The organism is Pantoea rwandensis (genome assembly GCF_002095475.1).
GTDB classification, from domain to species: Bacteria; Pseudomonadota; Gammaproteobacteria; order Enterobacterales; family Enterobacteriaceae; genus Pantoea; species Pantoea rwandensis.
Map to the genome: position 1 here is coordinate 1 of NZ_MLFR01000037.1, position 48498 is coordinate 48498.

Sequence of the window (48498 nt, forward strand, 5' to 3'; positions counted from 1 at the left end):
TTCGGTCGCCATAAATGGCGTCCCTACGTTGTTCGGTGCGGTTTTCGGTCACCATAAATGGCGTCCCTACGTTGTTCGGTGCGGTTTTCGTAGGGTGCGCATTTATGCGCACCTGGCTCAGTATCCACAAAATAATAAGGAAGCAACATGAGTGTCGTCATTGCCCTCGCTGCGCTTGGGTTGCTGATGTTGGCCGCATATCGCGGCTATAGCGTAATCCTGTTTGCCCCGATCGCCGCGCTGTTAGCGGTATTACTCACCGAACCGGCAGCGGTTGCGCCCGTGTTCAGTGGTCTGTTTATGGAAAAGATGGTGGGCTTTGTGAAGCTCTACTTCCCGGTCTTCCTGCTCGGGGCCATCTTTGGCAAGTTGATTGAACTCTCAGGATTCTCACGTTCCATCGTCACGGCGGCGATTGCATTACTGGGCCGTCGCCACGCCATCCCAGTGATTGTGCTGGTGTGTGCATTGCTGACTTATGGCGGGGTCTCGCTGTTTGTGGTGGCGTTTGCGGTCTACCCTTTTGCTGCCGAACTGTTCCGTCAAAGCAACATTCCCAAGCGTTTGATCCCCGCTACAGTCGCATTGGGCGCGTTCTCCTTCACCATGGATGCGCTTCCCGGTACGCCGCAGATTCAAAACATTATTCCCGGCAGTTTCTTCGGTACTAACGCCTGGGCGGCGCCATGGTTGGGGTTGATCGGTTCACTGTTCATTATTGTGGTTGGCTTAGCTTGGCTGGATCGTCAACGCCGTAAGGCGCAAGCCAACAACGAGCAGTACGGTACCAACCTGAAGAATGAGCCGGAAACCGCTGAGAATGTGCAACTGCCGCATCCGGCGATTGCCATTCTACCGCTGATTTTGGTAGGGGTTCTCAATCTCTGTTTCACCTATTGGATTCCTGCCTGGTACGGTGCGCACAGCAGTGTCACGCTGCCTGGCAATCCCACGCCAATTGTTACTGATATCGTCAAAAGCACTGCGATTTGGGCCGTGCAGGCCGCATTGCTGAGCGGCATTCTGGTGGTGTTGATCTTCGGCTGGCGCAATATTCGTGGACGACTGGCGGAAGGTAGCCGCACCGCGGTGGCGGGTGCACTGCTGGCGGCCATGAATACCGCATCTGAATATGGATTTGGCGCAGTGATCGCGGCGCTGCCGGGCTTTGTGGTGCTGTCTGGCGTGTTGCAGGCGATCCCAAATCCGCTGCTGAATGAAGCGATTAGCATCACGGTGTTGGCGGGGATCACCGGTTCGGCTTCAGGCGGCATGAGTATCGCGCTGGCAGCAATGGCCGAACACTTTATCGAGGCGGCGCAGGCGACAGGCATTCCGATGGAAGTGCTGCATCGCGTCGCGGCCATGGCCAGTGGGGGGATGGACACGCTGCCACACAATGGCGCTGTCATCACGCTGTTAGCGATCACCGGTTTAAGCCACAAAGAGGCGTATGGCGGCATATTCGCCATTACCATTATTAAAAGTCTGGCGGTGCTGTTTGTGATTGGGGTGTTCTACCTCACCGGCATTGTCTAAAGGAGGATGACGCAATGCAATTAACAGGAAAAGTGGCTTTGGTCACCGGCTCAACCAGCGGCATTGGTTTAGGTATTGCGCAGCAGTTGGCGCAACAAGGCGCAACGGTGATTCTTAACGGCTTTGGTGACGTGGAGCAGGCTAAAGCGCTGATCGCCGCCACCGGCGCGGAGGTGGATTACCACGCTGCGGATATGTCGGACCCCCAACAGATTGCCACGATGATCACCTGGATTGAGGAGACATACGGCGCGCTGGATATTCTGGTGAATAATGCCGGGATTCAATACACCGCCCCGGTTGAGCAATTCCCGGTAGAAAGATGGGACGCTATTATCGCCATTAACTTGTCGTCGGTATTTCACACCAGTCGTGCCGCGTTGCCGGGCATGCAAGCACGCGGCTGGGGACGCATCATTAATATCGCTTCGGTACACGGTCTGGTGGCATCGAAAGAGAAATCAGCCTATGTGGCGGCAAAACATGGTGTGGTGGGGCTAACTAAAGTGATCGCCTTGGAAAACGCGCAATCACCGATTACCTGTAATGCTATCTGTCCCGGTTGGGTACTGACGCCGCTGGTGCAGCAGCAAATCGACAAGCGCATTGCGGCGGGCGAAGACCCGGAAGCCGCGCGGCTGGCCCTGTTATCAGAGAAACAGCCCGCGCAAGCGTTTGTCACGCCAGAACAGCTGGGCGCACTGGTGCTGTTCCTGTGTAGTGAGGGCGGAGCACAGGTGCGCGGTGCTGCCTGGAATATGGATGGTGGATGGCTAGCGCAGTAATAAAAGTTTAGGCTAGCCAACGTTCGATCAATGCCATGGCATAGGGTTCTGAGCTGACTAACTGGTGTGAAATGCCGAATAGCTTGCGCATTTTCGCCAGTTGCTCACAGCGCTGGAGATCACTTTCGATGCTGATCATCCCCCGGCAGATTTGACTGAGTGTTTTACGATGTTCAATCAGCCAGCGGCTGCGTAATTCTCGATCGGCATTGCTCTCTTCTGCACGCATGTGGTCATAGACCATCACAAAGGGCGTGCCCTGTTCCAACAGGTAAGTCATCTCCTCAATCCATTGTTGCGCATAGCCTGCACTAACAGCCTGTTGGTTGAGTGTCACCATCGGGAAACGGCTCACGTTGAGCACGGTAAAGGCAGTGGAAGTCGGTTGCATAACATCTCCTTGATATGATTAAAGCCAGCGGGTGAGCAGCGAAGTGAGGCGACCTTGTGGTGTGCGATTGCCTATGACCGCGATGCTGCAACTCATGCCAGCGGTCAGTAATTGATTGTCAGGCAGCGCATCGAATTCAATACGCACCGGGATGCGTTGGGCCAGGCGAATCCAGCTGAAAGTAGCTTCCACACTGGGCAACCCTTGCGTATCTGATATTTGATTGCTGTCACTGATGCCGCGACCAAAGCTGGCGATATGGCCTGCAAGCATTGTCTCTTGCCCCATCAGGCGGATATGCACGCGATCGCCAATCTGCATGCGTTGCAATTTGGTCTCCTCGAAATAGCCGGTGACCCAGAAGCTGTGTGCATCCACCAACGCAATATCCGGTGTGCCAGCCACGGCATAATCACCGGGCTGTAAGTGCAAATGGGTGACGTATCCATCAACTGGCGCGCGAATGGCGGCACGTTGCAGATTCAGGCGCGCCAGGGACAGCGCTGCCAGCGCCTGCTGTTGTTGCGCTTCTGCCACGAGTGCGGCTTCGCGCGCGCGCTGCCTATCCTCTGCCGCCATCAGGGCTCCCATTTGCTGGCGATGCTTCTCCTCCTCACGCTTTTGCAACAGCGTGGCGGTGGCTTCATTCAACTGTGCCTGAGCCGTGCTGACGGCGAGTTCGAACCGGGCAGGGTCAATGTTGTAAAGCAATGCGCCTTTTGCCACATACTGGTTGTCTCCCACTGTGAGTTGGCTAACCGTGCCGGAGACTTCCGGTGCGATGCGAATGACCTGGGCACTGACTCGACCATCACGGGTCCACGGCGCCAGTACATACGCCCGCCACAACGTGACGGCCAGAAACAGCGCGATGCCCACCATCAGCAGGGTGAACAAAGCCTTGAGAGACGATTTCCAAGTAAACGCGTGATTAGACATAAAGAATCAGTACCGCCAAAAGAGTGAAAGAGAGAGAAAACTCCACTAACGCCGGGTGCCAGACCCATCGCAAGATGCCGCTGCGCATCAGACACAGACGCAGCCCGATAAACAGCGGGTAGGTGATGCACAGGTAGATAAAAAACGGTGGCAGATAGATACCCGCCAAAGAGACTTCACTGAGCATCGGTTTCTCCTGCGGCCATCGCCTGCAGCAATTGGGCCGCTGAGGTTAAATGCGCTATCAGCGTGACGTTGTCACCACTGATCGCTAAGTTTCGAGCGGCACGCACCATATGTTTTGCCGCTAATGAGGGCTGCTGAGCACGACGTGTTATGCGCTGCTGCAAAAGGGTGATGAGGGTTTGCTGCTGGGAAGTCTGAATAGCATGAGGCAGCGCTAACCATGCACGGCCCAGATTCAATGCCACTAAACCTTGTTGCAGAGCCTGTTGCTGTTGCTGAGGCTGCGCGCGCAGTAACCCCACCAGCTGTGCCAGGCGATGTTGTTGATGCTGCTGCCAGCGCGTAGCTGAAACCTTTTTTCCTGACAGCAATGTGACCAGGTTATGGCGAATCTGTTTCTGGAGTCGCACAACTTGTCGCTCAGGCCGACGCGGCATGAGTTGAAACGCCAACAGCGTGGCTGCCGTGCCCAGCAACCACGCTAGCGACCAGTTAAGGAATTGTGCCGCGTCGTAGACCATCGGATTCGTGGCTGCCGTTAACGTGTTGAATCCAACCAAATAGGCCAGCCCGCTCAGCATATGTTGCGGCATGCTGGTGGCATAAATGCCAGGCAACCAGAAAAGGCTTAGTACGATTAACAGCAGGGGCAAGCCGTTGATCAACGGCAGCAACACAAAGGCGCAAATAAAGGCCATCGGTAGGGCAAACAGCGTCCCAAGCAAAAATTTTCGTGCGCCCGCGGCCGGTTGGGGGGCCGTAGAAAGCAGGGCAAAATAGGGTGCAATAACCAATAGCATAATGTCACCGTCTGACCAGCCACTGCCTATCCACAGCGCGGAGGCTGCCAGCAGGGTTATCGCGGCACGCAGGCCATTACGCCAGGCTCCGCGCCAGTCACGATGAAAAGCGACAGGCGGCAACGATTGGCGAACCGGTACATGATCCAGACTGCTCAGCAGAGTGAGTACGCGCAGCAGGTTTTCCATCGGCAGGTGTTCATTCGGCGGCAATGTTTCTGCTTTGAGTGCGGCGCGCAACTGTACTTGTGCCGCAGGAATATGACTGGGGCCTCGTTGAAGTAGGTCGTTATTCTGCTGCCAGCGTGCATGTTGAGTTGATGCCTGCATGGTGGCGTTCACCAACAGCAAATCCATCACCTGGCGAATAATGGGCGTTTGTTGTGCCAGCAGAGGGGACTCTTGACGCGCAGCGGCCAGTAAATCATCCACGCCATACAGTTCAGCCAGCAACTGGCGTTGCAGGGGCGTGCGGTCATATTCGGCTTGTATTCGCGTAGTTTGCTGTGTCAGGTGCCATAGCTGCGAAGTAACCTTCCCGCTCAGACTTCGGCGACTAAACAGGGCGCTAACCAGTCCCAATGAAATGACACCCAATGCTACGGTAGAAGCGCGTCCGACAGCATGTTCAAACGCCAATTCAGGGTGTTGCATGGCACCAAGTGTTGCCAACCCAATGGTGTAACCGGCGACGGCGGCGCCAGAGGCACGGAAATGACGCAACACGCTCATCGCCATTACGCATGCCCCCAACCAGAGGCTATCTGCGATAGCAAACAACCACGGTTGCTGGGTGAAAGCCGCCATTAAAGCCAGTGCAACCACCATCCCCATTAACGTGCCAATCAATCGCCATTTTCCCTTGCCTAATACCGCACCTTGAACGGGGTTCAGCACCAGCAGAACCGTTGAAGCCGCCGAGTAGGGCATATCCAGTTCCAGCCAATAGGCGGCTACCAAGGCGAGATTAGCCGCCAGCAGCGCCCGCAGGATATAGGTGGCACGCGGTGAAGTAATATCGCAGTATTTAATGCAGGTCAGAAATGTATTAGCCGGGAAAGATAGCGCTCCGTTCATCGGCTTCCCTAAGTCAGTGAGAGTGAAGACTCAATGTAGAGAAGCGTCACGGTGCATAAAAGTGAGCTTTTTCGAATCTATCCGTGCGCTAAACGCACGGATAGGGGGGCCGTTATTCATCCTCGTTGCAAAGTTGCCTGATGGTTTGGCGTAACCAGCGGTGTGCCGCATCTTGCTGAAAGCGTGGATGCCAGGCCTGAGTCAGGGGTACGGTTTCGAGAGGGATAGGTAACTCAAACAAACGTACACGAAGTCCAGCGGCCAATGCGCTACGCGCAAGATGTTCGGGCATTGGGAGTAGCAAATTAGAATCCAGTAGGGCGAAAATAGCACTGTAAGGGGTGGCGACAATCAGAGAAACCTGACGTCGCAGGCCCAATTCGCCTAAAACACGGTCTATGGGACCACTGTCTTTACCACGCCTTGATATGCTGATGTGCCCCCACTGCGCGAGTTGCTCAGGTGTGATGTCCAGAGAAAAAATCGGATGTTCTTCCCGCGCCATCCCCACAAACCGGGTGGTAAACAGCGGCTGTACACGAATCTCTGGCCCTAGCTGGCGAGCCGCACTGATGAGAAGATCAATACGACCACTGCGCAGCATCTCAACATCGACATCGTCCTCTTCCGGTGCAAAGTGAAGCGTTGCACGCGGCATGGCTTTTGCCATCTCATCGAGAAGACGTCCCGAGTAAAGCCCGACAAAAGTATCATTGGCGCGGACATTAAAACGACGCGTCACTTCCTGTAATTGCACATGTTCACCCGGCGTGAGGACCTGTGTTGCTTGTTCTACAGCACTTCGTACCTGGTCACGTAAAGCCAGTGCGCGCGGCGTTGGCACCAATTTGCGGCCAGCCTGAACGAACACCGGATCACCCAGGGTCTCTCGAATCCTTCCCAATGTGCGGCTCATTGCCGGTGCACTGAGATTCATCCGTCGCGCTGCTGCGGCGACGCTGCCCTCTTCCAGCAGAATATCCAATGCCAGTAGCAGATTCAGGTCAGGGTATTTCATGGCAGCCTCCGGGCAGGAAAACGGCATCCTAGCGCGATCGCGTTAGCGTTAACAATCATCATCGATACGTGCGTTTAACGCATTCATAAAGTGACTGTCACGGCATTTACCGGTTACAACAGACAAATGAAAATGATTCTCGTTTGAATGCAGAATTTATCACACTATTCGCTACCAACCGGGAAGAAAATGAAACAAAACTGGGACTTATCACGTCATGTGCCACTCGCTACGATACTGCTTGTTTCGTCAACCCTGGCAAGGGCTGAGGAACAAACACTGACGGTAGAGGGGACTCCCTCGTTAGGTGATACCACTGAACAGACCGCTTCCTACACCACGGGTGAGACCCGTGCGGCAACGGGACTTACGCTTTCTCCGCAAGAGACGCCGCAGTCCGTTTCGGTGCTCACCCGGCAACGGATGGATGACCAGCAATTGACCAGTGTGCAATCGGCGCTGGAAGCCACAACCGGCATTACCTCGCGGACGCTCGACAGTGAACGCGTCGATTTTTATTCACGCGGCTTCAGTATCGATAGCTTTCAGTTTGACGGTGTACCCACCAGCTTTGTTAATGGCGCGAGTTTTCTCGATACCGCGTTCTATGACCGTATCGAAGTGGTGCGGGGTGCAACCGGGCTATTAACCGGGGCTGGCAATCCTGGCGCTTCAGTGAATTTAGTGCGCAAACGACCCAGCGAGGTGTTTCAGGCACATACCACATTGAGTGCGGGTTCCTGGGATAACTACCGCGCCATGGCGGATGTTTCTGTTCCACTAACGGAAGACGGGCGTGTGCGGGCGCGTGTCGTCGGCAGCTATCAGGATCGACACAGCTGGCTGGATCGTTATCAACAGAAGAAGCAGGCGCTGTATGCGGTAATAGATGCGGATTTAAGCGACGATACGACGCTCAGTGTCGGCTATGATGCACAAATCATTCAGCCCAAAGGCACCACCTGGGGCGGCGTGCCGCGCTGGTACAGTGACGGTTCAGAAACGCACTGGTCACGTTCCGTTAATTCGGCGGCTAACTGGAGCCATTGGAATAATACCCTGCGCACGGCCTTTGCCAGCCTGGAACATAATTTTGATAACGGCTGGAATCTCAAAACTCACTTTAGTCAGCAACGCACAGAGTCTGACGCAAAGCTATTTTCCTCTCTGGGTTATCCTGACCGCAACAGTGGCGAAGGGCTGATTCCCATCGCGTTAGCCAGTCGTGCTTCGTCCCGGCAGAACAGTCTCGATGTGCAGACCAGCGGACCCTTTAGCCTGCTTGGGCGGGAACATGAAATGGTGATGGGACTGATGCTATCGAAACGCATCAGTGATGAGTACAGCAGTGGTTTTGTGTATCCGAGTAGTCCGTTAGGGAGTATTTATCAGTGGAACGGCGACTATCCGTAGCCGGATTTCAGCCTGGCAAATTGGACAAGAACACACACTGAAATCACTCAGCGTGGATTTTACAGCGCACTGCGCTTGTCATTGGCTGACCCGCTTAAGCTGATTGTCGGATCACGTGTTAGCCAGTATAAAATCAACCAGAGTGACGGCAGTACAGATTTTAATTATGAAAAGAAATCCGCGCTTTCACCCTACGCCGGACTGATTTTCGCGCTGAATCCCACGTATTCGCTCTACACCAGCTACACCACGATTTTCAATCCGCAAACCTACCGTGACCGTAATAACCAAGTGCTGAAACCTACCCGTGGTAATAATCGCGAAATCGGGATAAAAGGGCGCTATTTCGACGGGCGATTCAATGCGTCGTTAGCCTTGTTTGATGCTCATCTCAATAATGTTGCCACGTTGGATAACGGCTATTTGTTGCCAGATGGCAGTCAGGCTTATAAGGCCAGCAATGGCACGGTTTCAAAAGGTATCGAAGTCGATTTGCAGGGCGAGCTGTCGCCGGGTTGGAATCTTTCCTTGGGGGTGGCGAACTTTGCTGCCGCTGACAGCGACGGTTCGCGTTTAAATCCACAGTTACCCCGCACCACTGCAAGGTTGTTCACGACATGGCAACTTCCTGGCCGTTTTGATGCCCTGACGATAGGGGCGGGTGCCAATTGGCAGAGTAGTAGCTGGTTGGCCGCCACCAGCCCTTCGGGCAGCACACGTGCGACACAGAAGTCTTATACGGTGGCTTCGTTGATGGCGCGTTATGCTTTAACGTCACAAGCGGATATCACCGTTAACATCAACAATCTCTTTGATCAGCGCTACACGGTGATGAACGGTTTCTATAACCAAGTATTGTATGGGGAACCGCGTAACGTGGTGCTGACGGTGGATTATCGTTTTTAGCGGTTGTCTAAGGCTTAATCCACGCCGCAATACACTCTTTCATCACACGCAGGCGCTCATCGAGCGCCGCTTTGGCACTGAGATCTTGCTGGTAGATAATGGAGAGGGTGGACTGGTTAATCAGATAAAAGAAACCCAGCGCCGAGATGTTGATGTTGAGCTGCATAACATCAATCTCTTCGCGCACGCAGCCCTCTTGGCGGCCCCGCTGTAACAGCTGATGGGTAATGCTGCTCCAGCTCTGGTTGATCTGTACAGTGACATCCGAGTCTTTTAAGTGCCGTGCTTTGAGTTGGTTTTCACTGTTCAGCAGGCGGATAAACTCGGGATTTTTGAGATAGTAGTGCCAGGTAAACTCGACCAATTGCAAAATGGCCTGATCGGCGGGCAAATGGTCTAGATTCAACGCCGCTTCCTGTTCACGTATATCGCGATAAGCTTCTTCTAACACTCTGGTAAAGAGAATGTCTTTGTTGGTGAAGTAATAGTAAATCAGTTGTTTATTAGCGTGGGCACGTTCGGCAATGCTGTCAACACGCGCACCGTCAAATCCCTTCTCAGCGAACTCGGCACGCGCGGCCATCAGTATCCGCACCTGCTTGTCTGTGACTTCATCAATATTGCTTGCGACACGATCAACCAAAGCAGAATCCCCACACATCACTGTTTTTCTGAGCATTATAGTGCCTCTTTTTGCGCATAAAACAAGGGTAAAAAGAATTTCAACTAACTAGTTGGTTATGTGAATTCGATCAAAGTCAGCCGCATTGATGAACACTATAGTGACGTCATCAACCAGTTAGTTGATTGATTATGAATCAGCGCGCGTTGATGTGTGAAAGCAGATGTTGAACGTGTTACTTCCATCACAAACTAAGTTGAGGTGAATACATGGCACAGATTCCAGTGGGCATCATCATGCACGGCGTGACCGGACGAATGGGAAAGAATCAACACCTCATCCGCTCCATTGTGCAGATTCGTGAGCAGGGAGGTGTACCTCTCGCCAACGGCGATCGACTGATGCCGGACCCCATTTTGATTGGTCGCAATGCGGAGAAGATCGCCGCGTTGGCGCAGGCTTATGGCATTGAGCGCTGGGGCACTGATATTGATGAGGCGCTTAATAATCCGCATGACATCATCTTTTTTGATGCGGCGACCACGCAAGCGCGCCCGGCTTTATTAAAAAAAGCCATCAGCAAAGGCAAACATGTTTACTCCGAAAAACCGGTCGCGATGGGATTGGATGATGCCATGGATTTGTATCATTTCGCCCGTGAAAAGGGCGTTTGTCACGGTGTGGTGCAAGACAAACTCTGGCTACCGGGTTTGCAGAAATTACGTCTGCTGAATGAATCCGGCTTCTTTGGCCGCGTGTTGTCGGTGCGCGGCGAGTTTGGCTATTGGGTATTTGAAGGCGACCGTCAGCCCGCGCAGCGTCCCTCTTGGAACTATCGCAGTGAAGATGGCGGCGGCATCATCCTCGACATGATTTGCCACTGGCGCTACGTCATTGACAACCTGTTTGGGGAAATCAAAAGTCTCAGCTGCATTGGCGCTACGCATATTCCGCAGCGCTGGGATGAGCAACAGCAACCTTATGATGCCACCGCCGATGATGCCGTCTACGCCACCTTTGAACTGCACAACGGTGCGATTGTGCAAATCAACAGCTCATGGTGCGTGCGCGTGCGCCGTGATGATTTAGTGACATTCCAGGTTGATGGCATTAAAGGGTCCGCGGTTGCTGGGTTAAGCGACTGCTTTACTCAGGCCAGTGTGAATACGCCGAAGCCGGTGTGGAATCCAGATATTCGTCAGACTCATAACTTCTTTGATGACTGGGCTTCTGTGCCCGACACCCAGGTTTACGACAACGCCTTCAAAGTGCAGTGGGAAATGTTTTTACGCCACGTGTGGGGCGAGGGTGAATATCGCTGGGATCTTCTGGAAGGCGCCAAGGGATTGCAGTTGGTGGATTTGGCACTGAAAAGCTGGAAAGAACGCCGTTGGGTCGATTTGCCTTCATTGGAGCGCTGAGGAGCCGATCATGAATCAACCCCGTCCGGAGCAACTGTCATTAAACACAGCCACTGTGCGCCAGCAGTGGGATTTGCGTCAAATCATTGAAGGCTGCGCGCGTCATGACATTCGTGGCATTTCGCCGTGGCGCGATCAGGTTGCCGCGTTGGGATTGCGTGAGGCCGCTAGGCTGATTCGCCACCACGAATTGGCGGTCAGCGGCTATTGTCGTGGCGGCATGTTCCCCGGCAGTGATCACCAAGCGCGCCAGGCCACTCTCATCGATAACCAGCGTGCGGTTGATGAGGCGCTGGAATTAGGCGCGCAGTGTCTGGTGCTGGTGGTCGGGGGATTACCACCGGGTTCAAAGGATCTGCCGGGTGCGCGCCAGCAAGTTAGGGATGGGCTAAGCGCATTGCTGGAATATGCCCGTGCAGGTGGCATGCCGCTGGCCATTGAGCCGTTACACCCGATGTATGCTGCCGACCGCGCGTGTATCAACTCGTTAAAACAGGCCAATGATCTCTGTGACGAGCTGGGCGATGACGGGCTCGGGATCGCGGTCGATGTCTATCACACCTGGTGGGATGCCGAGTTCAACCAGGAAATCGCTCGCGCAGGACGCAAGCGGCTGCTGGCGTTTCATATCTGTGACTGGCTTAGCCCAACCCGCGATCTGCTGGAGGATCGCGGCATGATGGGGGATGGCGTCATCGATATCCGCGCCATGCGGATGGCTGTTGAAGCGCAAGGCTACGCTGGGCTGCATGAAGTGGAGATTTTTTCCCGCCTTAATTGGTGGACTCAGGATCCGGATGAGGTACTCAAAACCTGTAAGACTCGCCATCTGGTGCACGGTTAACCGTATCTGACAGAGCTGAAAAGCTGTTTTCGTCGGTCAAAGACATTGTCGAGGAAAAGATGAATACAGATACCCGCAAAATGATTCTGGTCACCGTGTTATGCGGCCTTGGCTACATGATGTACTCGGTGGATCGTATGACGGTTTCATCAGCGATAGGGCTGATAGCCGGTGATTTTGGTCTCGGCAAAGCCGAGAGCGGAATTCTGCTCTCCTCCTTCTTTTTTGGCTTTATCGTCTTTCTGTTTATTGCAGGCATCATCGCCGACAAGTTAAGTGGAAAGCCCGTGTTAATTCTCGGCCTGATGATGTTCTCGCTGGCCACCTTGTTAACGGGTGTGGCGGGCAGTTTTACCAGCTTGATTTTCTATCGCGTTATGACGGGCATCGGTGAAGGCATCTTCTGGCCTGCGGCATCGTTGGAAGTGGCCAATGTCACCAGTGAGAAACAGCGCACCACAGTGATGTCACTCTATTGGATGGGCTACCCGATTGGCGGTTTTCTCGGCACCTGGATGGGGGCCATGCTCGGACCGATCTTCGGGTGGCGCGTGGTGTTCTATGTCGCGGGTGCCATGGGTATGTTGGTTGCCCTGCTGTATCTGGTGCTGGTGAAAAACGACCGCAAACCCGCTGAGCTCATTGCCCGTCAAGCTGCAGAAAAAGTGCCACTGAAAATGCTGTTCCGCCACGCGCCAGTGCTGTTAATGGCCGCCTTCTACTTCGTGCTGTTGGCAGGTTGGTGGATTGTGTTGCTGTGGGCGCCAAGTTATCTGATGCAGGTAAAAAATCTGTCGATAGGTACTGCCGGTACCATTGCCAGCCTGCTGGGGATTACCGGTGCGCTGGGTGGCTTCGTACTCGGACGTTATTGCGATAAGGGAGACTTCAAACGCCGTCGTACCTTGCTGATGAGTATCACCTTTGTGAGCGGGTTGGTAATGGCGGCGATGGCGCTCAATCTCTCAGTGCCTCTGGTGATCGTGCTGGTATTGATACTGGGTTTTCTCGGTTATCCGATCACGCCTATCGTGCTGTCACTCACCGCCGAATTAGTCCCGCCCTCGCTGCGCGGTTCTGCCATTGGCTTCGTGATGAATATGGGCATGGCAGCAGGCGGCATCTCCCCAATCGTTGCTGGTTATTACGCGCAACATTACACCTTGCAACCGGTATGGCTGGCGGCATCGCTGGTGATTCTGTGCAGCAGCGTTGTGCTGCTCGGCGTGCGGCGTTTACCGGTCGCGACATCTAAAAATGCGCAGGACGTGATGCCGTCCGGGCATCTGGCTAAACACTGAAATAAGGATAGAAATCATGTCTGTCAGCAATAAAGTTCGTTTACTGGATCGCAACGGGCAACCTTACAGCTATGTGTTGCAAGGTGAGCGCAATTGGCATCTGCCAGTCAAACCGACGTTTAATCGCCAGGTGTATGCGGCGGCGCATGTGGTGGCTGACCCGCTGCAGATGCAAAACCCGCACAGCGATATGGCTATCGACTGGGATGCCACGCTGGCATATCGACGCCACCTGATGTCACTGGGGTTGGGTATTGCGGAAGCGATGGACACGGCGCAACGAGGCATGGGGTTGGACTGGCCTACGGGCTTGGCGCTGATCAAACGCAGCGTTGAGCAAGCGAAATCCTATCCTGGCGCTCGTATCGCCAGTGGCGCGGGAACCGATCACCTGACAAATTTTACCGGACTCACGGTACAAGATGTGATTGCGGCTTATGAACAGCAAATTGCGGCAATTGAAGCCTGCGGGGGACGCATTATTCTGATGGCCAGCCGCGCCCTGGCGGCGATTGCGAAAGGTCCGGACGATTATATCCATGTGTATGGCACGTTACTGCGTCAGGTGCGTGAGCCGGTTATCTTGCACTGGCTCGGCGATATGTTTGACCCGGCTTTACGTGGTTATTGGGGTAGTGAAAGCATTCACAGTGCGATGGAAGTGTGTCTCGCGGTGATCAGGGAAAATCAGGCGAAAGTGGAGGGTATTAAAATCTCCTTGCTGGAGAAAGACCGCGAAATTGAGATGCGCCGCCAGTTACCTTCGGCTGTCAAAATGTACACCGGCGATGATTTCAACTATCCCGAACTGATTGCCGGTGATGAGCAAGGATACTCTCACGCGCTGTTAGGCATTCTGGATGCAATTGCACCAGCGGCTACCAGTGCGCTCCACGCACTGGCGCAGGGTGATCGCGCTACTTTCGATAGGATTCTTGCCCCCACTGTTCCACTGGCGCGTCATCTGTTCTCCGCACCAACCCAATATTACAAAGCCGGGATTGTTTTCCTCGCTTGGTTAAATGGACATCAAAAACACTTCACCCTGCTGGGCGGCATGCAAAGCGCACGCAGCTTATCGCACTACTGCGAAGCCTTCCGTTTAGCGGATCAGGCGGGGTTATTGGAGAATGCGGACATTGCCTCTGAGCGCATGTGGTTGCTGGCAAAATTGCACGGTATTTAACAGAGAATGGCGGGGCGGTGAGTCGCCGCCCATGCTCATTAAGTCCCCGTATTGCTCGTCATAATCCTCTTAGTCAGCGACCTAAACCCTTCATAAGAAACACCTATACCCAGAAAACCAGCTGAATAACATGATGTTATATGCAATTTAACAAAACTGTGACATCGCACAATATACATATAACATATTATGTTTTATAAATACTGACATAACATTACAGTCAAGGTTCTGGAGGCGTTGATGAGTACTATCCCGTCAGGAAATACCCGCAGTACAGCCGAGCATGAAGAGCGAAAATTCAAACGATCGATCGGTTTGATGTCTAACTTCTCGCTGGGCTTTACCTATTTATCCCCCCTCACCGCCGTATATTCCCTGTTTGCCTTAGCGATGACCCTGGCCGGTCCGCCCTCTATCTGGTGGATCTTGATTGCTGCGGGCGGGCAATTACTGGTGGCGATGGTGTTTGGTGAAGTCGCGTCGCAATACCCGATTACCGGCGGCTTATATCCGTGGTCGCGCATACTGTGGGGTAAAAAATATGCCTGGATTGCCGCATGGGTGTATCTCTGGGCACTGGTGGTGACCATCACATCCATTGCCGAATACAGCTCAACCTTTGTCGCTTCCTTGCTCGGTTATGAACAAACCGCCATTAATCTGCTGATGACGTCGGTGGTGCTGCTGTTAATGATGATGGCTATCAATCTGTCCGGCACCAAAAATCTGGCACGTGTAGCGCGTATTGGTTTCTGGTGTGAAATCGTCAGCGTTATCGCTCTCGGTATCTATTTATTGCTGTTCCATCGCATGCAGCCGATTAGCGTGATCTTTGATTCAATGGGCGTGAGTGCCAGCGGTGGCTATACGGGTGCCTTTATGTCGGCATCGCTGCTGGGGCTATTTATGTTCTTTGGCTTTGAAGCCTGTGGCAACGTGGCGGAGGAAGTGCAAAACCCGAGCCGTAAAATCCCGGTCGCCATGATTTTAAGTATCGTATTCGGTGCGATTTCGGCAGTGATTTCTGTGTTGGGCTATCTGCTGTCCTATCCCAATCTGCACGATATTGTGTCAGGCAAAATTCAGAACCCGATTCCCGAGATTCTGAATAATGCGCTGGGGCCGATGGGGGAGAATGTCTTCATCGTGGTGGCGGTGATTGCGATGCTCTCGTGCATTCTCTCGCTACAAGCGGCGCTGAGCAGGCTGTTGTTCTCTTTCTCACGTGACAAAATGCTGCCGGGCAGTCGCTGGATGGCGAAGATCTCCAAGCATGACGTGCCGGATAACGCCATGATTGTCAGTTGTGCTTTGCCGCTGTTGATTTGCATCTGGGTTTATTACCAGCCTGATAACCTGGCGCGTATTACTGCTTTCGCGGTAGTGGGCATCTATATCTCCTTCCAGATGGTGGTGCTGGCCGCATTACGCAAGCGTCTGCAAGGCTGGAAACCGCAAGGCGAATGGAGCATTGGCCGCTGGGGCATCTGGGTGAATATTCTGGCGCTGATTTATGGTCTGAGCGGCATCTATTTACTGGTGCAGCCAGGTGAAGGAAGCTTCGTCGACAAATGGATTGTGTTGATCGGTCTGTTTATTGTGGTGGGGTCGGGTGCGCTGTATATGTTTATCGCCAGACCTTTCAGCCAGAAGAGCAATGAGCAGCATTATGATTTGAGTGCCGTCAAAGAATAATCCTAGTGGGTGAGGGTAGCCTCACCCCCCTTCCGACTTTAATCCAAACTTCAATTCATCGCCGGTGCCATGCGAAGAGAACGGCGTGTCTGACATATTGAATGGGAATTGCTATGAGCCTGAATTCAAGAAAAAAGACAAATCTTTCCATCTGGCAAGTGATCATTATCGGTATTGCCTATATGACGCCGATGACGGTATTTGATACTTTCGGTATCGTCTCTAAATTAACCGAAGGTCGTGTGCCATTAGCTTATTTATTGGCGCTGGCAGCGGTGTTATTTACTGCGCTCAGTTATGGACGCATGGTGAAATTACACCCGTGCGCTGGCTCAGCTTATACTTATGCTAAGAATGTTTGCGGCAATAATATTGGCTTTATGGTGGGGTGGTCATCGCTGTTAGACTATATTTTCCTGCCGATGATTAACTCACTGTTGGCCGGCATCTATCTACAAACGTTGTTGCCCGAGATTCCACCGTGGATTTCGATTCTCGCTTTCACCACCCTGATTACTTATATCAACTGCTGCAACATTAAAATTCTGGCCAATGTGAATTTTCTGTTTGTCGGCATGCCGGTGATTCTGATGGGGGTGTTTGTCTATCTGGTGGTCAAGGATCTCGACACCGCCTATGGCAGTGGACGTGTGCTCACGGTGACCCCACTGTTTAATGGCAATGCCAGCATCCTGCCGCTGATCAGCGGTGCGGCGGTACTGTGCTTCTCTTTCCTTGGCTTTGATGCCGTCACCACACTCTCTGATGAAACCGACAAACCGGAAAGTGTTATCCCCAAAGCGGTGTTTTATACCGCACTGAGTGGTGGAGCTATTTTCTTCCTCGCCGCGTGGTTTATTCAACTTTATTATCCCAATAACGCCATGTTTAAAAATCCGATGGAGGCGATGCCTGAAATCGTTTTATACGTTGGTGGTCGCTTCTTCCAAACGCTATTCCTGATTGGCATCTTGCTGAATACCGTTGCTTCAGCCTTGGCCTCTCATGCCAGCGCAGCACGATTGCTGCATATCATGGGGAAAAACAATCCGGTTACGGCACCAGTTTTGGGTTATATCCATCCTCAAACGCACAATCCGCTTTATTGCGTCTTGCTCACCGGATTTATTTCACTCAGCGCAATCTTTTTTAATTTAGATACCGCTGTTTCGCTCATCAGTTTCGGTGCGCTGGTGGCTTTTAGCGCGGTCAATCTCTCCGTCATAGTGAAGTTTGTTTTTGTCGATAAACAAATCACGACCCTCAGTGATCTGTTTAAAAATCTGGTACTGCCGCTGTGCGGCCTGGCGTGTGTGGCAATGATGTGGGTCAATCTCGATCATGATGCCTTTATGCTGGGATCCATTTGGGCGGTGATAGGCATTAGCTGGATTATTTACTGCAGTGTAACCCAGCGTGAAGTGATGATTTCCGAGTAAAGCCAACAATAAAACTCACAGTGAATCTTCCTGTGGTGCGATTAACGAACCGAGACTAATAGATGAACAGACAGCCCGATTTAATTAAGCCGGTATTAATGCGCGATGCAAAATTTACGCGACCGAGTCACACCGCCATTGATGGTGACTGGAACTGGGTCAGACAATGTGACGAAACCGAGAATATCGATCCGGGAAATCCGGCCAATTACTACGAGTCGACGCTTGCACCCTGGACAACCTTTCCACCATTGGATGGTGAAAAAGTGTGTGAATTCGTAGTCATTGGCGGCGGGTTACTGGGGGCTTCCACGGCGCTCCATTTGGCTGAGTCCGGTCTTGAAACGGTATTACTGGAGAAAAACGCCATCGGTTCGGGCGCATCAGGACGCAACGGCGGGCAACTTACGCCGGGACTGGCACGCTGGGAAGCGGAGTCAATGCTGGATAATCTCAGCCTGGATGAAGCTAAACGCCTGTGGCATTTCACTTCAACCGAAGCCATGTCGCTGATTGATGATATCGCGAGCCGCTACCACCTTGATTTGGATCGCCAACGCGGACACATCACCGCCGCGATTCATCCCGGCCACATGAATGCCCTGGTGCAGGCCGCGGATGCCCGTCGCTTCCTCGGTGACGATAACGTCACGGTGTTAGGCGGCTACGAGCTGCATGAGCATATTAAATCGGACGCGTATTACGGCGGCGTGCTTGACGATCTCGGCGGGCAGATTCATTCGCTGGCGCTTAATCGCGGCCTGATTTACGGCTTTGTGATGAATGGCGGTCAGGTCCATGAACAGAGTGAAGTGATGCGGATTGAGGAGGTGGGAAACGTGACGCGCGTTCACACCGCAGCGGGCGTGATTACCGCCACCAAGGGCGTGGTGATCGCGGTACATGATGCGACCCATACTCTGCTCAACGAAAACAACGCGACCACTATCCCGTTTTATACCTATGTGGGGGTGACCTCGCCAGTGGCCGGTGGCACTAAAACTCTGCTGCCGACGGGGAAACCGGTGTATGACACTCAATTGCAGATCGACTATTACCGCCCAGTGCGTAATGAGCGACTGCTATTTGGTGGGCAAGGCACGGGCATGCGCTGGGATGACACGCGCACCGTGGATTACCTCACCTCACGCTTACGCGCCGTGTTTCCCGAACATGACGCGCTTCAGCTGGATTTCGCCTGGAGCGGTACGACGGATTTAACGCTAAACGGTGCCACGGATTGTCGTAAAGGCGGCAAGAACGGCAAAATCTACTCGGTACATGGCTGGAGTGGGCATGGTATTGCGCAGACGGTCCGCATTGGCAAAGCGATTCGTGATGATATCGTCAACGCCAACAGTGATTTTTCGATGCTCACGGCAATAAAACATACGCCGTTGATGATCGGACGAAAACTGGCACCTGTGGCGATTCCGTTAGCGAAAACCTTGCTCGGCATCAGTGCCAAACTGGCACCGGGAAAAATGATTTCGTTTTGATGAAAAACCTGCCGCGACGTGCGGCAGGTTTTTACAAGAAATAGATTTTACAAAAACCGTTTTGCGTCGTTTGATAGGGCACATCAATATTCACCAGTGACCCAGTGCGGTATTGCAGGTGGCTGGAGAATATTACGCGATTATCACTGTTAGTCATGATCACTTTGCTGCTTAATTGCTTAACAATAGGCAGCAGCGCTTCCTCAATGCGGCTCACTAATATATCCACAGCCGCGACACCTACCATATTTCCTGCAATCACTACGGGTGATGCTGCAGTAATGGTATAAGCCGAGGTGCAGACATAATCAACATAAGGACCGTGTAAATAAACATCTTCCGCGTCTGGCGTATTTTTAAACCACTCAAAGGTGCTGAAATCCAGTCGTTGCTGCGTGGCTTGATCAAGATCTAAGCAAGACTGTTGATGGCTCTTCGGGTTTTTAAACCACCACTCCAAAAACCAGTAAGGCTGAGCGAGATTCTCAGTGGCCAGATGGCTGGCAAATCCTGCACCTGAACAGAACTGGCTCTCCAGCAGGACTTTTTCAATCGACGGGTAGAGGCTTTTTCGCAGGCTGCTTTCACGCTGTTTGTCAGCAGCGATGCCCGCCACGGGAAGCGTGGCGAGCTGGTGGTTGACGTGATTAGAGAGCGCTTTGGTTGAGAGGGTTACTGCAGCGAATAGCTCTTCTAACGTATTGACGATCCGCGCGTGGTGACTGACATCGCTCACTGTTCTCTCCTCACAGAATCTCTTTAAAGCTTATTTTATATTCAATTAACTTTGACGTTAATTCATTAATTAACGCACTCGCCAGATTAACCGCAGCCAGTTCATCATGACCACGAAATGCGGTCAATAACTTGCGATAAATATCGACAGTAGTGTGATGAGCCGCATCTGACTTATATAAAAGTGTGACCAGTGACGCCCATTCAGATTGAATAATCAGTTCCTGACTGGCAATTCTCGCTGACTGCGAGTTTGCCGCAATCGTCAATAAACAGCGCATATCTGCCTGGCTGCGCATTTCCGCGCTGGTGGCGTGCTCCAAAGTATCGACAAATTGCGTCAGTGTGGCGATGTCATTGGACGTCATGCGCGTGGCCGCTAATTTCGCGGCATGACAGAAAATCGCGCAGTGCCATTCACCGAGATCAGACAGATATTCGGTGCTGATCAAATTGAACGGATGTTGCGACGATGCCTGTTTATCAATGCTATTGGCGACAAAACTGCCACCGTTACGGCCACGCACGGTATAAACCAAACCGTTGGCACGCAGGGTATTCAGCGCTTCGCGAATCGTGATGTGTGAGACGCCCATCATCCGGGCCAAATCCGCTTCATTCGGCAGTTGCTCATTGGCTTCAAGTAATCCTGAAACTATCGCGTTGGCCAGTCGCTGCACGATTTGATCGGAACGACTGGACTGCCCAATAGGGGAAAAAATCACAGCATGAGTAATCATAGTCCTCGTGATTTCTTATTCGTGTTGGGGAGGCAGGATGCACATTCATAACATAAAACATCCACATTGGAAACAATGAGTTGCCTTATCTGGTCGCGGCGCGATTGGCTGAAAAGTAACGCAATCAGCAGCTTAAACAATCTACTACCGAAACAGCCTCTTGTGGATTGGTGAACGGGCAAATATGCGAGTGCAATCAAATTAATGTGAAAGAAACGTTGCCTGATTTGTGATTATAATGATAAAACCTAATATGTTATATGATTAAAGGAGCCTGTGGCATGCGTAAGATAAAACACTTTATCAATGGGGCCTTCTGTGAGGGCTCAGGCAGTGAGACGTTCGAACTGGTCAGCCCGGTGAGCGGTGAAGTCTATGCATTATCTCCCCTTGCTAATGAAGAGGATGTCAACGCGGCCTATGCCGCCGCCAAAGTCGCGTTTAAAAGCTGGAAACAGAGTACGCCGAGTGAACGTCAGCGCGCGTTATTGCACTTGGCCGATGCGATCGAGCAGCACTGCGATCGCATCGTCGATATCCAGAGTGAAGAGACCGGTCAGCTGAAACACTTCATCCGTCAGGAGGAGATTGCGGCTTCCTGTGATGCCATTCGCTTCTTTGCCGGTGCAGCGCGCTGTCAGGAAGGCAAGGCTTCCGGTGAGTATATGGCGGGTTTTAATTCGACCCTTCGCCGCGAACCGTTGGGCATCGTCGGTCAGGTCACACCTTGGAACTATCCGTTCATGATGGCGGTGTGGAAGATTGCCCCAGCACTGGCGGCGGGAAACACCGTGGTGTTAAAACCCAGTGATACCACACCGTTGAGCACCTTACTGCTGGCTGAGTTGGCTGCGCCATTTTTCCCGGCAGGCGCCATTAATGTGGTGCTGGGTAAAGCCGAAAGTGGCTCGCTGGTGGTGTCACACACCGCTGCCTCGCTGGTGTCGATCACGGGTTCCGTGCGCGCTGGTTTGCAAGTCGCGGCGTCGGCAGCAGCCAATCTCACCAAAGCCCATCTGGAACTGGGAGGTAAAGCGCCGGTAATCGTGTTTGGTGATGCCGATATCGATAAAGCAGTGAAAACCATCTGTGCCGCAGGTTTCTTTAATGCGGGTCAGGATTGCACTGCGGCAACGCGGATTTTGGTTGAGGAAGAACATTATCCTGGCTTCCTCGACAAATTAGTCAGTGAAGCGCGCAGCCTTCGTTTTGGTCAGCCAGACGATCAAGACGCCTTTTATGGCGCGTTGAATAGTCAGAATCAGCTGGAGCAAGTCAAAGGCTTTATTGCCCGTCTCCCAGCGCACGCCCGCATCGAAACAGGTGGTAAAGCGGGTAGTGGGCCGGGTTTCTACTTTGAGCCGACGATTATTTCGGGCTTGAAGCAGAGTGATGAAGCCGTCCAACACGAGGTATTTGGGCCGGTGATGACCATTCAAACTTTCGCGTCAGAAAGTGAGGCGCTATCAATGGCCAATGACGTGGAATACGGTCTGGCTGCCAGCGTATGGACACGCGATCACCGTCGTGCACAGCTCTTTAGCCGTGATCTCGATTTCGGTACCGTCTGGATTAATAACCATATTCCCCTTTGCGCAGAAATGCCGCATGGCGGATTTAAAAAGTCTGGTTATGGAAAAGATCTTTCTGCGTATTCATTAGAAGAATACACACGCATTAAACACGTCATGAGTGACTTATCTTAAGAGCGGGTATTAATCATGAAAAAGATGGCAATGGTCGTAGCACTGTTTGTTTCTTCCAGCTGCTTTGCCAGCGAAACGCCACTGGAAGTGGTGCAGCATTATATGAGCGCATGGAATCAACATAATGCTCATCAGGCTGGCACCTATCTGGCAAAAGATGTGACCTATTATGACGCAGCAGTAGGCACACCGGTAAAAGGCAACAGCGATGCGGAAAAAAATGTCATTAAAGCCTTTATTGATGGTGTCCCTGACTTGAAATGGCAGATGGTCGGCAAACCCGTTTATAACCACGATATTGTGGCTTTTGAATGGGTATTCTCGGGCATTAACAGCGGCGAGTGGGCGGGAAGTCCGGCAACCAACAAACCGATTAAATTTCACGGTGTTTCTTATATAAAAGTGAAAGAGGGCAAAATCACCTATCAAGGTGATTATTACGACTCGAAGAAACTCGACGAACAATTAAAGTGATTTTTAACGTTTGAATCCATGCCTGAATAATTCAGGCAGGCACCCTATCGTTTGAAGAGAAGGTTTGAACCATGAAGAACGCTGATTTTAATCAACGCCGTAAAAATGCGACGCCGCGTGGCGTGGGCGTAATGTGTGATTTCTATGCCCAGCAGGCTGACAACGCCACTATTACCGATGTTGAGGGTGCTGAATACATCGATTTTGCAGCGGGTATTGCAGTACTGAATACGGGACATCGCCACCCTAAAGTGGTGCAAGCGATAGAAAAACAGCTGACGCACTTTACCCATACGGCCTATCAGATTGTGCCCTACGAGAGTTATGTTGGCCTGGCGGAAAAAATCAATGAATTGACCCCAATTGAAGGTGAGACCAAAACAGCATTCTTCTCTACGGGTGCAGAAGCCGTGGAGAACGCGATTAAAATTGCTCGTTGTCATACCGGACGTCCGGGCGTGATTGCTTTCGGTGGCGGTTTCCATGGGCGGACTTATATGACCATGGCGCTAACCGGTAAAGTGAAGCCTTATAAAGTCGGCTTTGGTCCATTCCCAGGTTCGGTGTTCCATGCCGTTTATCCTTCAGAGGCACGTGGCATCAGCGTGCAGGACAGCATCCGCTCATTAGAGTCGCTGTTCCAATGCGATATCGAACCGCAGCAGGTTGCCGCGATTATTTTTGAGCCGGTGCAGGGTGAGGGCGGTTTCAATGTGGCACCCGCCGAATTCGTTGCCGCGCTGCGTGCGCTTTGCGATCAACACGGCATCGTACTGATTGCGGATGAAGTGCAGAGTGGTTTTGCGCGCACCGGTAAGCTGTTTGCCATGCAGCATTACGCTCATCAGGCTGATTTGATGACCATGGCAAAGAGCCTGGCAGGTGGCATGCCGCTTTCAGCGGTCGCGGGTAAAGCCGCGATCATGGACAGCCCGTTGCCGGGAGGCTTGGGCGGAACCTATGCTGGTAACCCTTTGTCTATTGCGGCGGCCCATGCAGTCATTGATGCCATCAATGAAGAAAAGCTGTGTGAACGTGCGGTACAACTCGGCGATAAACTGCGTGCGGTGCTGGGAAATGCGGTAGAAACCTGCGCGTCATTGAGCGACATTCGCGGTGTAGGGTCGATGATTGCAGCCGAATTCAGTGATCCCGCCACCGGTGCACCTTCTGCGGCAGCGGCTCAAGCCGTGCAGAAACAGGCACTGGCAGAAGGCTTACTGTTGTTGACGTGCGGACCTCATGGCAATGTGATTCGATTCCTCTATCCACTGACCATTCCTGATGCGCAGTTTGATGCAGCACTGGCAATAGTAAAAAATGCCCTCTTAACGGTAAAGGCTGTTAGTTAAGTTCTTGTGCGTATAAGGCTGCTATTTTCTTACAATGGCGGCCTTATTTTTTTGTGCGTGTGTTTGTGCGGGCCACAGCACCTCTGCTGCTGCCGGGCCGTCCTCGCGCCGCTTCGCGGTGCCCTCGGCTGCAACGTCGTGCCGGTCGGAACGTTCGGGTACGGCCATCCATGGCCTACCCGAACTGCCTGTCGCATCCCTGCGCCTGGCTCCTGGCACGACGTCTCCGCCTCAGCGCTGCGAATAGCCCTTGCAGCATCAGAGGCGCTGTGGCCTCAGACAATGTGCCCTTTGTGGCAGTAAAAGCGCTAAAGTCTTCACCATCGAGCCCTTTCCAACAGCGTAAACAGATGTTAGCGAGCAGGCTGGGGCCGCTCTGGGGATGGCATTTCGCAGCGCTGAACGGAATGAGGAAGCCAGGAGAGCCAGCATGGATGCTGGCGAAAGGTGCAGCCGGGACAGGGAAAGTCCCGTCTGCACCGGTCCGTCAGGCTGACGAGTGAAGTGAAGGTACCGCGTCAGCGGCGCGAGGACAGCCAGCCCCAGAGCGGCACCAGACTGCGTTATCCCCCTATGCTTAACTGACATGTATTTGCTATTCACGGTCGCTTAACGTTATGAGTAAACCAATTCTTGTTTAGATTAGCGAAGGAATCGGTTTGGTTTCACCGTTGTAAGGGCATCACATCACTCCTCCTCGGCATTCAAACATATTGAATGTTCAATACGCCGACTTCGGAAGTATTGATATGCGCCTTCACCCGCCATGTCGCGCTAATACGCTCTGGTGTCAACACGTCGGCAGGTGTTCCTGCCGCCACAACCTGCCCCTCGCTGAGTACCACCAGATGCTGGCAGTATTTTGCCGCCAGGTTAAGGTCATGCAGAGCGATGACGATGGTAATCGGAAGCGATGAAACCAGGCGCATTAATTCCAGCTGAAACTGAATGTCCAGATGATTCACCGGCTCATCCAGCAGTAACACATCCGGTCTTTGCGCTAGCGCGCGTGCAATTTGGCAGCGCTGCCGTTCGCCGCCAGACAACTGATGCCAACAGCGATCGACCAGCTTTTCGAGCTGCATCAGTGCCACGGCTTCCTGAACTGCCGCATTATCCTCTGCCGTCCAGAAAGTGAATGCGCGGCGATGCGGCGTGCGGCCCAAGCGAACAATATCTATCACGGTTAATTCATCATCGGCCTCAGCGTGTTGAGGAACAAAAGCCAGCTTGCGTGCTAATTGAAGACGCGAAAGGTGGCTAAGCTTTTCTTTACCGATGTGGATATGCGCCTCAGCACCAGGGATCAGCCCAGCAAGCGCACGAAGCAGTGTGGATTTGCCGGAACCGTTAGGCCCAAGTAAACCCACGGTTTTAGACTGTGGTGCGTGTAACGTGATCGCCGTAAGGATACGACGAGCTTGCAGTTGCACACTGAGGTCATGGACTGAAATCGTCACCGTTGAGGGACTCCTCTTTGGTAAAGAATGAAGGCGAAAGCGGGCGCACCGATCAACGCCGTCACCACGCCAACAGGCAAAACCTGATGTGCGATCAGCGTTCTGGAAATCAGGTCAGCGATGATCATGAAATGGCAGCCAGCCAGAAATGCGATGGGAAGGGTGACAAGATGGCGATGACCGGCAAGCATGCGGGTCACATGAGGGATCACTAAGCCAACAAAACCCACTGCACCAATGGAACTGACAATCACTGCGGTTATCAACGCGGTGATCAACAGCAACACGATACGCACTGCCGTCACCTGTGTACCCAGTGTTGCTGAAACTTCACTACCAAAGGAGAAGGTGTCTAGCGTGCGTGCATAACGCATGATCACTAACAGGCCAGCAAGAATGACCACGGAGCACAGTATGGCATCAGCCCAACGCACACCGCTTAAGCTTCCCAACAACCAAAACATCACGCCACGGGATTGCTCAGCGTTCGCCGCCGTGCTGACAATGTAAGAGGTGAGCGCATTAAACAGTTGTGTACCGGCAATGCCGGCCAGAATAATGCGCCCTGTGTTGCCGCCCATCCCGCGTGAAAGGAGCAGGATGAAGGCAAAAGCCAAGCAGGCTCCTGTAAAGGCACCCCCGCCCACGCTGACCACGCTACTGCCAACGCCCAATAACATCACGACAACCGCACCTGTGGATGCACCGGCGGAAATCCCCAGCAGATAAGGCTCCGCCAGTGGATTTCTGAGTAAAGATTGCAACACCAGCCCACATATTGCCAATCCACCGCCACTGCATGCCGCCATCAAAGCCCGGCTCATGCGGTATTGCCACACGATGCCCGCTTCAACAGGTGGCAAATCGTAGTGAGTAATGCCTAACCCATTGGTGATAGCGCGTGTGGTATCGGTCAATGAGATGGGCATATCACCGATGGAAGCCGAAAAAACCATCATGACAGGCAGGCTCAGCAGCCCTGCCATAAAAATAAGCGCGACTCTTATAAAGTTTGCCGTTCTCATCTTATTTAAACGCGGCGATCTGTTGGCTAATCAATTCGACGGCATCCACATTTCGCAGGGAAGGATTCAGAGACATGGCAGGAACCACGACAATATGACCTTGCTTGACCGCTGTCATTTCACGGGTCACGGGATCGCTGGCCAGAAAAGCTTGCTTAACGGCGACGTCATCAGCCGGGTATAACCTTCGGTCCATACTGGCGATCACGATAATGTCAGGCTGGGATTGCGCGATATGCTCCCAGCTCACGGCAGGCCACTCTTCTGATGAATCCGAGATATTTTTCAGCCCTAGCGTCTTGCTGATCCAGCCCGGTGCGCCCAGATTACCGGCAATCCATGGGTCGCCCTTCAGGCGCGTACTGGAAAACCAGTAAACCACTTTGAGAGGATGAGCGCCTTGCAGCGCGGCGCGTTTCTGCGCCTCTTCAACACGCGCAGATAGGGTCTTCTTGAGTTCATCACCGCGAGTGGGAACATCAAAGATAGCGGCGAGCTCAGTAATCTCATCAAAGATAACGTTGATTGAGTAAGGCGTGACTCGCGCACCGTCGCCGTTTGAGGTGGCGGTCACTGCTTTCCCTTCGCAATCTGCGGGTGAAATCCAGGTGTTGATGCCGAGTTGCTCAAACTGCTTGCGCGTAGCGACTTCGCCTTGTGGACCCACATGCCAACTGTATTGGGCCAACACCAAATTCGGTCGTTGTGCCGCCACGGCTTCAAACCCTGGAGAATTGTCGGCGAGACGTGTGAGTCCTTTTCCTGCTGCTGCTAAATCAGACGGCAAAGCGCCGAACCAGACAGAGGTTCCAACAATTTTGCTGCCCAGCCCCAGTGCAAGCAGAAGTTCTGTTTCATGTTGACCAATCGTCACCTCCCGGGAAGGGGGCTGGTTGAAGGTTTCTGAATTACCGCAATTTTTGACAGTGAGAGGAAAGTTCGCTGCCAGAGTAGGTGCGCTTGTTAATGCGAGAGTTAGTGATAAAAAAAACTTTGAGAGAGAGTGCATGATCAACCGAAAATGTGATGTTATAACGTAACATTGTGTGGATTTCAGAAGTGAGTTGTCAACCCCATTTTCTAAGTGGAGTCCTTGAGAGCAAACCGAGTGAAAAAGAGAATGTCGATCACTTCCTGCAAATAAATCTCATTATCATCTATCATGGTGAGGGCTTCATTCAAATCAACGGCAATCAGGGAGGCAGTCAGTGATTTTGGCAATCCGCTATGTGTTTCTATCCTGTCCGATACGTATTTCCGCACTCATCGCTATCATTGTTCTACAAGGTTTAATTCCGGCACTGAATATTTTCATGACGGGAGAAATCATCAATGGCCTTCAAACATCGGCCACCAGTAATAACAATTTGATGGTCACCATTGGTTTATGGTGTCTTTCTTTGCTGGGTATTCAATTAATGCAGCCTTTGGTCAACCTTCTTCAAGGGGATGTCACGGAGATCGCTACCAGCCATTTTAGTGGTCGTATTATGCAAAGAATGAATAGCTCATTTTCACTCAGCCTGTTTGATAACAAGGAGCGCTATGAACAGTTGGAATTCCTGAAAAAAGAAGCGGCTTACCGGCCATTGAATTTTATTATTTGTTTGATCTACACCTTCAGGGCGTTAGTGATGGCAGCGGGGTTGCTGGTGGTGCTGGTCAAATATTCGGGAATAGGTTCAGCCCTATGCGCGTTGTCGGTCATTCCGTTAATTCTGGTTAATCTGCGTATTGAGCGGAAATACTGGGAGAATCTGCTAAAGAATTCGAAAGATTCTATTGTCATGCGCTACGTTTACGGCCTGAGTATGGACAAAAGCTATCTGCAGGAAATTCGGCTCTACGGACTGGGAAAATATCTGCTGGAGAAATTTACGCGAGCAGCGAAAAGCATGCATGAGCGTATGCACAAGCAGCGCATTCGTGCACTTTTGATGCCGATTCCAGCCAGCATTCTGAGTTTGTTAATGCTGTTCGCCGGTGTGTACTTGTTTCTCAATACGTTGCGAGACAGTCATCTGGCAGTGAGTGCTCTGGTTATGGTATTCCAGTCGATTGTGATGATGAAATCGCACCTGGACGAGATCGCGACCTACGGGGTCAATATTAAAAGCACCAGCGCCTTTTTCGATAGTTACCATTCTTTTATCACCGATGAGATTGAACCGGTGGTGAACGGAGAGGTGGCGCTACCGCATCATCATCCCTTTTCAATCCATATAGCAGGCTTGCACTTTCAATATCCGGGTCGTAACAGCCCCGCACTGAATGGCGTAGATCTCAGCCTTCAGGCTGGCGAGAAGGTGGCCATTTTGGGGGATAATGGCAGTGGGAAAACCACGTTAATAAAACTTTTATTACGCATGTATGCGGCTCAACATGGATCGATATCTGTATCAGGGGTTGCGCTTGAAAATCTGGATATTGAACATTATCGTCAACAGATTGCCACCGTGTTCCAGGAATATGGGAAATATGAGTTCTCGGTGGGGGAAAACATTGCCTTAAGCAACTACGAGACAGAAACGCATGCTGAACGTCTTGAAGCGTTAATTAAACAAGTTAAATTCCCGTATGCCTTGAACACCGGTTTGGGTAAACAGTTCGGTGGGGATGAACTCTCAATCGGGCAATGGCAAAAATTGGCGATTGCGCGCGCTCTATTTAGAAATGCCAATCTGTTTATATTTGATGAGTTTTCTTCATCACTTGATCCTGAAACCGAACACCAATTATTCATGGATATACTGGCACTTAACACCACGGTGGTCGCCGTCACTCATCGGCTAGGTAACATTAAAGCCTTTGATCGCATCGTGGTGATGTCGGAAGGAAAGGTGATTGAGAACGGCGATTTTACTTCGCTGATGAACAAGCGCGGGAAATTCTATGATATTTGGCATGCGCAGTTCCAATCTGTCATGAGTGAAGCGGTGTAACTACGGCTGTATGCAGCCAAGGAGGAGTGACTCTATGAGTCACTCCTGAGTGAAGAAACCGTCAGCCCGGCCCCTCACTGCCAGCCGCCAGTAGCGGCACCACCACATCACTGATCGGTGTCGCGATACCGTGCGCCTTACCGCGCCGCTGGACCACGCCGTTGCGGATATCCCATTCCAGGGTTCGGTTCGCCTGGCGATCGGCAAGAATGGAGGTGCCTAAATCCGTTGGTGCGCGATGGAAGCCATCAATGATTTCTTGTGGCACGTTATCACTCAATTTTGCGCCTTCTGCGCGTGCTACGGTCAGGCATTCGTGCAGATAAGCCAGCCCTAATACGGTGATATCCTGGCGCTGAAACATGCCTGCGCGACGATTGGATAACACCATCAAGCCCGCTACTGCGTTTTGCAACAGTTTGCGCCAGGCGATGGAGAGGAAGTCCGCTTCCAGTTCGACTGCGCAGCGTGAATGCTGCAACGCCTGAACAATTTTCTGAGCGGGGGTAACTTCGGGCAAGGTCAGTCGCGGTTTGGCACGCAGCCACACAGAAGCATCGGGTTCGCGCTGAGCCGGGAACCACACCACGGAAGGCAGTACCGTTGCGCCATTGACCAGCGGTGACAGCTGCTCAACTTGCTCCACACCATTTTGCAGGGCGCAGACCACTGTATTTTCATCGCATAAATTAGCCAGCCAAGGGGCAGTTTCAGCAACTTGCGTGGTTTTTACCGCCACAAATACCAGCGCAAAAGGTTTCGTGATCTCTGCAGGATTGCTCAACACCGGACCCGGTACCACAATTTCCCCGCTCTCATGGCGCAACAGTAATTGGCTGTGGGCCGTGCGCCCACAGAGCAGTGGCGTGCGATTCACTTCATGCAGGGCGGCGGCAACGGTTGTGCCGATCGCGCCTGGCCCGATAAGGGCAATACTTTGAAACTCAGACATCGTCATCTTTCCCCTGTTTATCCTGTGCTGCCACCGAGGCCAGCGTGCATCTCACTATACAATCATGGGTTTATTACCCGATGATGAGCGTGCCAATCGCGATCACTGAACAGGCGGATATTTTGCGCACCGTCAGTGTTTCTCCAAGAAACAGATACCCGATCAAGGCGGCGAACAGTACGCTGGTTTCGCGGAGTGCTGACACCGCGCCCAGTGGTGCGCCAGACATGGCGTAAATGATGATGGCATAAGCCAGCAATGACACCACTCCCCCTAGCACTGCCATCCCCATACCCGGGCGTGGCTGCCATAGGCTGCGTGCGTCGCGCAGTAGGATATAGACTGCCGGCATCATCACTCCCCACAAGGCGCTCATCCACGCCGTATAGGCAAGCGGAGACCCTGCGAGTCGAACCCCCATCCCATCTACCACACTATAGGCAGCAATAAATCCGCCGGTGGCCAGTGCATACGGCAGGCCTGGCGTGACGATTTTTCGCCCCCGCAGTGCCAGAAAAAGAATGCCGCCTGAGACCAACACCACACCAAGCAGGGTATGTGCGGTGATCTTTTCATCGGCAAACAGCGCTGCGGCAAGGGTAATTAACAGTGGCGATGACCCGCGAGCAACGGGATAGATTTGCCCTAAATCGCCTGTCTGATAACTGCGCACCAAACACAGGTTATAGCCCACATGCAGTACCGCAGACAAAATCGCAAACGGCCAGCTTGCGCGATTGGGCGGTGAAATAAAGAGTGCGCCCGCGGCACTGACCGCAGCAATGGCGATACACATGATGCTCATTGACCATAACCGGTCATGACCACCACGTAGCAGCGCATTCCAACTGGCATGCAGCAAGGCGGCAAACAGGGTGAGGAAAATCAGTGAATTTGGCATGCGCTGATGCTAAGCAGCGCATGGCCAAAGTTAAAGCGAAGTCTCAACATGCAAGCATGAGTAAAAGCTCATACTTAGAGATAATTTTGCTGCGCCTGACGTGATTCTTCTAACAACCAGTCACGGAAATGAAGAATGTGTGTCTGCGTTTCAGCGCCTTTTGGACAGACAAAGTAGTAAGCCGCAGGCGAGGGAAAAGAGAGGTTAAATAAGCGCACTAAACTTCCGTCGTTAATCTCTTTTTCAACGTGTCCGCTGCGTGCCAGCGCAATACCCTGGCCTAGCAGTGCGGCTTCAATTGTCATGTTGGTATCAGCAAAGCGCACGCTCTCCTGCAACGCGCTCATACTGATGCCAGCCTGCTTGAACCAGATTTCCCACTTAGGCACTAAATCAGCTCCATCACGGGTTAATAAGGGATAGCGCAGCAGTTCCGCAGGTTCGACGGGTGTGCCCAGCCGCTGCAGTAATGCCGGGCTGGCCACAGGAAACAGTTGTTCGCGAAACATAAATGCGGAGTGTAATGCCGGTTGGTTGCCATAGCCGAAACGAATCGCTACTTCAGGATCGTTGTCAGAGAAGTTGATCGCGTCGTCGGTGCTCTCGATCGTCACCTTTATTTCCGGATGTTGTTCGGCCAAACTCGGCAGGCGTGGAAGTAGCCATTTCAGCGCGAAGGAGTAAGTGGTGCTGACACGCAATCGCACACGGCCGACCTGTTCACGTTGATCGGCCAGCGTGGCTTCTAGCTTATGGAAAAATTCGCGCACAATCGGTGCAAGTGCAGCACCTGCAGGGGTCAAGGTCAGCGTTTTACCGCGTTGAAAAAGCTGAAGTCCCCAAATTTCCTCCAAATTTTTTAGCTGATGGCTCACGGCACTTTGCGTGATATGCAACTCTTCGGAGGCGGCAGTAAAGGTTGCATGACGTGTGGCGACTTCAAAGGCCCGCAGGGTAGCGGTAGGCGGTAAATCTCTCATCATTGGCTCCAGCACTATGAGTGAATGCTCATAGCACGGTAGCCTAAAGTGGTGCGATTTACAGCAGGGTAATCTGCTTTTGTTGCAACAACTGCTGCATGGCGCTGTCAGGTTCACCATCCACAATCAGCGTACTGGCAAGGGATAAATCGCCAATGGCAAAGGCCGATGCCGAATTAAGCTTCTCCCTGGACACCATCACCACTGTCTCCGCCGCACGGGCTGCCAGCGCACGCTTCACACCGGCCTCTTCATAGTTGCCCGTAGTTAACCCTGCGGTTTTGTGCACGCCCGTGACGCCCATAAAAAACAGATCGGCATTGATGCGCGCAATCGCTTCGAGCACCGCCGAGCCTATCGCCACCACGGAGTGACGATAAAGCTGGCCACCAATCATGATCACCTCAACCAACGGAAAATCGACCAGCGCCACGGCGATATTTGGGCTGTGCGTGACCACAGTAAAGGCCAATGTTTTTGGTAACAACTGCACCATCTCTGCCGTGGTGGTCCCGCCATCAATGATCACCACCTGACCTGGCTGAATTAGCTGTACCGCTTTTTGCGCGATCAGGCGTTTAGAGCTGATTTGCACGTTTTTGCGTGTTTCAAAAGGCGCAATAGCGGCAGAAACCGGCAGCGCACCTCCGTGCACGCGCTGCAGCAATCCCTCGCTAGCCAACTCACGAAGATCGCGCCGGATAGAGTCCTCAGAGACCTCAAATCGCTGGCTTAACTCACTGGACATCACCTGTTTTTCTTCGGCAAGGATCGCCAAAATCTGTTGTTTACGCTGGCTGGAAAGCATCATTTTCTCGTTCGTGTTTTTGCTTGTATTTGCACGATTATGCATGATAACGTCTGCTTTGTCATCAGGTGGAGGTTAAACATGCAGCAAAAAGTCCGTCATATTCGTGAGCAGTTGTTATCTGATAACTGGTACACGCTCAAAAAATACACCTTCGAATTACAGCGTTCCGACGGCAGTTGGCAAGAACAAAGCCGCGAAGCGTATGACCGAGGGAATGGCGCGGTGATCCTACTTTATCATCGTCGTAAACAAACGGTGGTGCTGACGCGCCAGTTTCGTTTTCCCATTTTTATCAATGGGCACGATGGCTTTTTGATTGAGGCCGCTGCGGGTTTGCTGGATAACGCCTCGCCGGAGGCGCGCATCATTGCCGAAGCGCAGGAAGAGACCGGTTACACCGTTCGCAACGTTGAGAAAGTGATGGAAGCCTACATGAGTCCAGGCTCGGTGACGGAAAAACTCTTTTTCTTTATTGCGGAGTATAGCGATGACGACCGACAGCATGCCGGTGGTGGTCTCGAAGAAGAGGGTGAAGATATTGAAGTGCTGGAATGGCCCCTTCATCAAGCACTGGCGGCGATCCGCAGCGGTGAGATTGTGGATGCCAAAACCATCATGCTGCTACAACACCTGGCGCTAAACATGCAATTTGAGGAGAAGAAGTCATGATGATTCTGATTGCGGGTCCGGTACGCAGTGGTACCCAGGGCGATCAGGCTCTGATCGAACGCAACATGCAGCGGCTCGATAAGATGGCCTTACAGGTATACCAAAAAGGGCACATTCCCGTGATTGGGGAATGGCTGGCGTTACCGCTGGCCAGTGCGGCAGGCTCACAGCAGATTGGCGATGAAATCAGTGAAGCCTTCTTGTATCCGGTTGCGCATCGGCTTATCCAACGCTGTGATGCCATCTTACGCATGCCGGGCGCTTCGACGGGAGCAGACAAGGATGTGCAAGTCGGCCAGGCTTTGGGGCTGAGTATCTACCATCACATTGATGAGATCCCGGCGGTCCAGGCATAAACAAAGAATTGATATACGTTGCCCTGTCTGTCATTCCCTGATTTTAAAAGGGGGCGTCGATAACAGAGCGGTTTCGGTCAGCTGCTGCTTCCACGTATTGCAACAACCGCTCACCCAAGCATCAAAAACGCGCTAACTGTTATTGCAGAAGAATGGTGTAAAATCGACACAACTTTTTCTGTGTATGGATAATCGAAATGGATCAGTTGATGGCAATTCGGGCATTCGCTCGCGTCGTGGAGGCGGGAAATTTCACTCGAGCGGCTGATTCGCTGGATATGCCGAATGCGACCTTAAGCAAGTTAGTGCAAGAGCTGGAAGCCCATCTCGGCGTTCGTTTGCTACAGCGCACGACGCGGCGAGTCACGGTGACGCCAGAAGGGCGCGATTACTATGAAAAGGCGTTGCGCATCGTGCGTGATTTGGAAGACATAGACAGTGCGTTTAATACAGAAAGCGGCACGCCACGGGGTTATTTACGCGTTGATATCGGCGGGTCTACGGCACGCGATGTGTTGATTCCGATGCTGCCGGATTTCGTTGCGCGTTTTCCTGAGATTCGCATTGATCTAGGGGTGTCAGACCGCGCGGTGGATTTAATCGGTGATAACGTTGATTGTGTGATTCGTGGTGGCCCGCTGAGTGACTCTTCCTTGGTGGCGCGTCATCTTGGCGATGCAGAAATGATCACCTGCGCATCGCCTGGCTATCTGAAAACCTATGGCGTGCCAGCTTACCCAGAGGAACTGAAAAACGGCCATCGCATGGTGAGCTATTTATCCTCACAAACGGGACGCGCGTTTCCGTTTCGCTATACGCTAAAGGGCGAAAGGCGCGAAATTAAAATCGAACATCGTATTGGCATCAATGAGAGTAATGCCCACCTCGTAGCGGCTGTGGCGGGATTGGGCATCATCCAGACGTTTCGCTATGCAGCGGCAGCCGACCTCAAGTCTGGCGCATTGGTGGAAATTCTTAGCGACTGGCGACCGGTACGCTATCCATTCCATGTGGTTTATCCACAGAATCGCCACCTGACGCAGCGTTTACGGCTGTTTATTGAGTGGCTGCGTGAGGTCTTTCCGACCCGGCTGAACGGGTGACAATGGCAACCCGTTCTGTTAACTTTTTGTTTCTCAAACTTCTATTCTTCAATACAGGCCAGCGTCAATGACACTTTCAATCGCACCTCTTTCGTCATACGGACATGGCCTGTATGCAATCTGCTGCCCACCGCCACCTCCGGCAATCGTTGTGGTTCGTTAAGAACCGAAAATCGTCACGCTATACCTTACAACGTTTGTTTCAGGAGCATTTTATGTCTTCTCGTTCTTCCTTGGCGTCGCAAGCTGCGACGTCCGGCTTCGTATTGCTTTGGGGCAGTGCCGCCATTTTCTCCCGTCTGGGGCTCGATAATGCGTCACCCCTCGCGCTGTTGATTGTGCGGTTTGGCGTTGCACTGAGTGCCCTGTTGTTAGTTGGCATCTTTCGCCGCCGGTGGCTGCCGGATACCGGAACACGCAAAACGGTGTTATTGACCGGACTTATTCTGATTGGCGCTTATTCGGTGTGCTATTTCCAGGCGATGGCTGAAGGCGTCACACCAGGATTGATTGCCACAATTATGGGCATTCAGCCTATTCTCACGCTCTGTGTTGTCGAACGGCGCATGCAGGGCATGCGGCTGGTGGGCTTGTTGATTGCATTGGCAGGATTGGTGCTGTTGGTGTGGCGCAGTCTGGCGGCTTCGCAGCTTCCTTTGAGTGGTATCGTGTTCGCGCTGGCAGCCCTGCTGTGCATGACGTTTGGCGCCATCATGCAGAAAAAAGTCACGCAACATCCGGCGCAGGTTCTGCCTTTGCAGTACGCCGTTAGCTTGGTGTTATGCGTATTGTTACTGCCACTGAAGCCATTCCATATCGACTTTACGCTTCACTTTTGGGTTTCAGCGCTGTTTCTTGGCGTGATGATCTCGGTAGTAGCGCAGTTACTGCTTTATCGGCTGTTGAGTGCAGGCAGCATTGTTAATGTCACCAGCCTGTTTTACCTGGTGCCAGTGATCACTGCAGTATTGGACTATCTGTTGTTAGGACATGAATTGCCGTGGTCAGGGCTGATAGGGATGGTGGCGATTTTACTGGGCATTATGCTGGTGTTTCGCGCGCCCCGTGTGAAAGCTATCTAAGGTGATAAGGGAGCGACATCAAGGTCGCTCCCTTGCTTTTCATCCATTAGACGGTGCCGGTACCGCCATCCGAACACCACACCTGTCCTGAAGTAAAGCTGTTGGTGGATTCGGCGAAGGTGACATACAGCGGTGCAATTTCAGCCGGTTGTCCCGGACGCCCAGCGGCGCTGTGGCACCAAACTGTTCAATTTTTTGCTGTGGCTGGCCACCGCAAACCTGCAACGGCGTCCAGTACGGCCCAGGAGCCACGGCATTAACACGAATCTGCTTCTCCGCCAGCTGCTTAGCCAATGCTTTGGTAAAAGCGGCAATTGAGGCTTTGGTTTGCGCATAATCCAGCAGAATAGCGCTGGGATCATAAGCCTGGACCGAAGTGGTATTGATAATCGATGAACCTGCTGGCAAATAGGGTATGGCCGCTTTGGTTATCCAGAACATGGCATACACATTGGTCTTAAAGGTGGCGTCAAAATCTTCGGTGGAAAGCGTAAGAATGGATTCGTTAAATTGCTGGCGGCCTGCGTTATTGACCAACAAATCTAAACCCTCTAATTTTCCAGCAGCTTCTTTCACCAATTGTTGGCAAAAAGATTCAGAACGAATATCACCGGGGATAGCGACAGCTTTTCGGCCTTCCGCTTCGATTAATTTAATGACCTCAACAGCGTCCTGTTCTTCATCAGGAAGATAATTAATCGCGACATCAGCACCTTCACGTGCAAATGCAATCGCAACTGCACGACCAATGCCGGAATCTCCTCCAGTAATTAATGCTTTGCGACCAATAAGACGACCCGTACCGCGATAGCTGGTTTCACCATGATCAGGACGCGGTTCCATTTCACTGGCGAGTCCTGGAATAGGTTGGTGCTGTTTTTTAAACGGCGGTTTAGGATATTCTTGGCTTGCCAATTTAATGTGGTTTGATGACGACATACATATCTCCATATAACGCGTTGCGAATCAGTAAAGCCTGGCAAAGATGTGATGTTTGTCACTTTTAAACTGGATAAATAGGAAATTAATTTAAGCGAGGCGTAATGCTCAGGATGAACGTGGTAGGGGAGGAGTCAAGCTAAAACAAGGCATAGGTGGTTATAAAATAAGAATAAGTGCAACACAGTTAAAAGGTTTTACTGTTGCACTTATTCTCTTCAAAAGGCGTTAAGAGCCTTTATTGCTGCTTTTGCCGCCTTTCTTGCCGGCTTCAGACGCTTTTTCGCGGTCGTTTTTGAAATTACCACCACCGCTATTCTGACCACCTTTTTTACCGGCTTCTGATGCTTTTTGTTTATCATCAGCAAAATTACCTGAACCGCCTCTATGCTCGGCCATAATATGTCCTAATCATGAGTTTTAAAAAATGTAACGACGCTGAAAAATCATCGTTATTCATGTGGTGCAGGAATAATTCTAGTTGTGCAAAAAATATTCACAAGCGCAGCGCTGATTGCTTCATAAATAACCTGTGGTGAATTTAATTCGAAAGTTATGAGTGGCTTATGCAGCGTTCACTTAGCGATAAAATAACCGGAGCGTCATTTACGCTCCGGTTTAAGATAAATTATTTAGCGGGCATTTGGGCAAAATAGGTTCCGCTGTAGGGAATCGGCAGAAAATCGTGGAAGATCTGTTTCAACGTTTTTTCGGGCTCAATGTCTGTAAACAACTGCGGATAAAGAGTTTTTGCCATAAATTCGGTTGCGGCAATATGCCAAGGGCTGAGATAAAAATTCATCCAAATCACCGCGGAGTGTCCATTATGCAGTGCGGTGAGTTCACGCAATCCATTTTGCTGCGCGGTCAACTGCTTAAAGCTACTTTGCACCGCGTTTAGCGCCACTTCTGGCCCCAGCTTGAGTAACCCTTGGGCATCGTTATTGCCAAAACCCGTAGCAAAATAGAAATCCGGCTGGGCTGCAATGACTTGCTCTTCACTCAAACGCCCGAACACCCCATGCTGAGTTTGACGGGCGATGTTGTCGCCACCCGCCGCATTCAGCAATTCACCCAGGCTACCATTGACTGCGGTGACACAGCATTCATTACGTCGGCCTAAGTGCAGTTGCAGCAGTACCGAGGGCTTTTTGCCGTGATAGGTGTTGAGACGTTCACGAATCACCTGCATGTGCGCATCATAGAAACGATTGAACGCCTGTGCCCGTGCCTGCTGATCCAATACTTCACCAAAGATCTCCACGCTACGACGGGTATTTTTCAGGAGATGGACGCGTAGATCGATCTTCACAACCGGGATATGAGCGGCTTTTAACATGCTGACTAACCGCAAATCTGCATCGTCGTAGCGCGCCAGGCTGGGCAAGATAACCACATCGGGTTTGAGTGCCAAGATTTGCTCAGGGTTAATGGCGTTCGGGCCACCAGGTCCGAGTGAGGGGATCTTCAGCATCTGCGGGAATTGGCGTGCGAAGCTATTCCACGTTTGGCTGTCGTACTTTTTGAGATCCTGTGGCCACGCCACAATGTGCTGAAACGGATCGCCCGGCTCGAGCAGGGCGAGGGTATACAGCATTCGGCTCTCGCCTAATACAATGCGTTGAGGATGATCGGGTATCTCTACCTGATTGCCGTCTATATCAGTAACGGTTTTTGCCAATGCCGCGCTGCTTAACACCAGTAAAAAGCAGGCCAAGACAAACAGCATCGGACCGAGTAGAGAAGGGGCGCGACGCGCGCCTGCTTTAACAACAGAATCAGAACTCAACGCTGGCCTCGAGCATCAGATTACGGGTTTCGCCTTCACGCACGCGCAGATTGCCGCCGCTGGAAGTGTAATAGTGTTTGTTGAACAGATTGTTCATGTTCAGTTTCAATTGGGTTTTCTCGCCAAACAGCTGATTGTTCCAGGCAATAAAACTGTCTGCCACTACGTAGTCTGGCAGGGTAAAGCTGTTCTCTGGATCGCCGGCGCGAGTACCGATATAGCGAGCACCGCCACCGACGCGGAAGTCACCTGGGACCCCACGAATAGAGAGATTATGGCTCAGATAGAGTGCCCCAGAGTGGCGTGGCGCGTTTTGCAGGCGGTTGCCATTGTTCGCAGAATTCACGCCATCGTCGACGATCTCCGCTTTATCGTAACTGTAGTTGGCGCTCAGGTCCCATCCTGGTAACACCTCGCCATTCAATTCAAATTCTGCACCGCTGGAGCGTGCTTTATTGATCGCGCGTGTCGTGCCGTTAATGCTCAGTGACATGTCACGCTCATCAATACGATACAGGGCTACGCTAGCAAACAGTTTTGGTGAGATCTGCCATTTGCTACCGACTTCCCACGTGGTGCCCTGTTCCGGTTTGCCGACATTGCCATCATCGTCGACATCGGTAGAAGGCGTGAAGGATTTGCTAAAACTGGTGTACAGCGACACATCAGGCGTTAATTTGTAGATCAAACCGGCCTGAGGTAAAAACTTATCCCCTTCGCTGTTGAGCGTTTCCACAACAGGATCGAAGCCTTTGGAAGCACGCTGTTCGTAATGCTGATAACGCCCGCCTAACACGGCAATCCAATCTTCCGTCAGTGAAATACTGTCTTTGGCATACACTGAGCGGCTATGAATACGGTTGAGATTGTTGGCGTTAGCGGTATTTTCCGTGGTGCTGTTGGTGACAGGTGACAAAATATCGTATTGCGGAGCGGTAAAGTTAAATCCGGTATTGGATTTTCCTTGAAATTGATGCGCACGGTAAGTCTGGTTCATCTCGTAGTCAGTGCCCAACACGATGTTGTGAGTCATGCCAAGCAGCTGTTGTGATCCCAGAAGATCCCATGAAACATATTTGGTTTTGTGGTTGAAGCCGCGGTTGGCGTCGGCCCGGCGAGTCACTACGCCCGTCGTCGGATTGACGGCGGTGACGCGCACTTCATTGTTGTCGTACTGGCGTTGATTCCAACCAAAAGTGACGCGGGTGCTCCAGTCATCATTGAATTGCCAGTCGTAATGCGCATTGAAGGTCTTGTTGTGACCCCAAGCGTGATTGGCTTTATCATCGAGGCGGTCTTTATAACCGATATCCAGCGGCTTACCATTGATAAACGCGGTTCCGCGATCGTAAGGAATATCATACTGATAATCTTCGTAGCTGATCAGGAAGCTGGCTTTTTCACCATACCATTGCAGCGAAGGCGCAATCAGCGTGTGTTTATCGCTGCCGAAGTTGCGCCAGTAATCTTGGTTCTGCTTTTCGGCAATTAAGCGAAAGGCAAAGCCGTTGCCTAAAGGGCCAGTGACATCGACCGTTCCCGCACCGCCACCTTCACTTGATGAACGCCCGCTCACTTTGGTGTGCCAGTCATACTGTGGCTTTTTGCTTACCACATTAATGACGCCACCCGGATTTTGGATGCCATAGAGTAAAGATGCTGAACCCTTCAGCACTTCAACGCGTTCAGTGGTCGCGTCAAAATTTAACCCCTGACTGCTGCGCACGCCGTCACGATAAACTGAGCCATCGGAATTGCTGCCAAACCCACGGCGTACAAAGCCATCCTCCGTGCCCGCCAGCGTATTTCCTTCACTCACGCCACTGACAAATCGCATCGCATCGGCAAGGCTTGAGGCCTGATAATCTTCAAGTTGCTGTTGTGTCACGACGCTGATGGATTGTGCTTCATTGAGGCGCGGCGTCGGGGTTTTGCTAGCAACAGAGCTGCTGGTGGCATTATACCCTTGCGTACTGTTTTCCTGCGCGGAGACGGTCAACGTGCTACCGCTCTCTGCCGCCATGCTGCTGGCTGCACTCAATACGGTAACGCCGTAAATCGCGGCAATAATCGCCGGATGACGTTGTGTTTTAAAAGTGAACGGCTTGTTGTTATTCATTTAAATTAAACCTGGTGTTGGTGCGGGATTAATTTTCGTCCATGAAACGAAGTAATAAGTTAAATTTTTTCAAACATTAAGGCGTTATTTAGCTCTGCGATATTTGCGCAACATATCGCGTAAAATCGACTCCCTTAACGTTATTGAGAATCATTCAAACATGAAAAAATGTAGTAGTAAATCGAAATAATAGCGTGGATACTACAGCAAGATTTGCGTTAATGTTAAGGTTTGATATTCTGTTTAATTCTTATAATTTAAATTAAAAATCAGTTACTTGAATTAATCTCTCTATGGGATTCGTTCGCAAGTGTCGTGATGGTCTTAAACCGGACTTGGCCGTTTTTATGCCAAAAATTCACTACATGGTGACTTGATAATGGTCACCAAGGGCAGTCATCAGACAACAGCAGGAAAGCAGATGGCGGTAAATAAAATTAAAAATCGGGTTGATGTATTAGGTGAGCGTTACCGTGCGCGTGCGCCATCATTATCATCCAGCCTTCAGTCGGTCGCGCGATATATCCACGATAATCGTGAGGCAATATTAGATGCAACCGCAATGGAAATAGCCGATGCGACGCAGACCTCGGACGCCACCGTCGTGCGAACAGTACAGGCATTGGGATTTGCCGGACTACGTGATTTGAAAACGACGTTGGTGCGTGGTTTGGACCGGCGATGAACTCTGAAGAGAAGATGAGCGCAACGGTGAGCGAACTCTCTTGCGATATTAATTCCGGTATTGATTTTGTGCTGGGCGGCCATAAACGCGCCTGTGATGCACTTTCAGAACCGCATAACCGTCAGGCGGTAGCGAGAGCCGTAGCCATGTTAATTGAGGCACGCCAGGTAGCGCTTTTTGGCATCAATGCATCAGGCATACTGGCCGACTACAGCGCTCGGTTATTCACACGCATTGGTATTCCAGCAGTGACACTCAATCGTTCTGGGATTGCATTGGCTGAACAGCTCATCACCTTGCAGCGTGGGGATGTGTTAATCATGATGGCGCAGAAATCAGCCCATCGTGAAGGCCTGACGACCCTAAAAGAAGCCAAACGCCTTGGTATGCCTGTGATTTTGTTAACCAATGCGCTTGATTCTGCGTTCGCTAAAGAGGCGGATGTGATCATCAATGTGCCGCGCGGCGGTGAAAATGGTCGTATGCCGCTTCATGGCACGGTACTGGTCTGTCTGGAGATGTTGATTCTTTCTGTGGCGTCTGCCACTTCATCGCGGACGGTTAAGACCATGAAGCGTATCCAGGATCTTAACCGTTCACTTAAACCCGCCAGTAAAAAGTGATTAGGAGCGGACTTTACGCCAGTTTTCCAGGCCATTGCTGTTCACCAGCCAGATGGAGAACACAATCAATACGGATGCGCTAATGAAGCCCTGATTGATCTGCTCACCGAGTACCAGCCATCCCCAAAAAATACCAAACGGAGGGATCAGAAAGGTCACGGTCAAGGTGCGCAGCGGGCCGATATCCGCCAGTAGGCGGAAGTAGATAATGTAGGCCAAGGCGGTACAGATAAAGCCGATCGCGAGAATGCAGCCCCAGACTTCCGGGATCTGCCAGTTCGCAGCAGGCGTTTGCGGGGCGGTAAAGGCGAAAAATGGCAGCAGGAAAAGCGAGGCACCGAGCTGGCTACCAAACGCGACTTTGGTGGCATCCAAACCACCGCGAGCGCCGATCCAGCGCTTTGCCAGGAACCCGGCAAAACCGTAGCAGGTGGTTGCCACCAGACAGGCGACAATCCCCAACACCAACGCTTGCGACAGCACGACTTCGCCCGTGGTGCTGATCAAAATAATGCCGATGAAACCCACTACCATTCCCAACACTTTGCTGAAGGTCAGCTTTTCATTAAAGAAGGCGGCGCCGATGATCACGCCCATCAACGGTGTGGTGGCGTTAAGGATGGCGGAGTAGCCGGCGGGTAGTACCCGTGCAGCAAGGCAATACATCAGAAAAGGTAATCCTGAATTGATGACTCCCAGCAGCATCGCCGAGCTCAGTTTGCCGTCAACTCGACGGGGGATTCGCATCACCGCCATCACCACTAACAGGCCGAAGGCACCGCACAAGACACGCAGAAACGCGGTATTGACTGCACCGAGAGCAGGAACGGCAATACGCATAAACAGAAAACTGGCACCCCAAATAGCCGCCAGCAGAAGAAGTCGCAACGAGTCCGTAGTTCGCATGATTAAATTCATGTACAAAAGAAGAGAGCTGACATCATAGCAAAGTTTCTTAACACTCATAGTGGGCACAGGGTGCTATGTTAAAAGCCTATTTTGAGAAATAGCCTGTGAAAACAGCAAGGAAGTGTTATGCACTGGGAATCAGAAAGACTGCTTTATCGGCATATTGAGCGTAAAGATTTAGCGGCACTATTTCGTATTTATGGTGACCCGACCACCCATCAATTTAATCCTCGCGGTCCTTACCCGGATATTGATCATGCACGGGAAGTGTTGCTGAGACGACTTAAAGATCGGGCCATTCATGGTTTCGATGACTGGGTCATTTTCGAGAAAACCGCACCTGAAACGGTTATCGGCTTTGGCGGCGTCTTTGTCAGCGAATTTAACGGACGTCGAACCAATAATCTTGGTTACCGTTTTGCTCCCGATGCATGGGGCAAAGGCTTCGCAACGGAACTGGCTATACGAGCGCTCCGTTTTGGCTTTGAAGAGTTATCACTCAGTGAAATTGTCGGCGTTGTCAGAGAAGACCATATTGCTTCGCGCCGCGTGCTAGAAAAAGCCGGATTAACGTTTTTGCAGCGAGTGTCCGATCCACAAGACCCGCCGGCCCATTTAATGTTTAACATCACCCGCCAACAATGGAGATCGAAGAATGGACTTCACCATCCGTCAGCTCAATGAAAACGATTATGTGCAATGGAAAGCCCTGTGGTTGGGTTATCTCGATTTTTATATCAGCGAAGTCACTGAAGAGGTGACGAATACCACTTTCCGCAGATTGTTGGCTGAAAATGAACCCATGTATTGCCTGGTGGCTGAAGAGCAGGGGGCTTTGACGGGTTTGGTGCATTTTCTTTGCCATCGCAGTACCTGGACTACGGGAGATTATTGCTACTTGCAGGATCTGTTTGTACGGCCCGAGGGGCGAAAGCATGGCACCGGCCGCGCGCTGATTGCTGCCGTCAACGCTGCTGCCATTGAGATGAACTGCTCCAAGGTTTACTGGATGACGCGTGAGAATAATTACCGTGCCCGCGCGCTGTACGACCAGGTGGCGACCAAGACAGACTTTATTCAGTATCGCAGCACGTTTTAAGCAAATTGCCTCGCGCTTAAACTGAAAAGCATCAGGAGGAATTCCTCATTGCAGGGATTCTTCCCACTTCCCATTGCATTCTCGTATTCCCGTCTTGTAGTATTTAGGAATTAGTCGTTTCCTAAATGGTTTGCATGCCACAAACACCCTCTTTGTCAGAGCTGGACCAGCAACTGAATGGGAGTGTTCGCATCGCAGAATGACTTAATGGCCGCCGCATTCAAACTACTGGATTAAATTTTTTTGCCTATTAGGGAAGCGATCGTTTCCTTAATATTACGGAGAACTAACTTGAACGTATCTGAATTGAAGCAGACCACGCGCTGGTCACAAGAAGTGACTGGCTTGAGTGGATTTTTCCATGGTTATGCCACGGTTGACGGGGTGAGACTGCATTATGTCAGTGGCGGTAATCAGCAAGGAGAAACGTTAGTGCTTTTGGCGGGGTTCCCGCAAAGCTGGTTTGCCTGGCGCCATGTCATGGCAAGGCTGGCCGAACACTATTTTATTGTCGCACCGGATCTGCCTGGCCAAGGGGACTCTGATAAACCTTACGCTGGATACGATACCCTTTCACTGGCCCGCCGGGTGCAAGGCTTACTGCAAGCGTTGCAGATTAGCCGGTATTATCTGGCTGCGCATGATGTGGGGTCATGGGTTGCCTGGCCCTTTACCACGTTGTATCACGAACAGGTGATTAAGTTGGCGCTGCTTGATGCCGGTATACCCGGAGTGACTTTGCCTGATGCGCTCTCCGCGACGCCGGATAAAGCCTGGAAAACTTGGCATTTTGCATTTCATCTGTTGCCAGATCTGCCAGAGGCTTTAATTGAAGGACGCGAGGAGATTTACCTTGAGTGGTTCCTGAAGCGCAAAGCGGCCAGTCCGATGGTGTTTGGTGATGAAGATATGGCGGAATATACCCGTTTACTACGACAGAACGGGGCACTCAGGGCTGGCATGGCAGCCTATCGGGAAGTGAGCCTCTCAGCCGCGCAGAATCGCGAATTGTTACGCGAAAAGGGCAAGTTATCGGTGCCATTGTTGGCCGTCAGTGCCGATCAGGGATCGATCCCGGATATGGCGATTCCACTGCGGGAGTTTGCAGCCGATGTTTCTGGCATAAAAATAGCGCACTGCGGTCACTTTATTCCTGATGAGCAACCACAGGCGCTGGCCGATGCGCTGCGTACGTTTTTTAGTTAAGCACGCAGGCTGGCGATCTCAACACGTTCACCACGCGCAGAGGATTGCACCATCGCCTCAATAATTTGCTGATTTTCCAAGCCAAAGCGGAAGTCCGGGAAGCATCCGGCTTCGCTGCTGAGGCCTTTGATCAGGTCATAGATTTCGATCACTTTAACGTCGAAATAGCCCAGGCCGCCGCCCGCGAAATCAAAGCCGAAGAAGCCGCCAAACTGTTCAACCTGAGAACCGGCATAGAGGGTTTTGAAACCGCGATCGTGCTTTGCATCGCCGTAACGTGCAATTTTCAGCTCATTAAAGCGTTCTCCGTCCATCATAATGGTGCCTTCCGTGCCCGATACTTCCCACGCAATGCCGAACACTTTACCCGCAGAGATACGGGATGATTCAATCACGCCGCCTGCACGGTTCTCAAACGTGACTAATGCCTGGAACTGATCGTCATTTTCGACTTTCAGCCGCGTCGCCTCTTTGTCAGCCTGTGCGCCATAGCCTGAGCCGCCGCCCGCTGCGGGACGCGTATCGATAAACAATTGCTCTTGCCCGACCACGCTTTTGATGGGGCCCATGAGATATTGCGCCACGCTGACCACGTGTGAACCGAGATCGCCGAGTGAACCGGACCCCGCTTGTTCGCGCGAACAACGCCAACTCCATGGCAGATCAGGATCGTTGAAGAAGCCCTGATCGAACCAGCCTCGGAAGCGGGTGAGTGTGCCGATATCTCCGCGTTCAATTAATTGTTTTGCCAACTGCGCTGCCGGTGTCTTGATGTTATTGAACGCCATAATGGTTTTGACACCCGCGCGCTCAGCTTCTTGGGTGAGGATTTGTGCTTCCTGCAACGAAACTGTCAGGGGTTTCTCACAGTACACGTGCTTACCCGCGCGGATGGCCGCCAGCGCCATATCGAAATGCATACTGTTTGGCGTGGTGATATCAACGATATCAATGTCAGGATGATTGACCAAGGATTGCCAGTCCGCCGTGCTGTGTTGAAAACCGTAGCGACGTGCGGCTTCTTCGGCAAGTGCTGGGGTGACATCTGCCAGCGTATGGAGTACGGGTTGCAGCGGCAAGTTGCGATAGAGCAAGCCTGCACGACGCCATGCATCAGCATGTGCTTGACCCATAAAGCCTGAACCGATCAGGCCAACATTGAGCGTTTTTCCAGCCATGTGATGCTCCTTAAGCGTTTGCAGATAAAATGCGTTGTGCAACATAACGTTGCGCGCGGGTGACGGTTTCAAGAGGTGGGGCTTTAACCGGGTCTTGTTCGGCTTCTACTACCATCCATCCTTGATAACCACTGCGAGCAATAAACTCCGCCAGTGGCCGAAAATCGATACCGCCATCACCGGGCACGGTGAACATGCCAGAGAGCACCGCTTCGTTGAAGGTCATGCCCGATGCGCGAACCTGCTGCAAGCGATCCAGTCGCACGTCTTTAAGATGAATGTGGCAGATACGATCGGCAAATTCTTCAATGAGTTGCGTGTAGGAGAAACCCGCCGCGGTGGCATGGCCGGTATCCAGCAGCAGACCCACAGAAGGGGAGCAGGCGCTGAGCAATGCGCGAATTTCCGGCAGCGTTTCTGCCACCATCATCAGGTGATGGTGATAAGCGAGGCGCAAACCGTATTGGTTGCAAAGCGCATCGGCGAAGGCTGACAAGCGCTCGGCATAGGCTTTAACCTGTGTGTCTGGCAACAGTCGCCGGGCATGAAGTGGGATGTCCAGTGCATTGTCCGCCATCCAACCGCATTCACCGTAGACCATTACCTTGGCACCGTTTTCCTGCAGCAACGAAGCGTGGTTATGCACGGCATCCATTTCTTGCTCCACGCTGCGCTCAGTAAGAAACCCATCGTGCCAACCAGAAATCAGTTGCAGTTGATGCTGCGCCAGTAACTGCTTCAATGCCCCCGGCTCACGAGGAAAAATACGGCTCAGTTCCACACCCTGAAAGCCTGCCTGCTTGGCCTCGCTTAAGCAATGGTCGGCGCTGGTACCCGCGCCGAGATAGTGCAGCACCTCGTTAACCCAGGAAAGTGGGCTGACACCGACGAGCGGGGAGGGATGTCCGGTACGGTAAAACGCATCTTTTATCATGTGCTTTGATCCTGTAGGGGGGATAGCGATGAAATTAGCGAATGCGTGCTGGAGCAGCGAGGAGATATTTGAGGTAAAACCTTCAAAATATAAAAGAGGGGATTAAGGCGTAATTCTTGTCAGTTGGCGTCCTAGTCGATTGCGGCGGCTATTTTGTTAAAATCGAGGGCTTTTTTATACGCGGGTGTGCATGTTGGTGCGGGCCGCAGCACCTCTGCTGCTGCCGGGCCGTCCTCACGCCGCTGCGCGGTGCCTTCGTCTGCAACGTCGTGCCGGACGGACCGTTCGGGTAAGGCCATCCAGGCCAACCCGAACTGCCAGTCGCATCCCTGCGACTGTCTCCTGGCACAACGTCTCCGCCTCAGCGCTGCGAATAGCCCGTTGCAGCAGCAGAGGTGCTGTGGCCTCAGACATCGTGCCCTTTGTGGCAGTAAATGCGCGAACGTCTTCATCACTATGCCCTTTCCAACAGCGTAAACGTAAGTTAGCAAGCAGGCTGGTGCCGCTCTGGGCTGGCATTTCGCAGCGCTGAACGGAATGAGGAAGCCAGGAGAGCCAGCATGGATGCTGGCGAAAGGTGCAGCCGGGACAGGGAAAGTCCCGTCTGTGCCGGTCCGTCAGGCTGACGAGTGAAGTGAAGGTACCGCGTCAGCGGCGCGAGGACAGCC

At 52.1% G+C, this 48498-nt stretch carries 43 protein-coding genes and 2 pseudogenes; 23 read left to right on the forward strand and 22 right to left on the reverse strand.

Annotation, left to right across the window (positions count from 1 at the left end; genetic code table 11):
- Positions 1-147: 147 nt before the first annotated feature.
- Both HA51_RS23710 and HA51_RS23715 read left to right on the forward strand, forming a co-directional pair.
- Positions 148-1539: a GntP family permease gene (locus HA51_RS23710; RefSeq protein ID WP_084937584.1), complete on the forward strand. Its 1392-nt coding sequence runs from the start codon at positions 148-150 to the stop codon at positions 1537-1539.
- A gap of 14 nt (positions 1540-1553) precedes the next feature.
- Positions 1554-2324 carry a 3-hydroxybutyrate dehydrogenase gene (locus HA51_RS23715; protein ID WP_084937586.1) on the forward strand — a complete coding sequence of 257 codons (771 nt, stop codon included), beginning with the start codon at positions 1554-1556 and terminating at the stop codon, positions 2322-2324.
- Positions 2325-2331: 7 nt separating this feature from the next.
- Here the strand turns inward: HA51_RS23715 and HA51_RS23720 are convergent, their stop codons facing one another.
- The 5 genes from HA51_RS23720 to HA51_RS23740 all read right to left on the reverse strand — a co-directional run bounded on the left by HA51_RS23720 (position 2332) and on the right by HA51_RS23740 (position 6735).
- Positions 2332-2715, reverse strand: a complete 384-nt coding sequence (locus HA51_RS23720) for a hypothetical protein (protein ID WP_084937589.1) — start codon at positions 2713-2715, stop codon at positions 2332-2334.
- A gap of 18 nt (positions 2716-2733) precedes the next feature.
- Positions 2734-3654, reverse strand: a complete 921-nt coding sequence (locus tag HA51_RS23725) for an HlyD family secretion protein (RefSeq protein ID WP_084937591.1) — start codon at positions 3652-3654, stop codon at positions 2734-2736.
- On the reverse strand, positions 3647-3841 hold the full coding sequence (locus tag HA51_RS23730; protein WP_084937594.1) for a DUF1656 domain-containing protein: 195 nt from the start codon (positions 3839-3841) through the stop codon (positions 3647-3649). Before HA51_RS23730 ends, HA51_RS23725 begins: the two co-directional genes overlap by 8 nt.
- Positions 3831-5717, reverse strand: coding sequence for an FUSC family protein (locus HA51_RS23735; RefSeq protein ID WP_084937597.1), 1887 nt, complete (start codon positions 5715-5717; stop codon positions 3831-3833). Before HA51_RS23735 ends, HA51_RS23730 begins: the two co-directional genes overlap by 11 nt.
- A gap of 112 nt (positions 5718-5829) precedes the next feature.
- Positions 5830-6735, reverse strand: a complete 906-nt coding sequence (locus HA51_RS23740; protein WP_084937600.1) for a LysR family transcriptional regulator — start codon at positions 6733-6735, stop codon at positions 5830-5832.
- A 189-nt stretch (positions 6736-6924) separates the two neighbouring features.
- Here HA51_RS23740 and HA51_RS27360 point away from each other — a divergent pair, with 189 nt between their 5' ends.
- Both HA51_RS27360 and HA51_RS27365 read left to right on the forward strand, forming a co-directional pair.
- Positions 6925-8148, forward strand: a complete 1224-nt coding sequence (locus HA51_RS27360; RefSeq protein WP_211282984.1) for a TonB-dependent receptor plug domain-containing protein — start codon at positions 6925-6927, stop codon at positions 8146-8148.
- 12 nt (positions 8149-8160) lie between these two features.
- Positions 8161-9054: a TonB-dependent siderophore receptor gene (locus HA51_RS27365; protein ID WP_211282985.1), complete on the forward strand. Its 894-nt coding sequence runs from the start codon at positions 8161-8163 to the stop codon at positions 9052-9054.
- Positions 9055-9061: 7 nt separating this feature from the next.
- Here the strand turns inward: HA51_RS27365 and HA51_RS23750 are convergent, their stop codons facing one another.
- On the reverse strand, positions 9062-9733 hold the full coding sequence (locus tag HA51_RS23750) for a TetR/AcrR family transcriptional regulator (RefSeq protein WP_245840262.1): 672 nt from the start codon (positions 9731-9733) through the stop codon (positions 9062-9064).
- A 212-nt stretch (positions 9734-9945) separates the two neighbouring features.
- Between HA51_RS23750 and HA51_RS23755 the strand changes: the two genes are divergently transcribed.
- From HA51_RS23755 to HA51_RS23785, 7 genes are all read left to right on the forward strand, one after another.
- Complete coding sequence (locus HA51_RS23755) at positions 9946-11097, forward strand: Gfo/Idh/MocA family protein (protein WP_084937603.1); 1152 nt, start codon at positions 9946-9948, stop codon at positions 11095-11097.
- 10 nt (positions 11098-11107) lie between these two features.
- Positions 11108-11941, forward strand: coding sequence for a sugar phosphate isomerase/epimerase family protein (locus HA51_RS23760; protein WP_084937606.1), 834 nt, complete (start codon positions 11108-11110; stop codon positions 11939-11941).
- A 59-nt stretch (positions 11942-12000) separates the two neighbouring features.
- Positions 12001-13242 (forward strand): MFS transporter, encoded by a 1242-nt coding sequence (locus tag HA51_RS23765; RefSeq protein ID WP_084937608.1) that lies wholly within the window; start codon positions 12001-12003, stop codon positions 13240-13242.
- Positions 13243-13258: 16 nt separating this feature from the next.
- Positions 13259-14428 (forward strand): dihydrodipicolinate synthase family protein, encoded by a 1170-nt coding sequence (locus HA51_RS23770; RefSeq protein WP_084937610.1) that lies wholly within the window; start codon positions 13259-13261, stop codon positions 14426-14428.
- A 240-nt stretch (positions 14429-14668) separates the two neighbouring features.
- Positions 14669-16123 (forward strand): APC family permease, encoded by a 1455-nt coding sequence (locus HA51_RS23775; RefSeq protein WP_084937614.1) that lies wholly within the window; start codon positions 14669-14671, stop codon positions 16121-16123.
- 113 nt (positions 16124-16236) lie between these two features.
- Complete coding sequence (locus tag HA51_RS23780; protein ID WP_139810728.1) at positions 16237-17562, forward strand: APC family permease; 1326 nt, start codon at positions 16237-16239, stop codon at positions 17560-17562.
- A gap of 62 nt (positions 17563-17624) precedes the next feature.
- Positions 17625-19061, forward strand: a complete 1437-nt coding sequence (locus HA51_RS23785; RefSeq protein ID WP_084937619.1) for an NAD(P)/FAD-dependent oxidoreductase — start codon at positions 17625-17627, stop codon at positions 19059-19061.
- 31 nt (positions 19062-19092) lie between these two features.
- On the opposite strand, the gene HA51_RS23790 is transcribed toward HA51_RS23785, so the two are convergent.
- A complete protein-coding gene (locus HA51_RS23790) occupies positions 19093-19797 on the reverse strand; it encodes a PDC sensor domain-containing protein (RefSeq protein WP_084937622.1) in 705 nt (234 codons plus the stop codon).
- 10 nt (positions 19798-19807) lie between these two features.
- Positions 19808-20536, reverse strand: coding sequence for a FadR/GntR family transcriptional regulator (locus HA51_RS23795; protein ID WP_084937625.1), 729 nt, complete (start codon positions 20534-20536; stop codon positions 19808-19810).
- Positions 20537-20817: 281 nt separating this feature from the next.
- Between HA51_RS23795 and HA51_RS23800 the strand changes: the two genes are divergently transcribed.
- The 3 genes from HA51_RS23800 to puuE all read left to right on the forward strand — a co-directional run bounded on the left by HA51_RS23800 (position 20818) and on the right by puuE (position 24068).
- Positions 20818-22242: a gamma-aminobutyraldehyde dehydrogenase gene (locus HA51_RS23800; RefSeq protein ID WP_084937628.1), complete on the forward strand. Its 1425-nt coding sequence runs from the start codon at positions 20818-20820 to the stop codon at positions 22240-22242.
- Positions 22243-22257: 15 nt separating this feature from the next.
- Positions 22258-22716, forward strand: coding sequence for an ester cyclase (locus HA51_RS23805; RefSeq protein ID WP_084937630.1), 459 nt, complete (start codon positions 22258-22260; stop codon positions 22714-22716).
- A gap of 71 nt (positions 22717-22787) precedes the next feature.
- Positions 22788-24068, forward strand: coding sequence for a 4-aminobutyrate transaminase (puuE, locus tag HA51_RS23810; RefSeq protein ID WP_084937636.1), 1281 nt, complete (start codon positions 22788-22790; stop codon positions 24066-24068).
- Between the two features lie 704 nt (positions 24069-24772).
- Here the strand turns inward: puuE and HA51_RS23820 are convergent.
- From HA51_RS23820 to HA51_RS23830, 3 genes are read right to left on the reverse strand one after another with little or no spacing between them, the layout of a single operon-like run.
- Positions 24773-25528, reverse strand: coding sequence for an ABC transporter ATP-binding protein (locus HA51_RS23820; protein WP_084937638.1), 756 nt, complete (start codon positions 25526-25528; stop codon positions 24773-24775).
- Positions 25525-26553 (reverse strand): FecCD family ABC transporter permease, encoded by a 1029-nt coding sequence (locus tag HA51_RS23825; protein WP_084937640.1) that lies wholly within the window; start codon positions 26551-26553, stop codon positions 25525-25527. Before HA51_RS23825 ends, HA51_RS23820 begins: the two co-directional genes overlap by 4 nt.
- A gap of 1 nt (position 26554) precedes the next feature.
- Complete coding sequence (locus HA51_RS23830; RefSeq protein WP_483874367.1) at positions 26555-27427, reverse strand: ABC transporter substrate-binding protein; 873 nt, start codon at positions 27425-27427, stop codon at positions 26555-26557.
- Positions 27428-27761: 334 nt separating this feature from the next.
- On the opposite strand from HA51_RS23830, the gene HA51_RS23835 reads away from it, so the two are divergent.
- A complete protein-coding gene (locus HA51_RS23835; RefSeq protein WP_084937644.1) occupies positions 27762-29495 on the forward strand; it encodes an ATP-binding cassette domain-containing protein in 1734 nt (577 codons plus the stop codon).
- A gap of 61 nt (positions 29496-29556) precedes the next feature.
- Here HA51_RS23835 and HA51_RS23840 read toward each other — a convergent pair whose 3' ends face one another.
- The 4 genes from HA51_RS23840 to HA51_RS23855 form a co-directional block, all read right to left on the reverse strand.
- Positions 29557-30447 (reverse strand): oxidoreductase, encoded by an 891-nt coding sequence (locus HA51_RS23840; RefSeq protein ID WP_084937685.1) that lies wholly within the window; start codon positions 30445-30447, stop codon positions 29557-29559.
- Between the two features lie 73 nt (positions 30448-30520).
- Positions 30521-31348, reverse strand: a complete 828-nt coding sequence (locus tag HA51_RS23845; RefSeq protein WP_084937646.1) for a DMT family transporter — start codon at positions 31346-31348, stop codon at positions 30521-30523.
- Between the two features lie 74 nt (positions 31349-31422).
- Positions 31423-32328 (reverse strand): transcriptional regulator GcvA, encoded by a 906-nt coding sequence (gcvA, locus tag HA51_RS23850; RefSeq protein ID WP_084937648.1) that lies wholly within the window; start codon positions 32326-32328, stop codon positions 31423-31425.
- Between the two features lie 58 nt (positions 32329-32386).
- Entirely contained in the window at positions 32387-33136 is a 750-nt protein-coding gene (locus HA51_RS23855) for a DeoR/GlpR family DNA-binding transcription regulator (protein WP_084937688.1), read from the reverse strand.
- An 81-nt stretch (positions 33137-33217) separates the two neighbouring features.
- Between HA51_RS23855 and HA51_RS23860 the strand changes: the two genes are divergently transcribed.
- The 4 genes from HA51_RS23860 to HA51_RS23875 all read left to right on the forward strand — a co-directional run bounded on the left by HA51_RS23860 (position 33218) and on the right by HA51_RS23875 (position 36349).
- The gene (locus HA51_RS23860; RefSeq protein ID WP_084937650.1) at positions 33218-33808 is read left to right on the forward strand and encodes an NUDIX domain-containing protein; all 591 of its coding nucleotides are present in this window, start codon (positions 33218-33220) and stop codon (positions 33806-33808) included.
- On the forward strand, positions 33805-34164 hold the full coding sequence (locus HA51_RS23865; protein ID WP_084937652.1) for an NUDIX hydrolase: 360 nt from the start codon (positions 33805-33807) through the stop codon (positions 34162-34164). The genes HA51_RS23860 and HA51_RS23865 overlap by 4 nt, the downstream gene beginning before the upstream one ends.
- Positions 34165-34361: 197 nt before the next feature.
- Positions 34362-35267 (forward strand): LysR family transcriptional regulator, encoded by a 906-nt coding sequence (locus HA51_RS23870; RefSeq protein WP_084937654.1) that lies wholly within the window; start codon positions 34362-34364, stop codon positions 35265-35267.
- A 215-nt stretch (positions 35268-35482) separates the two neighbouring features.
- Entirely contained in the window at positions 35483-36349 is an 867-nt protein-coding gene (locus HA51_RS23875; RefSeq protein WP_084937656.1) for a DMT family transporter, read from the forward strand.
- Positions 36350-36395: 46 nt separating this feature from the next.
- Here the strand turns inward: HA51_RS23875 and HA51_RS23880 are convergent.
- From HA51_RS23880 to HA51_RS23895, 4 genes and pseudogenes are all read right to left on the reverse strand, one after another.
- Positions 36396-37288: pseudogene (locus HA51_RS23880) on the reverse strand (SDR family oxidoreductase).
- 228 nt (positions 37289-37516) lie between these two features.
- Positions 37517-37687 carry a con-10 family general stress protein gene (locus HA51_RS23885; protein WP_084937659.1) on the reverse strand — a complete coding sequence of 57 codons (171 nt, stop codon included), beginning with the start codon at positions 37685-37687 and terminating at the stop codon, positions 37517-37519.
- Positions 37688-37916: 229 nt separating this feature from the next.
- Positions 37917-39017: an ABC transporter substrate-binding protein gene (locus tag HA51_RS23890; RefSeq protein ID WP_084937662.1), complete on the reverse strand. Its 1101-nt coding sequence runs from the start codon at positions 39015-39017 to the stop codon at positions 37917-37919.
- A 49-nt stretch (positions 39018-39066) separates the two neighbouring features.
- Positions 39067-41196 (reverse strand): TonB-dependent siderophore receptor, encoded by a 2130-nt coding sequence (locus HA51_RS23895; RefSeq protein WP_084937665.1) that lies wholly within the window; start codon positions 41194-41196, stop codon positions 39067-39069.
- 421 nt (positions 41197-41617) lie between these two features.
- Between HA51_RS23895 and HA51_RS23900 the strand changes: the two are divergent.
- Positions 41618-42504 (forward strand): annotated as a pseudogene (locus HA51_RS23900) (MurR/RpiR family transcriptional regulator).
- Here HA51_RS23900 and HA51_RS23905 read toward each other — a convergent pair.
- Positions 42505-43410, reverse strand: a complete 906-nt coding sequence (locus HA51_RS23905; RefSeq protein ID WP_084937668.1) for a DMT family transporter — start codon at positions 43408-43410, stop codon at positions 42505-42507.
- Between the two features lie 129 nt (positions 43411-43539).
- Between HA51_RS23905 and HA51_RS23910 the strand changes: the two genes are divergently transcribed.
- From HA51_RS23910 to HA51_RS23920, 3 genes are all read left to right on the forward strand, one after another.
- The gene (locus HA51_RS23910) at positions 43540-44097 is read left to right on the forward strand and encodes a GNAT family N-acetyltransferase (RefSeq protein WP_084937670.1); all 558 of its coding nucleotides are present in this window, start codon (positions 43540-43542) and stop codon (positions 44095-44097) included.
- Positions 44069-44512, forward strand: a complete 444-nt coding sequence (locus HA51_RS23915; protein WP_084937673.1) for a GNAT family N-acetyltransferase — start codon at positions 44069-44071, stop codon at positions 44510-44512. Before HA51_RS23910 ends, HA51_RS23915 begins: the two co-directional genes overlap by 29 nt.
- A gap of 291 nt (positions 44513-44803) precedes the next feature.
- Complete coding sequence (locus HA51_RS23920) at positions 44804-45718, forward strand: alpha/beta fold hydrolase (RefSeq protein WP_084937675.1); 915 nt, start codon at positions 44804-44806, stop codon at positions 45716-45718.
- Here HA51_RS23920 and HA51_RS23925 read toward each other — a convergent pair.
- The gene (locus HA51_RS23925; protein WP_084937678.1) at positions 45715-46896 is read right to left on the reverse strand and encodes a Gfo/Idh/MocA family protein; all 1182 of its coding nucleotides are present in this window, start codon (positions 46894-46896) and stop codon (positions 45715-45717) included. The two genes, HA51_RS23920 and HA51_RS23925, sit on opposite strands and share 4 nt — an antisense overlap.
- Before the next feature lie 10 nt (positions 46897-46906).
- Positions 46907-47830 carry a myo-inosose-2 dehydratase gene (gene iolE, locus HA51_RS23930; RefSeq protein ID WP_084937680.1) on the reverse strand — a complete coding sequence of 308 codons (924 nt, stop codon included), beginning with the start codon at positions 47828-47830 and terminating at the stop codon, positions 46907-46909.
- Positions 47831-48498 lie beyond the last annotated feature (668 nt).

Coding starts and splice junctions, on each gene's coding strand:
- HA51_RS23825 (WP_084937640.1), bottom strand. CDS start 26,553: ATGAGAACGGCAAACTTTATAAGAGTCGCGCTTATTTTTATGGCAGGG.
- HA51_RS23925 (WP_084937678.1), bottom strand. CDS start 46,896: ATGGCTGGAAAAACGCTCAATGTTGGCCTGATCGGTTCAGGCTTTATG.
- HA51_RS23770 (WP_084937610.1), top strand. CDS start 13,259: ATGTCTGTCAGCAATAAAGTTCGTTTACTGGATCGCAACGGGCAACCT.
- HA51_RS23905 (WP_084937668.1), bottom strand. CDS start 43,410: ATGCGAACTACGGACTCGTTGCGACTTCTTCTGCTGGCGGCTATTTGG.
- HA51_RS23885 (WP_084937659.1), bottom strand. CDS start 37,687: ATGGCCGAGCATAGAGGCGGTTCAGGTAATTTTGCTGATGATAAACAA.
- HA51_RS23735 (WP_084937597.1), bottom strand. CDS start 5,717: ATGAACGGAGCGCTATCTTTCCCGGCTAATACATTTCTGACCTGCATT.
- HA51_RS23750 (WP_245840262.1), bottom strand. CDS start 9,733: ATGCTCAGAAAAACAGTGATGTGTGGGGATTCTGCTTTGGTTGATCGT.
- HA51_RS23755 (WP_084937603.1), top strand. CDS start 9,946: ATGGCACAGATTCCAGTGGGCATCATCATGCACGGCGTGACCGGACGA.
- iolE (WP_084937680.1), bottom strand. CDS start 47,830: ATGATAAAAGATGCGTTTTACCGTACCGGACATCCCTCCCCGCTCGTC.
- HA51_RS23870 (WP_084937654.1), top strand. CDS start 34,362: ATGGATCAGTTGATGGCAATTCGGGCATTCGCTCGCGTCGTGGAGGCG.
- HA51_RS23890 (WP_084937662.1), bottom strand. CDS start 39,017: ATGCTGTTTGTCTTGGCCTGCTTTTTACTGGTGTTAAGCAGCGCGGCA.
- HA51_RS23910 (WP_084937670.1), top strand. CDS start 43,540: ATGCACTGGGAATCAGAAAGACTGCTTTATCGGCATATTGAGCGTAAA.
- HA51_RS23725 (WP_084937591.1), bottom strand. CDS start 3,654: ATGTCTAATCACGCGTTTACTTGGAAATCGTCTCTCAAGGCTTTGTTC.
- HA51_RS23915 (WP_084937673.1), top strand. CDS start 44,069: ATGGACTTCACCATCCGTCAGCTCAATGAAAACGATTATGTGCAATGG.
- gcvA (WP_084937648.1), bottom strand. CDS start 32,328: ATGAGAGATTTACCGCCTACCGCTACCCTGCGGGCCTTTGAAGTCGCC.
- HA51_RS23860 (WP_084937650.1), top strand. CDS start 33,218: ATGCAGCAAAAAGTCCGTCATATTCGTGAGCAGTTGTTATCTGATAAC.
- HA51_RS23720 (WP_084937589.1), bottom strand. CDS start 2,715: ATGCAACCGACTTCCACTGCCTTTACCGTGCTCAACGTGAGCCGTTTC.
- HA51_RS27360 (WP_211282984.1), top strand. CDS start 6,925: ATGAAACAAAACTGGGACTTATCACGTCATGTGCCACTCGCTACGATA.
- HA51_RS23795 (WP_084937625.1), bottom strand. CDS start 20,536: ATGATTACTCATGCTGTGATTTTTTCCCCTATTGGGCAGTCCAGTCGT.
- HA51_RS23710 (WP_084937584.1), top strand. CDS start 148: ATGAGTGTCGTCATTGCCCTCGCTGCGCTTGGGTTGCTGATGTTGGCC.
- HA51_RS23785 (WP_084937619.1), top strand. CDS start 17,625: ATGAACAGACAGCCCGATTTAATTAAGCCGGTATTAATGCGCGATGCA.
- HA51_RS23775 (WP_084937614.1), top strand. CDS start 14,669: ATGAGTACTATCCCGTCAGGAAATACCCGCAGTACAGCCGAGCATGAA.
- HA51_RS23895 (WP_084937665.1), bottom strand. CDS start 41,196: ATGAATAACAACAAGCCGTTCACTTTTAAAACACAACGTCATCCGGCG.
- HA51_RS23800 (WP_084937628.1), top strand. CDS start 20,818: ATGCGTAAGATAAAACACTTTATCAATGGGGCCTTCTGTGAGGGCTCA.
- HA51_RS23730 (WP_084937594.1), bottom strand. CDS start 3,841: ATGCTCAGTGAAGTCTCTTTGGCGGGTATCTATCTGCCACCGTTTTTT.
- HA51_RS23840 (WP_084937685.1), bottom strand. CDS start 30,447: ATGTCTGAGTTTCAAAGTATTGCCCTTATCGGGCCAGGCGCGATCGGC.
- puuE (WP_084937636.1), top strand. CDS start 22,788: ATGAAGAACGCTGATTTTAATCAACGCCGTAAAAATGCGACGCCGCGT.
- HA51_RS23780 (WP_139810728.1), top strand. CDS start 16,237: ATGAGCCTGAATTCAAGAAAAAAGACAAATCTTTCCATCTGGCAAGTG.
- HA51_RS23875 (WP_084937656.1), top strand. CDS start 35,483: ATGTCTTCTCGTTCTTCCTTGGCGTCGCAAGCTGCGACGTCCGGCTTC.
- HA51_RS23715 (WP_084937586.1), top strand. CDS start 1,554: ATGCAATTAACAGGAAAAGTGGCTTTGGTCACCGGCTCAACCAGCGGC.
- HA51_RS23760 (WP_084937606.1), top strand. CDS start 11,108: ATGAATCAACCCCGTCCGGAGCAACTGTCATTAAACACAGCCACTGTG.
- HA51_RS23865 (WP_084937652.1), top strand. CDS start 33,805: ATGATGATTCTGATTGCGGGTCCGGTACGCAGTGGTACCCAGGGCGAT.
- HA51_RS23805 (WP_084937630.1), top strand. CDS start 22,258: ATGAAAAAGATGGCAATGGTCGTAGCACTGTTTGTTTCTTCCAGCTGC.
- HA51_RS23845 (WP_084937646.1), bottom strand. CDS start 31,348: ATGCCAAATTCACTGATTTTCCTCACCCTGTTTGCCGCCTTGCTGCAT.
- HA51_RS23765 (WP_084937608.1), top strand. CDS start 12,001: ATGAATACAGATACCCGCAAAATGATTCTGGTCACCGTGTTATGCGGC.
- HA51_RS23740 (WP_084937600.1), bottom strand. CDS start 6,735: ATGAAATACCCTGACCTGAATCTGCTACTGGCATTGGATATTCTGCTG.
- HA51_RS23855 (WP_084937688.1), bottom strand. CDS start 33,136: ATGCTTTCCAGCCAGCGTAAACAACAGATTTTGGCGATCCTTGCCGAA.